General features: G+C 72.7%; 70 protein-coding genes and 1 pseudogene (1 of these 71 running past the window's edge). 27 read left to right on the forward strand and 44 right to left on the reverse strand.

Going from position 1 to position 52605, the window contains the following annotated elements; translation table 11 throughout:
• Both NMK34_RS13940 and NMK34_RS13945 read right to left on the reverse strand, forming a co-directional pair.
• Positions 1–479, reverse strand: a 479-nt coding sequence (locus NMK34_RS13940) for an HD domain-containing protein (protein WP_318333741.1), incomplete at its 3' end; no start/stop codon positions are given.
• A 57-nt stretch (positions 480–536) separates the two neighbouring features.
• Positions 537–1214 (reverse strand): GntR family transcriptional regulator, encoded by a 678-nt coding sequence (locus NMK34_RS13945; RefSeq protein WP_318333742.1) that lies wholly within the window; start codon positions 1212–1214, stop codon positions 537–539.
• A 177-nt stretch (positions 1215–1391) separates the two neighbouring features.
• Here NMK34_RS13945 and NMK34_RS13950 point away from each other — a divergent pair, with 177 nt between their 5' ends.
• The 5 genes and pseudogenes from NMK34_RS13950 (at position 1392) to pyrE (ending at position 4192) form a co-directional block, all read left to right on the forward strand.
• Positions 1392–2582, forward strand: coding sequence for a helix-turn-helix transcriptional regulator (locus NMK34_RS13950; RefSeq protein WP_318333743.1), 1191 nt, complete (start codon positions 1392–1394; stop codon positions 2580–2582).
• A gap of 329 nt (positions 2583–2911) precedes the next feature.
• Positions 2912–3256, forward strand: a pseudogene (locus NMK34_RS13955) (hypothetical protein); the annotation flags it as partial.
• The gene (locus NMK34_RS13960; protein WP_184976707.1) at positions 3253–3471 is read left to right on the forward strand and encodes a hypothetical protein; all 219 of its coding nucleotides are present in this window, start codon (positions 3253–3255) and stop codon (positions 3469–3471) included. The pseudogene NMK34_RS13955 and the gene NMK34_RS13960, both read left to right, overlap by 4 nt.
• On the forward strand, positions 3468–3641 hold the full coding sequence (locus tag NMK34_RS13965; protein ID WP_167796883.1) for a hypothetical protein: 174 nt from the start codon (positions 3468–3470) through the stop codon (positions 3639–3641). The genes NMK34_RS13960 and NMK34_RS13965 overlap by 4 nt, the downstream gene beginning before the upstream one ends.
• Before the next feature lie 26 nt (positions 3642–3667).
• Positions 3668–4192 carry an orotate phosphoribosyltransferase gene (gene pyrE / locus NMK34_RS13970; protein WP_318333744.1) on the forward strand — a complete coding sequence of 175 codons (525 nt, stop codon included), beginning with the start codon at positions 3668–3670 and terminating at the stop codon, positions 4190–4192.
• A gap of 4 nt (positions 4193–4196) precedes the next feature.
• Here pyrE and NMK34_RS13975 read toward each other — a convergent pair whose 3' ends face one another.
• Both NMK34_RS13975 and NMK34_RS13980 read right to left on the reverse strand, forming a co-directional pair.
• On the reverse strand, positions 4197–4781 hold the full coding sequence (locus tag NMK34_RS13975; protein WP_318333745.1) for a GIY-YIG nuclease family protein: 585 nt from the start codon (positions 4779–4781) through the stop codon (positions 4197–4199).
• 180 nt (positions 4782–4961) lie between these two features.
• The gene (locus NMK34_RS13980) at positions 4962–5657 is read right to left on the reverse strand and encodes a suppressor of fused domain protein (protein ID WP_318333746.1); all 696 of its coding nucleotides are present in this window, start codon (positions 5655–5657) and stop codon (positions 4962–4964) included.
• A gap of 243 nt (positions 5658–5900) precedes the next feature.
• Between NMK34_RS13980 and NMK34_RS13985 the strand changes: the two genes are divergently transcribed.
• From NMK34_RS13985 to NMK34_RS13995, 3 genes are all read left to right on the forward strand, one after another.
• A complete protein-coding gene (locus NMK34_RS13985; protein WP_318333747.1) occupies positions 5901–6650 on the forward strand; it encodes a maleylpyruvate isomerase family mycothiol-dependent enzyme in 750 nt (249 codons plus the stop codon).
• Positions 6651–6808: 158 nt separating this feature from the next.
• A complete protein-coding gene (locus NMK34_RS13990; RefSeq protein ID WP_318333748.1) occupies positions 6809–7732 on the forward strand; it encodes an AEC family transporter in 924 nt (307 codons plus the stop codon).
• Between the two features lie 20 nt (positions 7733–7752).
• Positions 7753–8241, forward strand: a complete 489-nt coding sequence (locus tag NMK34_RS13995; RefSeq protein WP_318333749.1) for a S1 RNA-binding domain-containing protein — start codon at positions 7753–7755, stop codon at positions 8239–8241.
• A gap of 45 nt (positions 8242–8286) precedes the next feature.
• Here NMK34_RS13995 and NMK34_RS14000 read toward each other — a convergent pair whose 3' ends face one another.
• Positions 8287–8649 (reverse strand): nuclear transport factor 2 family protein, encoded by a 363-nt coding sequence (locus NMK34_RS14000; protein ID WP_318333750.1) that lies wholly within the window; start codon positions 8647–8649, stop codon positions 8287–8289.
• 142 nt (positions 8650–8791) lie between these two features.
• Between NMK34_RS14000 and NMK34_RS14005 the strand changes: the two genes are divergently transcribed.
• Positions 8792–9280 carry a hypothetical protein gene (locus tag NMK34_RS14005; protein ID WP_318333751.1) on the forward strand — a complete coding sequence of 163 codons (489 nt, stop codon included), beginning with the start codon at positions 8792–8794 and terminating at the stop codon, positions 9278–9280.
• Between the two features lie 222 nt (positions 9281–9502).
• On the opposite strand, the gene NMK34_RS14015 is transcribed toward NMK34_RS14005, so the two are convergent.
• The 3 genes from NMK34_RS14015 to NMK34_RS14025 all read right to left on the reverse strand — a co-directional run bounded on the left by NMK34_RS14015 (position 9503) and on the right by NMK34_RS14025 (position 12066).
• On the reverse strand, positions 9503–10483 hold the full coding sequence (locus tag NMK34_RS14015) for a hypothetical protein (RefSeq protein ID WP_318333752.1): 981 nt from the start codon (positions 10481–10483) through the stop codon (positions 9503–9505).
• Between the two features lie 85 nt (positions 10484–10568).
• Positions 10569–11060 (reverse strand): DinB family protein, encoded by a 492-nt coding sequence (locus NMK34_RS14020; protein WP_318333753.1) that lies wholly within the window; start codon positions 11058–11060, stop codon positions 10569–10571.
• A 43-nt stretch (positions 11061–11103) separates the two neighbouring features.
• Positions 11104–12066, reverse strand: a complete 963-nt coding sequence (locus NMK34_RS14025) for a hypothetical protein (RefSeq protein WP_318333754.1) — start codon at positions 12064–12066, stop codon at positions 11104–11106.
• Positions 12067–12356: 290 nt separating this feature from the next.
• Here NMK34_RS14025 and NMK34_RS14030 point away from each other — a divergent pair, with 290 nt between their 5' ends.
• Positions 12357–13109, forward strand: a complete 753-nt coding sequence (locus NMK34_RS14030) for a GNAT family N-acetyltransferase (protein ID WP_318333755.1) — start codon at positions 12357–12359, stop codon at positions 13107–13109.
• 176 nt (positions 13110–13285) lie between these two features.
• Here NMK34_RS14030 and NMK34_RS14035 read toward each other — a convergent pair whose 3' ends face one another.
• Positions 13286–13783: a DinB family protein gene (locus NMK34_RS14035; protein WP_318333756.1), complete on the reverse strand. Its 498-nt coding sequence runs from the start codon at positions 13781–13783 to the stop codon at positions 13286–13288.
• 133 nt (positions 13784–13916) lie between these two features.
• Here NMK34_RS14035 and NMK34_RS14040 point away from each other — a divergent pair, with 133 nt between their 5' ends.
• Entirely contained in the window at positions 13917–14309 is a 393-nt protein-coding gene (locus tag NMK34_RS14040) for a hypothetical protein (RefSeq protein ID WP_318333757.1), read from the forward strand.
• 44 nt (positions 14310–14353) lie between these two features.
• Here the strand turns inward: NMK34_RS14040 and NMK34_RS14045 are convergent, their stop codons facing one another.
• A complete protein-coding gene (locus tag NMK34_RS14045; protein ID WP_318333758.1) occupies positions 14354–14821 on the reverse strand; it encodes an SAM-dependent methyltransferase in 468 nt (155 codons plus the stop codon).
• A 71-nt stretch (positions 14822–14892) separates the two neighbouring features.
• On the opposite strand from NMK34_RS14045, the gene NMK34_RS14050 reads away from it, so the two are divergent.
• Both NMK34_RS14050 and NMK34_RS14055 read left to right on the forward strand, forming a co-directional pair.
• Complete coding sequence (locus tag NMK34_RS14050; RefSeq protein ID WP_318333759.1) at positions 14893–15738, forward strand: PhzF family phenazine biosynthesis isomerase; 846 nt, start codon at positions 14893–14895, stop codon at positions 15736–15738.
• A gap of 81 nt (positions 15739–15819) precedes the next feature.
• Positions 15820–16191 (forward strand): YciI family protein, encoded by a 372-nt coding sequence (locus NMK34_RS14055; RefSeq protein ID WP_318333760.1) that lies wholly within the window; start codon positions 15820–15822, stop codon positions 16189–16191.
• A 27-nt stretch (positions 16192–16218) separates the two neighbouring features.
• Here the strand turns inward: NMK34_RS14055 and NMK34_RS14060 are convergent, their stop codons facing one another.
• A complete protein-coding gene (locus NMK34_RS14060) occupies positions 16219–16623 on the reverse strand; it encodes a nuclear transport factor 2 family protein (RefSeq protein WP_318333761.1) in 405 nt (134 codons plus the stop codon).
• A gap of 67 nt (positions 16624–16690) precedes the next feature.
• Here NMK34_RS14060 and NMK34_RS14065 point away from each other — a divergent pair, with 67 nt between their 5' ends.
• The 3 genes from NMK34_RS14065 to NMK34_RS14075 all read left to right on the forward strand — a co-directional run bounded on the left by NMK34_RS14065 (position 16691) and on the right by NMK34_RS14075 (position 18604).
• Positions 16691–17227: a helix-turn-helix domain-containing protein gene (locus NMK34_RS14065; protein ID WP_318333762.1), complete on the forward strand. Its 537-nt coding sequence runs from the start codon at positions 16691–16693 to the stop codon at positions 17225–17227.
• A 196-nt stretch (positions 17228–17423) separates the two neighbouring features.
• On the forward strand, positions 17424–18155 hold the full coding sequence (locus NMK34_RS14070; RefSeq protein ID WP_318333763.1) for an alpha/beta hydrolase: 732 nt from the start codon (positions 17424–17426) through the stop codon (positions 18153–18155).
• A 50-nt stretch (positions 18156–18205) separates the two neighbouring features.
• Positions 18206–18604 (forward strand): VOC family protein, encoded by a 399-nt coding sequence (locus tag NMK34_RS14075; protein WP_318333764.1) that lies wholly within the window; start codon positions 18206–18208, stop codon positions 18602–18604.
• A gap of 8 nt (positions 18605–18612) precedes the next feature.
• Here the strand turns inward: NMK34_RS14075 and NMK34_RS14080 are convergent, their stop codons facing one another.
• From NMK34_RS14080 to NMK34_RS14090, 3 genes are read right to left on the reverse strand one after another with little or no spacing between them, the layout of a single operon-like run.
• Complete coding sequence (locus NMK34_RS14080; RefSeq protein WP_318333765.1) at positions 18613–18774, reverse strand: hypothetical protein; 162 nt, start codon at positions 18772–18774, stop codon at positions 18613–18615.
• Positions 18771–19151 carry a VOC family protein gene (locus NMK34_RS14085; RefSeq protein WP_318333766.1) on the reverse strand — a complete coding sequence of 127 codons (381 nt, stop codon included), beginning with the start codon at positions 19149–19151 and terminating at the stop codon, positions 18771–18773. The genes NMK34_RS14080 and NMK34_RS14085 overlap by 4 nt, the downstream gene beginning before the upstream one ends.
• A gap of 12 nt (positions 19152–19163) precedes the next feature.
• Positions 19164–19358, reverse strand: a complete 195-nt coding sequence (locus NMK34_RS14090) for a helix-hairpin-helix domain-containing protein (RefSeq protein ID WP_318333767.1) — start codon at positions 19356–19358, stop codon at positions 19164–19166.
• Between the two features lie 176 nt (positions 19359–19534).
• On the opposite strand from NMK34_RS14090, the gene NMK34_RS14095 reads away from it, so the two are divergent.
• A complete protein-coding gene (locus NMK34_RS14095) occupies positions 19535–20926 on the forward strand; it encodes an alpha/beta hydrolase (protein ID WP_412098953.1) in 1392 nt (463 codons plus the stop codon).
• Positions 20927–20942: 16 nt separating this feature from the next.
• Here NMK34_RS14095 and NMK34_RS14100 read toward each other — a convergent pair whose 3' ends face one another.
• The 3 genes from NMK34_RS14100 to NMK34_RS14110 are packed head-to-tail and all read right to left on the reverse strand — an operon-like array spanning position 20943 to position 22887.
• Positions 20943–22004, reverse strand: coding sequence for a hypothetical protein (locus NMK34_RS14100; protein ID WP_318333769.1), 1062 nt, complete (start codon positions 22002–22004; stop codon positions 20943–20945).
• A 32-nt stretch (positions 22005–22036) separates the two neighbouring features.
• Entirely contained in the window at positions 22037–22357 is a 321-nt protein-coding gene (locus tag NMK34_RS14105; RefSeq protein WP_412098954.1) for a PadR family transcriptional regulator, read from the reverse strand.
• A gap of 41 nt (positions 22358–22398) precedes the next feature.
• Positions 22399–22887: a YcxB family protein gene (locus NMK34_RS14110; protein ID WP_318336343.1), complete on the reverse strand. Its 489-nt coding sequence runs from the start codon at positions 22885–22887 to the stop codon at positions 22399–22401.
• A 125-nt stretch (positions 22888–23012) separates the two neighbouring features.
• Here NMK34_RS14110 and NMK34_RS14115 point away from each other — a divergent pair, with 125 nt between their 5' ends.
• Together NMK34_RS14115 and NMK34_RS14120 are read left to right on the forward strand one after the other, a co-directional pair.
• Positions 23013–23942 carry a sensor histidine kinase gene (locus NMK34_RS14115; RefSeq protein ID WP_318333771.1) on the forward strand — a complete coding sequence of 310 codons (930 nt, stop codon included), beginning with the start codon at positions 23013–23015 and terminating at the stop codon, positions 23940–23942.
• Positions 23933–24577 carry a response regulator transcription factor gene (locus NMK34_RS14120; protein ID WP_318333772.1) on the forward strand — a complete coding sequence of 215 codons (645 nt, stop codon included), beginning with the start codon at positions 23933–23935 and terminating at the stop codon, positions 24575–24577. The genes NMK34_RS14115 and NMK34_RS14120 overlap by 10 nt, the downstream gene beginning before the upstream one ends.
• A 4-nt stretch (positions 24578–24581) precedes the next feature.
• Here NMK34_RS14120 and NMK34_RS14125 read toward each other — a convergent pair whose 3' ends face one another.
• The gene (locus NMK34_RS14125) at positions 24582–25325 is read right to left on the reverse strand and encodes a class I SAM-dependent methyltransferase (protein ID WP_318333773.1); all 744 of its coding nucleotides are present in this window, start codon (positions 25323–25325) and stop codon (positions 24582–24584) included.
• 40 nt (positions 25326–25365) lie between these two features.
• Positions 25366–26142 (reverse strand): hypothetical protein, encoded by a 777-nt coding sequence (locus NMK34_RS14130; RefSeq protein WP_318333774.1) that lies wholly within the window; start codon positions 26140–26142, stop codon positions 25366–25368.
• Positions 26143–26254: 112 nt separating this feature from the next.
• Between NMK34_RS14130 and NMK34_RS14135 the strand changes: the two genes are divergently transcribed.
• The gene (locus NMK34_RS14135) at positions 26255–26719 is read left to right on the forward strand and encodes a MarR family winged helix-turn-helix transcriptional regulator (protein ID WP_318333775.1); all 465 of its coding nucleotides are present in this window, start codon (positions 26255–26257) and stop codon (positions 26717–26719) included.
• A gap of 14 nt (positions 26720–26733) precedes the next feature.
• Here the strand turns inward: NMK34_RS14135 and NMK34_RS14140 are convergent, their stop codons facing one another.
• Entirely contained in the window at positions 26734–26958 is a 225-nt protein-coding gene (locus NMK34_RS14140) for a hypothetical protein (RefSeq protein ID WP_318333776.1), read from the reverse strand.
• A 129-nt stretch (positions 26959–27087) separates the two neighbouring features.
• Between NMK34_RS14140 and NMK34_RS14145 the strand changes: the two genes are divergently transcribed.
• Entirely contained in the window at positions 27088–27963 is an 876-nt protein-coding gene (locus NMK34_RS14145; protein ID WP_318333777.1) for an alpha/beta hydrolase, read from the forward strand.
• A 23-nt stretch (positions 27964–27986) separates the two neighbouring features.
• Here the strand turns inward: NMK34_RS14145 and NMK34_RS14150 are convergent, their stop codons facing one another.
• The 3 genes from NMK34_RS14150 to NMK34_RS14160 form a co-directional block, all read right to left on the reverse strand.
• The gene (locus tag NMK34_RS14150; RefSeq protein ID WP_318333778.1) at positions 27987–28592 is read right to left on the reverse strand and encodes a YdeI/OmpD-associated family protein; all 606 of its coding nucleotides are present in this window, start codon (positions 28590–28592) and stop codon (positions 27987–27989) included.
• A 29-nt stretch (positions 28593–28621) separates the two neighbouring features.
• The gene (locus tag NMK34_RS14155; RefSeq protein ID WP_318333779.1) at positions 28622–29032 is read right to left on the reverse strand and encodes a diguanylate cyclase; all 411 of its coding nucleotides are present in this window, start codon (positions 29030–29032) and stop codon (positions 28622–28624) included.
• 143 nt (positions 29033–29175) lie between these two features.
• The gene (locus NMK34_RS14160) at positions 29176–29544 is read right to left on the reverse strand and encodes a winged helix-turn-helix transcriptional regulator (RefSeq protein ID WP_318333780.1); all 369 of its coding nucleotides are present in this window, start codon (positions 29542–29544) and stop codon (positions 29176–29178) included.
• Between the two features lie 61 nt (positions 29545–29605).
• Between NMK34_RS14160 and NMK34_RS14165 the strand changes: the two genes are divergently transcribed.
• Positions 29606–30268 (forward strand): NAD(P)-dependent oxidoreductase, encoded by a 663-nt coding sequence (locus NMK34_RS14165; protein WP_318333781.1) that lies wholly within the window; start codon positions 29606–29608, stop codon positions 30266–30268.
• On the opposite strand, the gene NMK34_RS14170 is transcribed toward NMK34_RS14165, so the two are convergent.
• Entirely contained in the window at positions 30265–30921 is a 657-nt protein-coding gene (locus NMK34_RS14170; RefSeq protein WP_318333782.1) for an HAD family hydrolase, read from the reverse strand. The genes NMK34_RS14165 and NMK34_RS14170 overlap by 4 nt on opposite strands.
• A 62-nt stretch (positions 30922–30983) precedes the next feature.
• Between NMK34_RS14170 and NMK34_RS14175 the strand changes: the two genes are divergently transcribed.
• The 3 genes from NMK34_RS14175 to NMK34_RS14185 all read left to right on the forward strand — a co-directional run bounded on the left by NMK34_RS14175 (position 30984) and on the right by NMK34_RS14185 (position 33309).
• Positions 30984–31565 (forward strand): carboxymuconolactone decarboxylase family protein, encoded by a 582-nt coding sequence (locus tag NMK34_RS14175; protein ID WP_318333783.1) that lies wholly within the window; start codon positions 30984–30986, stop codon positions 31563–31565.
• Between the two features lie 85 nt (positions 31566–31650).
• Positions 31651–32625, forward strand: coding sequence for a DUF1152 domain-containing protein (locus NMK34_RS14180; protein WP_318333784.1), 975 nt, complete (start codon positions 31651–31653; stop codon positions 32623–32625).
• Between the two features lie 39 nt (positions 32626–32664).
• Positions 32665–33309 (forward strand): alpha/beta hydrolase, encoded by a 645-nt coding sequence (locus NMK34_RS14185; RefSeq protein WP_318333785.1) that lies wholly within the window; start codon positions 32665–32667, stop codon positions 33307–33309.
• 141 nt (positions 33310–33450) lie between these two features.
• Here NMK34_RS14185 and NMK34_RS14190 read toward each other — a convergent pair whose 3' ends face one another.
• The 15 genes from NMK34_RS14190 to trxA form a co-directional block, all read right to left on the reverse strand.
• The gene (locus tag NMK34_RS14190) at positions 33451–34914 is read right to left on the reverse strand and encodes a PepSY domain-containing protein (RefSeq protein WP_318333786.1); all 1464 of its coding nucleotides are present in this window, start codon (positions 34912–34914) and stop codon (positions 33451–33453) included.
• Between the two features lie 253 nt (positions 34915–35167).
• Positions 35168–35935 (reverse strand): class I SAM-dependent methyltransferase, encoded by a 768-nt coding sequence (locus NMK34_RS14195; RefSeq protein WP_318333787.1) that lies wholly within the window; start codon positions 35933–35935, stop codon positions 35168–35170.
• 135 nt (positions 35936–36070) lie between these two features.
• On the reverse strand, positions 36071–36739 hold the full coding sequence (locus NMK34_RS14205) for a maleylpyruvate isomerase N-terminal domain-containing protein (protein WP_318333789.1): 669 nt from the start codon (positions 36737–36739) through the stop codon (positions 36071–36073).
• Entirely contained in the window at positions 36736–37290 is a 555-nt protein-coding gene (locus NMK34_RS14210) for an AAA family ATPase (protein WP_318333790.1), read from the reverse strand. Before NMK34_RS14210 ends, NMK34_RS14205 begins: the two co-directional genes overlap by 4 nt.
• A gap of 15 nt (positions 37291–37305) precedes the next feature.
• Positions 37306–38397: a winged helix DNA-binding domain-containing protein gene (locus NMK34_RS14215; protein ID WP_318333791.1), complete on the reverse strand. Its 1092-nt coding sequence runs from the start codon at positions 38395–38397 to the stop codon at positions 37306–37308.
• Between the two features lie 67 nt (positions 38398–38464).
• Positions 38465–38644, reverse strand: a complete 180-nt coding sequence (locus tag NMK34_RS14220) for a hypothetical protein (protein ID WP_318333792.1) — start codon at positions 38642–38644, stop codon at positions 38465–38467.
• A gap of 87 nt (positions 38645–38731) precedes the next feature.
• A complete protein-coding gene (locus NMK34_RS14225; RefSeq protein ID WP_318333793.1) occupies positions 38732–40411 on the reverse strand; it encodes a long-chain-fatty-acid--CoA ligase in 1680 nt (559 codons plus the stop codon).
• A 101-nt stretch (positions 40412–40512) separates the two neighbouring features.
• Entirely contained in the window at positions 40513–40692 is a 180-nt protein-coding gene (locus NMK34_RS14230) for a hypothetical protein (protein WP_318333794.1), read from the reverse strand.
• A gap of 72 nt (positions 40693–40764) precedes the next feature.
• A complete protein-coding gene (locus tag NMK34_RS14235) occupies positions 40765–41475 on the reverse strand; it encodes a spermidine synthase (protein ID WP_318333795.1) in 711 nt (236 codons plus the stop codon).
• Positions 41476–41556: 81 nt separating this feature from the next.
• Positions 41557–42165 carry a class I SAM-dependent methyltransferase gene (locus tag NMK34_RS14240; protein ID WP_318333796.1) on the reverse strand — a complete coding sequence of 203 codons (609 nt, stop codon included), beginning with the start codon at positions 42163–42165 and terminating at the stop codon, positions 41557–41559.
• Entirely contained in the window at positions 42104–43000 is an 897-nt protein-coding gene (locus NMK34_RS14245; RefSeq protein ID WP_318333797.1) for a sulfite exporter TauE/SafE family protein, read from the reverse strand. The genes NMK34_RS14240 and NMK34_RS14245 overlap by 62 nt, the downstream gene beginning before the upstream one ends.
• Positions 42997–43581, reverse strand: a complete 585-nt coding sequence (locus NMK34_RS14250; RefSeq protein WP_318333798.1) for a rhodanese-like domain-containing protein — start codon at positions 43579–43581, stop codon at positions 42997–42999. Before NMK34_RS14250 ends, NMK34_RS14245 begins: the two co-directional genes overlap by 4 nt.
• 86 nt (positions 43582–43667) lie before the next feature.
• Positions 43668–45068, reverse strand: coding sequence for an MBL fold metallo-hydrolase (locus tag NMK34_RS14255; protein ID WP_318333799.1), 1401 nt, complete (start codon positions 45066–45068; stop codon positions 43668–43670).
• Positions 45069–45239: 171 nt separating this feature from the next.
• On the reverse strand, positions 45240–45509 hold the full coding sequence (locus tag NMK34_RS14260) for a metal-sensitive transcriptional regulator (RefSeq protein ID WP_318333800.1): 270 nt from the start codon (positions 45507–45509) through the stop codon (positions 45240–45242).
• Positions 45510–45562: 53 nt separating this feature from the next.
• Positions 45563–45913, reverse strand: coding sequence for a thioredoxin (gene trxA / locus NMK34_RS14265; RefSeq protein ID WP_318333801.1), 351 nt, complete (start codon positions 45911–45913; stop codon positions 45563–45565).
• Between the two features lie 258 nt (positions 45914–46171).
• Between trxA and eccB the strand changes: the two genes are divergently transcribed.
• Positions 46172–47554 (forward strand): type VII secretion protein EccB, encoded by a 1383-nt coding sequence (gene eccB / locus NMK34_RS14270; protein ID WP_318333802.1) that lies wholly within the window; start codon positions 46172–46174, stop codon positions 47552–47554.
• Between the two features lie 21 nt (positions 47555–47575).
• Here the strand turns inward: eccB and NMK34_RS14275 are convergent, their stop codons facing one another.
• From NMK34_RS14275 to NMK34_RS14295, 5 genes are read right to left on the reverse strand one after another with little or no spacing between them, the layout of a single operon-like run.
• The gene (locus NMK34_RS14275; protein WP_318333803.1) at positions 47576–48181 is read right to left on the reverse strand and encodes a class I SAM-dependent methyltransferase; all 606 of its coding nucleotides are present in this window, start codon (positions 48179–48181) and stop codon (positions 47576–47578) included.
• A gap of 32 nt (positions 48182–48213) precedes the next feature.
• On the reverse strand, positions 48214–48816 hold the full coding sequence (locus tag NMK34_RS14280) for a phosphatase PAP2 family protein (RefSeq protein ID WP_318333804.1): 603 nt from the start codon (positions 48814–48816) through the stop codon (positions 48214–48216).
• Positions 48817–48838: 22 nt separating this feature from the next.
• Complete coding sequence (locus tag NMK34_RS14285) at positions 48839–49705, reverse strand: carbohydrate ABC transporter permease (protein WP_113973854.1); 867 nt, start codon at positions 49703–49705, stop codon at positions 48839–48841.
• Positions 49705–50664, reverse strand: coding sequence for a sugar ABC transporter permease (locus tag NMK34_RS14290; RefSeq protein ID WP_318333805.1), 960 nt, complete (start codon positions 50662–50664; stop codon positions 49705–49707). Before NMK34_RS14290 ends, NMK34_RS14285 begins: the two co-directional genes overlap by 1 nt.
• On the reverse strand, positions 50661–52052 hold the full coding sequence (locus tag NMK34_RS14295) for an ABC transporter substrate-binding protein (protein ID WP_318333806.1): 1392 nt from the start codon (positions 52050–52052) through the stop codon (positions 50661–50663). The genes NMK34_RS14290 and NMK34_RS14295 overlap by 4 nt, the downstream gene beginning before the upstream one ends.
• A 121-nt stretch (positions 52053–52173) precedes the next feature.
• On the opposite strand from NMK34_RS14295, the gene NMK34_RS14300 reads away from it, so the two are divergent.
• Positions 52174–52605 carry the 5' end (the start) of a zinc-binding dehydrogenase gene (locus NMK34_RS14300; RefSeq protein ID WP_318333807.1) on the forward strand. Its footprint extends 606 nt past the window's final position, so only the first 432 of its 1038 coding nucleotides appear in the window; its start codon is at positions 52174–52176; its stop codon lies off the right edge, out of view.

A 52605-nucleotide genomic window follows, 5' to 3' on the forward strand; every position in this document is an offset into this window, starting at 1 on the left:
GAGCTGTCGATCCAGCGCTGCACGTCCGCGATACCCTGATGCCGGTACTCGACCGCTTGGACGAGGCACTCCAACTTGTCCGCGTCGCGGGCCACGATGGCTTCCAGGGTTTCGCCGGCCTCGTACTCGGCGACGACAGCGGTGATCACGTCGGCTACGGCGGGCGGGCAGGCGGCGACCTGGTCGGCGGTGACGGCGGTGTTGGGTGCGGCCGTGAGATAGCGCTTGGCGATGTGGGGGATGTCGGTGATCCGGGTCTCCTGGGTGTCGTGCAGGACGCACAACATCGAGACGCGACCCGGGTCGGCGCCCTCCATGGCCGCGAGCATCATGCCGATGAGCGCCGTGCGGAACGAGTGTTCGGCGATCGACTCGGGGTGCTTCACTCCGGCGAACCACCATCCGGTGCGCGCTGCGCGCTTGAGCACGCCCGCCTCGAAAATGAAGCTCATGGCTCCCGCGTGCGGATCGTCGGTCATCGGAAGCGCCCTCCCATCCGGCGAGCTTGTCGATATCGCATCACCCTCGCCGTCTCGTCAGTCGATGGGGAGACGGTAGACGAGGTCGTATCGCCCGCCCGGTAGCACGATGTCGGCCGTCTCCACCGGCGTGCCGCTGGCTGTCGCTGAGCGAAGGCTGACACGCTCCACGACCTCGTCGACCCGTACGCCGATGGTGTCCATGCGTGCGACGACGCCCTTGATCTCTCCGTCCTCGGGCCACTCGACCGGAGTGCCCTTGGTGAGGGCACGTGGCTCGTACGACACGGAGAGCTGTATCGGGTCGCCGTCGGCGAGGAAGCGGTATGACGTCCGCATCACCGGTGCGCCCGGCTCGACGCCGAGCCGGGCGGCAATCCGCTCATCGGCCCGCTCGTGTCGGCTTTCGTGCTCCCACGTGCCGTGCTGTCCGGCGTCGGCCGCATCGCGGGCGAACGGGGAAGTCGGGCCATCGGCGGAGCGAACGTCGCGGCCTCGGGCGTGACGGACCAGCCGGGTGGTGTCTCGCACGTAGACGCCGGATCCGGCGCGGCCCTCCACAACGCCCTCGCCTTTCAGGACGGCGATGGCCCACTTGGCGACTGTCCGGCTCACCTCGTACTGGCGCATCAGGCCGGACTCGGACGGCACCTTCGCTCCAGCGGGGAGTTCTCCGGACAGGATCGCGGCACGTAGGTCGGCGGCGATCGTCAGGTAGGCAGGCGGCGTTGGCATGTCGGCGGCACCTCCGGTCAGCCCGCCCAGTCGACCACAGAGCGTAGGGGAGCGGCAGGTAGGAAACGCCTCGACGTCAATGCAAGAGCACCGATCCACGTACACTGGCGGACGGGTATCCCGGCCTCACCGGCCGGTGCCGAAGTCCCAGCCCTCGTCCTGGGAGGCAGGCGAGACATGGCCAGCAAGGCTGACACGATCGGTGCCCGGATCCGCTACTGGCGGATGCGCCGTGGTGGGATGAGCCAGGCCGTTCTCGCCGGGCTCGCCGGGGTCAGCCAGTCCTACATCTCCCAGGTCGAGTCCGGCCGCAAGACGATTGACAGGCGCTCCACCCTGGTCGCTGTCGCCGCCGCGTTGCAGATCACGGTCGCGGACCTGCTCGGTCAGGGCACCGAGACGGGTGACCCGGCACGCGAGCGCGCGGCGGAGTGCGTGCCGGCGATCTGGTCGGCGCTGATCGAGATCGAGGACGGCGAGCGGCGGCCGTCGACGCGTACCCACGAAGAGTTGGCAGCGGGCATCTCCCGCAGTGAGCAGTTGCGCCACCGCTCGAACTTCCCGGCCATGGCCCAGATGTTGCCCGGCCTGCTGCTGGAGGCTGCCGCGGCGGGCGGCCCGGCGCTCGCGCAGGTGGCGTACCAGGCGTCGGCGTGCCTGCGGCACCTCGGGTACCGCCACCTGGCGTTGAATGCGGCGCGGGTGGCGGTGACGGCGGCCGAGGACGTGGAGGAGGCGGCGTGGCTGGGAGCGACCCGTTTCGCGTACGCGCAGAGCCTGCCGATCGAGTCGGCGTCCCTCGCCGCACGGGCGGCTGACCGGTCCCTCGCGGAGCTTCAGTCTGCCGCCTCCGACGAGCGGGTCCGGCAGATGGTCGGCCAGTTGCACCTGTCGGCGGCACTGGCCTCGACAGTCAGCGGCCGCCCCGACGCCGCGCGAGACCATCTGACCGAGGCCGCCCGGGAAGCGGCGACTTTGGGCGACCCGGCGGACGGCATGGGGTTCAACGGCTGCGGGTTCGGGCCCACGAACGTGACGCTGTGGGAGATGTCCATCGCGGCCGAGTCCGGCGAGCCCGGACGGGTGATCGAGCTGTCCCGCAGGGTACGACCGCAGGTGCTGGCGGCGTCGATCCGGCAGATGTCGTACTGGCTCGACCTCGGGCGGGCGCTGGCCGATTCCGGTCGCCGGGACAACGAGGCGATCGCGGCGTTCGTGCGCGCGGAGCAGGCAGCGCCGGTGCCGTTCTCCCTCAACCCGCTCGCCCAGGACGCGGTCGTCGCGATGGCGCAGCGGGCCAAGCGGCGGGCCGTGCCGAACGAACTGCGTCTGCTGGCGGGGCGCCTCGGCATCAGCCTGGCGGCATAACCAGCGGTAATTTCTCCATCACCATGCGGCCCTAGTGTCCGTTTTCGGGTGAGGAAACGCCTCACCCTGCCGGGCGCGGCGTCGCACTCCCTTGTGAAGTGATCCGTCGCGCCGGAGCGGACGGAGGTGGTGATGGGCGGGCGGAACGGTTGGCGCCGCACGGGCCAGGAAACGCAGAAGGCCGAGTGGGAAGCGGCCAAGCGGCGGATTCTCGCACTGGCCGAATCCGATCATGCGCAGACAGCGCCCGTCGAGTCGGCAACGGCACAAGCTTCGCGCCGGGACGCCGACGTCGTCGCACCCTCCAAGCCACACCTGGGACGCCTGCCGTACGAGGGCTATCTCCTCGCTGTCGCGTCGACGCTCGTACGTCGGCATCGCCCGGCCTGGTCGTGGCGGAAGTGGCGGTGGATTTGCCGCTGCGGCGTGGACCTGCCGTGCCGGAACCGCCACCGCGTACCGATCAATCGCGGTCACTGGCCGTCGCAGGAGGGCCAGTGAGCACTGCGGAACGGGCGATCCTGGCGGTGCACGTACGGGGTCTGGACGGGATGTGCGTGGGTTGCCGGCTGTGGTGGGCGCGCCTGACTCCGTACCCCTGCTGGCAGGTCGCGTGGGCGACCAGCCGGCAGGCGCGCGCGAGCGTCGCCCGCTTCCTGGGGGTGCGCGGGTGAGCACCCACGGGCCGGTGCTGCCGGTCTGGACGTGCGGCGGGTGCGGTGCGCCGTGGCCGTGCGCGACGCGGCGGCGGGAGCTTCTTGCGGAGTACGAGGGTGCGCCGGTGTCGCTGGCGGTGTACCTGGGAGCGCAGTTGGTGCGGGCGACGGCGGATCTGAGCTGGGCGCCGGCGGGGGCGTTGCACAGGCGGTTCCTGGGGTGGGTGCGGTGAGCGTGCTGCGGGCCGGGGACGAGAAGTTCCACTACAGCGACGGGTCGCACCGGTGGACGGCGCCGGATCCGGAGTACGACCAGGAGGTGTGGGAGGAGCAGGTCCGCCAGCACAAGCTGGGTCACCTGCGCAACGAGCGTCCGAGGGTACGCATTCGACGGATCGTGTGATTCCAGCCAGGTGCGAGACTGAGCGGGTGACTCACCCGCTCGCGCGCCGCGTCTACGACACCTGCCATCTCACCGGCCGGTTCCGTCTTCGATCCGGGCAGGTCAGCGACGAGTACTTCGACAAGTACCTGTTCGAGGGGAAGCCGGAGCTGCTGCGCGAGGTCGCCGAGGCGATGGTGGGCCTGCTGCCGGAGTGCGACGTGCTGGCGGGGACGGAGATGGGCGGCATTCCGCTCGCCACGGTGATGTCCCAGCTGACGGGGCTGCCGACGGTCTTCGTGCGCAAGCAGGCCAAGGAGTACGGCACCGCGAAGCTGGCCGAGGGCGGGCCGGTGAGCGGTCTGCGGGTCGTCGTGATCGAGGACGTCGTGACCACCGGAGGCGCGCTTCTGACCTCGTGCGGACAACTACGGTCGGTCGGTGCCCAGGTGGAGACGGTGGTCTGCGCCATCGACCGAGAGCAGGGCGGGCGGGAGAACCTGGCGGCCGAGGGGCTGCACCTCCGCGCCGCCCTCACCCGTCGTGATCTGGAAGCCGCACTGACGGCGTGAGCCTCTAGGGCTGCTCCGGGCTGCTGCTGACGTTGTAGGCGTTCTTGGCGGCGACCACCGCTGCCTGGATGTGCTCGGGGTCGACGCCGTGGACGTTGAGCGGCGGGTGCAGGCGCCTGACGAGTTCGGCCTCGATGACAGACGGCTCGGGGTCCTCCGCCCAGGTCAGGCGCAGGTGCTCGTGCATCCAGGCGGTCAGCCGTACCTCGTCCTCGGGGACCAGGACGACGCGGTCGGTCCAGGTGGTCCGGTAGCCCTCGGAGACGAGGAGGCCGGCCAGCGTGCGGCGCAGGGTCGAACTGCCCGAACGCCGCAGATGGTTGCGCAGGATCCGGCCCCGCAGGCTGGTCGCCCGGCCGAGGTAGAGCATCCGCCGCGACGGGTCGCTGTCGTTCGGCGGTCCGGGGAGGTCGGGGAGGACCGAGGGAGCAGCCCACCAGGCGTAGACGCCGCTGCCACGGGCGAGCCGCTTGACGGCGACATCGAGCGCGACCGGTGCACCGGAGAGCAACCGCAGGGCCTCGTCGACCCGGGCTTCGTCAGTCGGGACGTCGGCGGATCGCCGTTCGGGGAAGGTCACCGGGACCATCCTAGGCGCTCGGCGGGTCGAGATCGGGTGGGGATGCGCCCGACACCTGGATACCGGCCGGGCGATCAGCAGGCGACGTTCACGACCTGCTCGGCGGGGCGGTGCCGAGATGACCGAGCGCCCGCCCGATCTGCGGCAGAAGCGCGCACGTGACCTTGGTCAGCGCGTCCGGTCGAGCTGTCAGGCGTACGAGGGCCGGCGCGGTTCCAGCAACTCGGTGACGCGGCCACGGTCGAGGACTTCGATGAGTGCGTCGGTACCGCGTTCGACCTTGACTGCAATCTCCTCTGGGTGCAGAGGGATCAGCGCGAGCAACGCGATTCGGATGCCGCCGCCGACGTCGATCGTCCGCGCCTCGGGCGGCACCCGCAGCATCGGCGCGACGACGACTCCGGCGAACGGGGTGCCCGTAGCGTACGGCTGCGCGGGATCGCCGTTCGGCACCGAATGCCATTCGCCGATCCAGGTTCCATACTCGTGCGGCAGCCGAGCTACCTGCTTGAGGATTCGCAGCGGCCACAAGGTTTCGTCGCCGAACCCGGCTACCTCGGTCAGCGGCCAATCTGCCGGCAGACTGAGCATCAGTTCGGCGTACGGGCTGATGTCGTGGCCCTCCGGGACCGTCATCGGCAGCTCACTCATCCCTGAAGTGACCAGCGTCCGGTACGGGCGTTCCTGGGTCGGCGCCACGACATGGACATGCACACCGACCAGGTGCGAGGCGATCTCGTGGTAGACGAACTCGACGGGCCCGAAGTGCTCCTCGATGTGTCGGTCGATGGCGTCGGCGAAGGCCTGCTGCGGCCCTTGCGCCGGTACGAACCCGTCGTGCAGCGACTGATGACGGAGGACTCCTGACCCGCGCGACTCGTCCATGGCGAAGCAGCCTATGCAAGGGCCCAGCGGGGCGTGACCGGGGCACTCTCACCGGCAGGTGCGTGCACAGGGATCGAGCCCATGCATACGGTAGACGTCTACGGAGAGTGACGGAGACTCCTGCTTCTGGCGCGCCCGCTCGGCGGCATGAGCGCGCACGTGTTCAAGCGGTCCTGGCCAGGAACCATCCATGGCACGACGTTCGCCTGGCGGCGATTAGGTGGCGCGTGGGACGCTCCCGTCATGCGTATCGCCGAGCACACTGCCGCGCTGGATGAGGAAGGTGTCCGACTGGCAGAGGCGGCGGACCGGGCCGGTCTGGACGCACCCGTGCCCACCTGCCCTGGCTGGCAGGTCCGTGATCTGCTGCGCCATGTCAGCGGTGTCCATCGCTGGGCCAGGGGCCACGTGATGACGGGACGCCGTCAGCCCTACTCCACTCGGGAAGAGGCGGAGTTCTTCGCCGCAGTCGATGACGACGAACTCCTGGACTGGTTTCGGGAGGGCCACCGCGCACTCGTGGACACGCTGGCAGCGGCGGACGAGAGCGTCGAGTGTTGGACGTTCCTGCCCGCGCCCTCGCCGCTGGCGTTCTGGGCACGTCGCCAGGCTCACGAGACCGCAGTACACCGTGCCGATGCCGAGTCGGCTGTCTCCACGGTCCCCTCCTGGGACCCCGCCTTCGCCGCTGACGGCATCGACGAACTGCTCAACGGCTTCTTCGGCCGGCCCGGTGGGCGCCTGGTGGCCGATCCACCTCTCAGCATGGCCCTGGTGCCCACTGACATCGACGCCGGATGGACCTTCTTCATCGAGCCGGCCGGGCGCCGCCTGGTCGCCGGTGAGATGCCGGCCCAGCTGACCATCGTGGGATCCGCATCCGAGCTCTACCTCCTGCTGTGGAACCGGAACGGGACTGAACGCCTCGAACTACGGGGGGACGCGGCCGTCCTGGATCTCTGGCGGACCCGAGCCACGATTACCTGGAACTGACGCGGTCTCCCGGGCAAGATCATCCAAGTGTCGCCCACCGTGGCTCCCGTTCCGCATCGGCAGAGCCGTGAGCGCTGGACGCGTCGGGGGCTTCTCGGCTCGTACGCTCCGGACGTCCGCCGGTCCCTGACGTGGCGCGACGCTCCGGTGACGCCCGCATGAGCCTGGTATCGGCGTTCGTGCCGATCTGGATCCTCACCGCTGTCGGTTACGCGGCCTGCCGCTGGGGCCTGCTCGGCGAGGCGGCGGCCTCGGTGCTCGGCCGGTTCGTGTTCCAGCTCGCGATGCCGTCCGCCCTGTTCCTGGCCCTGGCCCGGATGCCGCTGTCCGGGTTCGCCGGCCGCTCGCTGCTCGCCTTCGGGGTGAGCACCGTCGCGGTGGTCGGGTTCGGGTGGGCCGGCGCGAGCCGGCTGTTCGGCCGCGATCCCGGGGAACGGCCGATCTGGGGCATGGCCGCCGGGTACGTGAACTCGGCGAACCTCGGCATCCCGATCGCGACGCAGGTTCTCGGCGACGTGTCGTTCCTGGCAGTGGTGGTGCTGCTACAGGTGCTGGTGGTGGCGCCCGTGATCCTGGTCGCCCTGGACCGGCACAGCGACCCGGCCGGGCGGGTACGGGTCCGCCGGATCGCCTCACTGCCCGTACGCAATCCGGTGATCCTGGCGTCGCTGCTCGGTGTCGCGTGCTCGGCCGCCGGCGTGCGCCTGCCGTCGGCGGCCGACGCGTCGCTGACGCTGCTGGCCGGTGCCGCGGTTCCGGCCGCCCTGGTCGCGCTCGGCGCGTCGCTGCACCCCACGGCGCCGTCGCGGGCAGAGCCGGCCGAGCCCGCCGAACTGGCCGTGATCACCGCGCTGAAGCTTGTCGCACAGCCGATCATCGCGTACGCGGCCGGACTGGCCCTGCATCTGCCCGCGCCGCAGTTGCTCGCCGTGGTGGTGTGCGCGGGCCTGCCGACGGCGCAGAACACGTTCATCTTCGCTCAGGAGTACGGCGTCGGTGAGGCGGTGGCCAACCGGGCGGTGGTGGTGACCACGACGCTGTCGCTTGCCACCCTGGCCGCCGCGGCGGCGCTGCTCGGGTAGCCCGGCTATACAGTTCTGCCATGCCCGAAGGCTGGCCGGAGCGTGGCACGGTGGTGCGGGGGACCGTCTCGGAGATCCACAACTTCGGCGTCTTCGTGCGTCTGGAGGGGGATCCGGAAGGCTCGCCCGGCACCGGGTTCATCCGGATTCCGGAGCTGACCTGGGACTACTTCCGCGACCCCGCCGACGTGGTGCGCCCTGGACAGCAGGTCACCGGCGAGGTGCTCGACTACGACGACACCCGTGGACAGGTGCAGCTCTCCCTGAAGGCGTTGCAGGAGGATCCACTGGTCGCGTTCGAGGACCGGGTCGGTGAGGTGTTGTCCGGGCCGGTCGTCAGGGTGCTGCCGTTCGGTGTCTTCGTCCTCGTCGCGCCGGGCATCGCGGGACTGCTCCACGAGTCCGTCCTGACCTGGCAGCCGGCGATGGGAGAGACGGTCTCCGTCACGATCGCCGAGGTGGACCGACCGCAGCGCCGGGTGCGGCTGGAGCTCGCGCCGACGCGTTGATCGGTCGCCCGTGGCTACCGCCCCGACTGACGCCGCCGACAACGGTCACTCTCGGATCTCCATCTCTGTCACCAGGCCGTCGCCGAGGCGGTAGACGTGCGTGACGGTGTGGTCGGCGAGCGTCGCTCCGGCCTTGTCGTGGACCACTTGATGAACGGTGACGGCGATGCGGCCGTCGGCTTCCGTGCGGAACGCGGTCGGCGTGACAGTCGGATCGAGCTGGTCCCACTGCCGGCGCCAGTAGGCACTCACCTGGTCCCGGCCGCGAATGACGCCTCCCTCCCAGCCGTTGGGCCACGAGACGTCCGGCGTCATGGCGGCCAGCAGCGTGGGGATGTCACGCCGGTTGAAGGCCGCGTAGAGGCTCGTGAGCAGGGCCTGGGGAGCGAGGCGTCTCGGCGGGTCCATCGACTCAGCATGGCCGGTGGGCACGACCTCACGAAGACCTCTTTGCGCTCAGCAGAACACGCGATCCTCGGCGGAGCCGGGACGGTAGGGAGGCGGATCGTCTGAGCCGCCCGGCTGGATTCGCGTTCCTAGACTGCCGGCTGTGCGAGTTCCTCTTGCGACAGCCGGGACGATCGTCGTGCTGGGCGTGGCGGCGGCGACGGTGGCCGGGGTGCGCTGGTCGGCGGCCGGTGAACCGGTCTCCGTCGCGGCCCCGGCGGGGGCGTCTACGGTGCTGCCCGAAGGCGCTTACGAGGCCGTCGTCGACAACCGGGCACTCGAGATCTCCGTCGACCTGAGCAACGACCGCGGTCGTCCGGAGGTCGACACCTACGCCCTGCCGCCCGCGTCCGGCTGGGAGCAGGTTCGATCGGCTGTCGCCGGGCAGCTCGACGGATGGAAGCAGGTCGGGGACTGCGCCGACACAGGTGAGCGGCGGCTGCAGTGCTCCTGGTCGGAGCCGACCCGCTGGTGGCCCCGCATGGTGCGGATCGTCCTCCTCCGGCCGGCGCCGCCGGGTGACGGCGACTCCTACGATTGGCCCGACAACGCCTTCCTGGTGGTCGGGTCGAGCCGAGGCGGCGACCTCTGACGGCGATCCGCGCCCAGTCGGGCGTTGAGCCGAACCGGCCGGCACCGCGGGCTGGACGCCGAGGCGCCTTGGTTCGGTCGATGCGCGGCACCTGCTGGCGGACGCCGACGTGGTGATTCCAGGCGACCGGGTGCTGCACCTGCGCTACCGGGTGCGCCGCTGACCGACCCGGGCGGTGCGCATCCGGTCCACCGCGATCGGTGATCCACCATCGGGCCGCGGTCAGAGCAGTGCGAGTTGGCCCGGCATCGGCTCGTCGTCGAGGCGAGCACCGAGCTGCCACAGCCGGAGCCGATCGTCCTCATGATGGCGGGTGAGCCAACGGCCCGGCTGGTACGAGGGGTGGACGGCACCGGATCCGTCATGGTGCGGGTAGCGCACCTGGGACCGGCACCGGAGGCTGAGCGCCGACAGCAGGAGATGGCCCTCGGCATCGTTCGGCAGGCTTCCGGTGTTCGGAGCGGCGAGGATCAGCTCCTCGCCCAGGAACACCGCACGGTCCGCGTGTCGGCAGCCGGCGAGGCGCGGTGGCGTGCCCGGCAGATCTTCGAAATGCCGGGCTGTGATCACGGCGTCGGAGGCGACGTCGCGGACGGACAGGAAGCCGTCGAGCGTCTGGGTCAGGTAGCGGCCGCCCGCCGGACTGAAACCGGCGAGATCGCCACCGGCCAGCGGCCGTGACACGATGCGCTCGGCGTCGAGCCTGATCAGCATGGCGCGTGATTGATAGGGATCGAGCAGCGTCAAGCCGGTCCAGACGCCGTCGGTAGCGGATATGAACCAGGCGGGCCCGGGACCGGGCAGCGGCGTGCGACGGATCTCCGCGCCGCTCACACCGTTGACGGCGACAAGTTCCTCGGTCTCGCGTAGACGGATCCAGAGGACGTGGTCGCCGTCGAGGTGGAAGTCGGCGCCGGCGCTGCCACCGAGCCGATCCCAGCTGCTGCGCCACCGAACCACGCCGTCGTGGTCGAGCACGACGATCTGATGCGCGTCTCCGGCCGCGACAAGCCGACGGGTGGCGCTGACCTGCATTCGCGGGTCGTCGAGAGGGGCCGCAAACCGCGCCACGCGACCCAGTTCGTGGTCGAAAAGGTTCACCGTGAGACGGTCCTGATCGGTGACCACCCAGCCGAGGCCGGTTGCCTGCATGACATGTCGAATGCCGGGAAGCCGCACCTGGTTGACCAAGCGGGGTTGCATCGCGGCAGCATAGAGCCACTTCGGCGAGCCCGTCGGGCCGTCTGCGCGGGACGCCGAGCTGCACACCGCAGCCGTCGGACTCGGCTCAGCGTGGCCCGAGCCCGGTGCGCCCGTCGATCAGCTCGCGCACGGCGTCCAGGTGACCGGCGTGCCGGGCGGTCTCCTCGATGACGTGCAGAACGATCCGTCGCAGGTCGGTGGTCTGCGACGCCAGCGTCTCGTCCGGATGCCGGCCTGCGGGTGTCGCCGACAACGGGGCCCCGGCGATGATCGCGTCGGAGATGTCGCACTGGTCGCGATAGAAGCCGAAGACCTGGGCCGGCGATCGAGTCGTCCGCAGCGGTGTGTTCTCGTCGGGCCAGGGTAACGGCTCTACGGACCCACGGAAGACCTCCTGGAACCAGTGGCGTTCCGCGTGCCCGAGGTGCTCCACCAGCCCGAGCGGCGACCAGCCGGAGGGCAGGACAGGCGTTCGCAGCGAGGCCAGGTCCAGATCCGCCAGGATGGCTCGGATGCTGACACGCTGATACTCGAGGAACTCACACAGCGCGGCCTTCTCCATATCGACCTTCGTCACGCCGGCAGGTTAGCGGCCGGCACCGACTCCTCGCCGCGATCATTCAGTCGATCGGCGAGCCGGCCAGCAGTCGCTCGGTCCGGTCGCGAAGGGCGTCGAGCTCAGCGGAACGGCCTCGCACCTCGATGAGGAGGTCGATGGCCGCCCGCAGATACTCCAAGGCCACGATGTCCTCGTCGACGGGAACGTCGACCTCGAATCGATCGAGGAGAACCGCGAAGTCGGCCACCACCGCCTCGGCACGGGCGGCGGCTCGGTCGGGACCGCCGTTGCGCAGTGCGCAGCGAGCCGACTCGATCATCGCTCGGCCGACGAACGCGTGACACTGACCCAGCAGACGGGTGACGATGCGCCCCACCAGATCGAGGCCACGCTCCTCGAGCCCCGGGTCGGGCTGAGCAGCGAACTGCGTGGTGACCTCACGGGCGGCCGCGGCGAGCGCGACACCGTCGACCCACTCCTGGGAACCCTCCGCGGCGCAGGGCTGCTGCCCCAGTCGAGCGATGCAGGCTTCGGCGGCGACCGACAGGGCCGTCGCTGCTTCCAGGAGGAGATGGAAGCGGATCCGATCCCCCTCCCGTGACGCGACGGCCAGCCGCGCGACCTCGAGCGCCACGGCGACGTCCTCGGTGCCGCGCGTGGGCTCGCCACGCCTGGCTCCTTCCAGGAGAGCCTGCGCCGCCGCCCGTTCCTCGGGCGACGGTCCGGGATCCCCGTCGTCGACTTTCAGTCCGAGCGCGAGCCGGTACGAGGTCCACGCCAGCGGGTCCGTGACGGGATCCGGCTGGTTCGCGGGGTTGCCGGACGCGGCACGAACCACCCCACCCCTGACACGGTCCATCGCGAGCCGCGCGTCATCGAACGGCAGCGCGAACCGCTCGGTCAGGACGGCGAGGACATCGCGACGGCGCGTCCCCTCCTTCTCGGCCGCGCGCAGATAGCGGACAAGGGTGTGTACCGATGTTCCCCGAGCGAGGTGCACCGTCAGGTCGTCCGTCCATTGCATCCGACGAGGATGCCCGCCCGCGATCTCGGACCACAAGCGGGTTGATGCGCGACGCCCGGCCGTACGCGATTGACACGGCCAGGTCTCCAGGGGCAAGGTTGCGGTCGGCCACGCGCACCGCGTGGCACTCCGCATGAAGGAATGACGCCTGTGATCCGGGTAGGCCGAGCGGCCGCCTGAGTGTCGACCGCACGACGGATGACCGTCGTGCGGCCGCGGCACGGTGGAGCGGTCCGACGTCTCCTCCGCCCGTCGCAGTTCCTCTCATGCATCGAGGTCTCACGTTGAGCATGGATGCCCGCATCCAACGATCAGTCGTCGTCAACCTGTCCCGCCGGCCCGCGCCGGTCGAGGTCGGGCCGTTCGTGATCGGGCTGGACCCGACGACGACCAGCCCGTACATCAACTACGCGACGCCGCGTCCCGGCGCCGCCGTCACCGCGGCCGACGTCGCCGCCCTCGTCGCGGCGTTCCACGCCGCCGACCGCAGACCCCGCCTGGAGTACGTCACCAGTTGTGCCCCCGGCCTGGAGGCGCTGCTGACAGCGGCGGGCTTCACCGTGGAGGCCCGGCACACCTACCTGGCCTGCGTGCCGAGCATGCCGGCCTCGCCACAGGTGCCGGACCACCTCAGCCTGTGCGAGCCGGGCACCGACTCCCAGCGCGCCGCGCTGATCAGTGTGCAGAACGAGGCGTTCGGCGGCGATCCGGTCGCCTCGGAGGCCGACGTGGCTCGCCTGCGGCGTCAGCAGGACACCGGCGGCGTGGTCGTCATGGCCGTCACCGAGGGCGGTGGCTGCGCGGGCGGCGGCGGTGCGGCTGCGCCTGTCGGCGCGGTCAGCGAGGTGGCCGGCATCGCCGTTCGTGCGCCCCACCGCCGCCGGGGACTGGCGTCCGCGATCACCGCCGACGTCACCCGGCGGCTGTTCAGCGCCGGTACGGAGGTCGCCTGGCTGGAGGCCGGCGGCGAGGACTCGTGGCGGGTCTACCAGCGCGTCGGCTACCGGCCCGCCGGTCAGCGGCTCTACATCGCGATGAACTGAGGACGGAGAGCCCGGGCCGGGTTGCGGCGACCGGACCCGGGCCACCTCGGTGTGACCTCCACGGAGGACTTCGAGGCCGACCGGGAACCTTCGATGCCGCGCTCGTCGCGGACGTTCCGGGTACACCTCGAATGCGCGCCCCGACCCGCTCACCGGCACATGACGCCGGCCGCCCGCTATCCGTCGAGGATCTGCTCCCGGAGGATGTCCGCGTGCCCGCAGTGCTGCGCGAGTTCGCGCAGGACGTGGAGGTACACCCAGCGCAGCGGAAGCGGGCCCCGCCGGTGCCCGGTGAGGATGTCGTCCAGACCCCGCGTGGAGGTCGCCCGGCGTGACGCGTCGCGGGCGTCGCGGTATGCCCGCCGGACGCCGGCGATCGTGTCGCCGTCGTCGAGGAGGAACGACTCCTCCGACCGCTCCGGGATGCCGATCTCGGCTCGCGACCGGCCCGTGACGGCCTCGTCGAACCAGACCTTCTCGACGAAGGTCGCGTGCTTCACCAGACCCAGCAGCGTGGTCCGGGAGGCCACCAGTGACCGGCGCGCCTGCTCCTCGGTCAGTCCGTCCAAGCAGCGGTCGAGCGCGTCGCGCTGCTCGTCGAGAAACGCCTCGAACTGGGCCTGCGCCGGCTGTGCGACGACCTCGGCGGAGAAGGTGGGCGGGAAGGACGGCATAGGCGAAGCATTCCAGACCGACGCCCGCCGCCCGGCGGACAACCGCCGGACCGGTGTCGCGGGTGCCCCCCGTGCGGCCGGATGAGCGCAGGGTGTCTCAGGCGGGTCGCTGACGTACCGCGACGATCTCGGCGTGGTGGGCGACCGCCCAGCCGGCCAGCGCGAGGTTCGCTGGACCGATCCCCAGATGACGGCGGGCTACTCAGCCGTCGCCGCGCAGTTGCAGGCCGGGCGGGCCGACGACCTGCTCGGCGTGGGCTTCGCCCAGCGGTCCGGTAGCCGCGCCCGATACGTGCTCTACCGTCCCGGGTTCACCAGGAGCGGTGACCGTAGCGCGCTCCCGCTCGTGGTACGTGGGCTGCTCGCGGTGGCGGCGGCGGTCGCCGCCCGGTCCGTCGTGGACGCGGTGGCGCCGATTCACCGGTTCCTGGACGCGCCGCCGACCGCGCCGGTGACCGCGGTCGGTCGGGGAGGCGACTGCCGCCCGGCTTCCCGACCCTCGACCCCCATGACGCCGAGCGGTTGATGGACCTCACGGAGAGGCTGCTGCGGTGAGACACCGCGCCGACGCTACGGCCGGAAGTAGTCGGACATCATGCCGCTGACCCACTCCGGCTGCCGGACGTTCGTGGGGACGAATTCCACCAGCACCGGCTTCAGGTCGATGACCGGTGTGCCGGACACCGCGTCGAGGCCCACCACCGTCAGCTCGCGGCCGCGAACCGACTCGATCCGGCAGCACGTCACGCCGATCCGGTTCGGCCGGCGGGGGCCACGGCCGGCGAACACGCCCATCGGCGGCAGGTCGGCCCGGCCCCGGTAGGGACGGGGTTCGCCGTGGTCGCCGCCGTCCGGGAACCGGTCGAAGACGAACACGACCTCCACGTGGGAGAACTCCTCGAGGCCCTGCAGGCACGCTTCGCCGAAGCGTTCGTCGACGACGATCGTGCTGCGGACGGCGCCCCAGTTGTCGCTGTGCTGGATGTCCGTCCGGTCGTTGCGGACGGTGCCGATCGGCGTGATCTCGAGGGCGCCCATGACCGGAGAGTAGTTCGGCGTGGCTCGTCGCGGGGCACACGAGCCGGACCACCGGCGCTAGGCTCATGATCATGGACGTTCTCCGATACGCGGCGTTCGCCGCCGACCCCTCCGGCGGCAACCCGGCCGGTGTCGTCCTGGACGCCACCGGTGCGGGCGACGCGGAGATGCAGCAGGTGGCGGCCGATGTCGGCTATTCGGAGACCGCGTTCCTCGTGCCCGCCGGCGGGCACGGGCGGTTCACTGTCCGCTACTTCAGCCCGAAGGCGGAGGTGCCGTTCTGCGGCCACGCGACGATCGCGTCGGCGGTCGCGTACGCCGAGCGGCACGGCGCCGGTGTGCTGCACCTGGACACCCGCGCCGGGCTCGTCGAGGTCGCCACGAGCGCGCGGGCCGACGGCGTCACCACCGCCACGCTCACAAGCGTCGCGCCGCGCACCGTACCCCTTGCCGCGGGCGACCTGGCGGCGCTGCTCGCCGCGTTGCGCTGGTCGCCGGACGATCTCGACGCGACACTGCCGCCGCGTGTCGCGTACGCCGGGGCCTGGCACCCGATCGTGGCCGCCGCCACCCGGCGGCGCCTGGCGGACCTGGACTACGACATGGCGGCGTTGCGCGCGCTGATGGCCGAACGTGACTGGACGACGATCGACCTGGTGCACCGCGAGTCCCCGCTGGTGTTCCACGCGCGCAACCCGTTCCCGCCCGGCGGCGTGGTCGAGGACGCGGCGACCGGCGCGGCGGCCGCCGCGTTCGGCGGCTACCTGCGGGAGCTGGGCCTGGTGCGGCCGCCCGCCACGGTCACCGTGCGGCAGGGTGAGGACATGGGCCGTCCGAGCCTGCTCACCGTCGGCATCCCCGCCGCGCCCGGCGCCGGGATCGCGGTGACCGGCACCGCCGTGCCCATCCCCGGCTGATGATGTCAGATCGGGTGCGGCTCGTTCGTAGTACGGGTGAGAGGCGGCCGGACCGGGCCGCCCGGACAAGGGAGTCATGGCATGCCGCGGTACCTGATCTCGTTCAACGACGGCGCGATGGACCACATCCCCGCCGAGGAGATCCCCCAGGTGGGCAGGGAGGCGCACGCGGTCATCCAGGAGGCCGTGAACGCTGGTGTGTTCGTGTACGGCACCGGGCTCGAACGCCAGCAGGCGACCATCGTGGGCACGGACGGGGTGGTCACCGACGGGCCGTTCCCGGAGACCAAGGAGGTCATCGGCGGGTTCGTGGTCCTCGACGTGGCCTCCCACGACGAGGCGCTGAAGTGGGCCGCCAAGATCGCCGCGTCGTGCCGATGCGCCCAGGAGGTCCGGGAGGTCATGCCCGACCCCGAGACGGAGGCGATGCTCCGCGCGGCGGGCCGATCCTGAGCGCGTCGCCCCTGTCGTGATCCAGCCTCATGCCGGGCCGGCGGCCTGAGTGATGGCGAGCGTGTGCTGATATTCGCGCCAGTGGGCCAGCTTGCCGTCCCGGGTCCGCAACACCCCGATGAACGGCACGGAGGCGGTCACCCCGGTCACCGTGTGCGTGCCGACGAGTTCGTACTCGACCACGATCACCTCGGGATCCGCCGTCTCGTGTACGACCACGCCGCGGCAGTCGTCGAACCGCACCGGGAACGACGCCCGGCCCGCTCGCGTGTACTCGAGAACGGGCTGCTTCCCCTCGGTGCGCGTGGGCTGGCCAGGCGCGGCGAAGGGCGTCTCGACCACCACGTCGTCGGCCAGCGAATCCGCGTCGAAGGTGGGCAGGCCGGCCAGCCATCTGGCGCGCATGCTCTCGAAGATCTCCTGTGGTGTCATGCCGGCCTCCGAGATAATGAGTCGCGACTCGACTCGTGGCACCGAGGATAATGAGTGGAGACTCACTTTGGTAGAGGGTTCGCCCCTGCGCGCCGACGCGCGACGCAACCGGGCACGCATCCTGGACGCCGCCGAGGCGGTCTTCGCCGAGTTCGGCGCCCGCGCCTCCACCGAGGAGGTGGCCCGCCGGGCCGGCGTTGCCATCGGCACGGTCTTCCGTCATTTCCCCACCAAGGAGGACCTGCTCGCCGCGCTCATGAAGCGACTGCTCGCGCAACTCGCCGACGAGGCGGGACGACACGACCTCTTCGGGTTCTTCAGACACACCGTGGCGCAGGCGGCCGCGAAGAAGACGGCAGTCGAACTGCTCGCCGGATCCGGGGTGGACATCCGGCTTCCAGACGCGGTAGGTCACCTGGAGGAGGCGGTGGGCAGGCTGCTGGAACAGGCCCGGGCCGCCGGAACCGTCGCCGACTCGGTACGGCTACCCGAGGTGATGGCACTGCTCACCGGCATGTGCCAGGGCGCACTGCACGGGGGCTGGGACGAGCATCTGCAAGCCAGGACGCTGGCTGTCGTCTTCGCCGGCTTCGAGCGCGGCTGACGGTCCGGCGTGGATCACGCCGCGACAAAACCGGTTGGCCGCCCCTGGCGAGCGCTGTTAGCTTGCCGGTGGCCGTGCCGGAGAACGAGGGAGGTGGTACCCGTGACCGCAGTATCGACATGGGTGCTCCCCTCGGGGGTCACGGCCGGGCGATAGGTCGTCCGGGAGCGCCGCCGCACTCCCGAAAGGCACGACCATGCGCTTCACCTCCGAACAACGCCTCGCCGACGACGTCCGCGAACGCGAGTTCACCCTCGGCGAGATCCCGGGCATCCTGTGGACGCCTGCACCCGCGCCCAAGCCTGCCCCGCTGATCCTGCTCGGCCACCCCGGCGGCCTGCGCCGGATGTATCCCCGCCTGCTGGCCCGGGCGGAGGGCTGCGTCGCACAGGGCTTCGCCGCCGCCACAGTCGAACTTCCCGGCAGCGGCGACCGGCCCGCGTCCGCCGCCGCCGAGCAGGCCCGCGCCGACCTGCGCCGAGCCCTGACGGCCGGTGAGCCGGTCACCGACGATGTGGTCGACCGGCTCGTCCTGCCGCTCGTGGAGAAGGCGGTCCCGGAGCGCCGGGCCACCCTCGACGCCCTGCTCGCGCTGCCCGGGATCGGCGGCCCGGTCGGCTACGCCGGCGGCGTGATCTCGATCGGCGTACGGCTGGCGCTTGTCGAACCCCGCATCGTGGCCGCGCTCCTGTTCGCCGGGAGCTTCGTGCCGCGCGCCATCATCGAGGAGGCACGGCAGGTCACCATCCCGCTGCATGTCCTGCTGCAGTGGGACGACGAGGGCAACGACCGGCAGATGGCACTGGACCTGTTCGACGCCTTCGGCTCGGCGGAGAAGACGCTGCACGCCAACATGGGCGGCCACACCGGCGTGCCGTGGTTCGAGGGGGAGCCCGCGAACCGGTTCTTCGCCCGGCACCTGTGGTAGCGACGCGCAAGCGCCTGACCCCGGCAGGACCCGCCGATAGGGTGGGACACATGGTGCCCGCGACCGGACTGGACCACGTCGTCATCGCCGTGTCCGACTGGCGGGCCGCAACCGACTTCTATCGCGACGTCGTCGGCGCCGAGGTGATCGGCGTCGGCGGCGACCGCGTCGCCTTCCGGATCGGCCCCGATCAGTTGAGCGTGCACGGGCCGGGTCTCGACCTCGGCGGCAACGTCGCCCGGATCCCGGTCCGCCCGGGCAACAGCGACATCTGCTTCGTCTGGGCGGGGCCGATCGAGGAGGCGGTGGCGCACCTGCGACGGCACGACGTCGAGGTGGAGACGGGACCGGTCCGGCGGATCGGCGCCGGTGGCGCCGGGACCAGCGTCTACTTCCGCGACCCGGACGGAAGCCTGCTGGAGTTCATCTCCTATCAGGAGACGCCGTAACGGCCCGTTCAGAGCGGTGAGGCGACCAGGACGGCGACGTGGTGAGTCGTGGCGAGCACCGGGCCGCCGCCGGCGTGGAAGTCGATGTCGAAATCGGCCTCGCAGTCCGCGTCACTGAGGTAGACGGCACCCCAGTGGAAGGTGCGGACCCGCCGTACCCGTCCGGTCACGCGGGTCCGCCCACCGGCGACGCCCAGGTGGGGCGCCTGATCAGGCAGAACGGGTGACCGGCCGGGTCGGCGTACACGTGGTCGCCCGGCAACCGCCGCGCGCCCAGCGCGAGCACCGCCTCGCCCGCCGCGTCCTGGTCGTCGACCATCACGTCGAGGTGCATCTGCTGCGGCACCGCCGGATCCGGCCACGTCGGCGGCACCAGCCCGGGGGCGCGCTGGAACGCCAGCCCGGACGCCGCCGTGCTCGCCGACACGACGGTGAAGTCGTCGTCCGCGTACGTGATCGGGTCGCCGAGGACCGCGCTCCAGAACTGCGCCTCGGCCATCGGATCCGGGCAGTCGACGATCAGGTGGTGGAGTCGCCCGAGTGGCAAGGGGGCACCTGGTCAGCTCAGCCGCAGATCGTGCTCGGCGAGGGCGGCCTCGATGACGCCCAGCGCCTTCGGCCCCATGCCGTGCAGCCGCGCCAGCTCCGCGCGCGGCACCCCGGCGAGCTGGCGCAGCGTGGTGTAGCCGGCGGCGTTCAGCGCCCGCGTGGCCGGTGCGCCGATCTTCGGCAGGCGATCCAGGGGCGAGGTCATCGCCAGATGCTAGACCGCCACGGGTACGGCTCGCCTGCCGTACCTCGGCGTCAGGGACGGAATGGGGGAAAGACCCGACGGGCATATCGGGGCGTTTCCGTATAGGACTCGGGCGGGACGCCGCTGAAGAATCGACGAGCGTCCAGACACCAGGAGGTGCCGTGTTCCGACGTACCATGGCCGTCGCTCTGGCCGCGCTCACCGTCCTGGCGGGACTGCCCGGCGCGGCGCGCGCCGGTCTTCCGCCGCCGCTCCTCGCCTGGGGCGAGTGCGCCGACGATCTGCCTGACGTCCCGCCGGATCCGCACGTGCGGTGCGCCCGGCTCCGGCTGCCGGTGGACTGGGCCCGGCCGAACGGCCCGACGTTCGACCTCGCCGTGGCACGCCGGTCCGCGCGCCTGCCGGAGCAGCGGGTGGGCACGCTGGTGTTCGGGCCGGGCGGCCCCGGCGACTCGGGGGTGGAACGCATCCGCCGGGGCGACCGGTTCAGCGACGAGTTGCTGGACCGGTTCGACCTGGTCAGTTTCGACCCGCGCACCGTGGCTCGCACCGCCGCGCCCGTCTGTACCGCGGATCCGGCGTTGCGCAGGCCGCCCGTCCCACTTGCCGGTCAGGCGGACTTCGACGACGCGGTGACCTACAACCGGGCCCTGTGGAGCAGGTGCCGCCCGACCAGCCCGGTGTTCGACCACGCCGACACGCTCAGCACCGTCCGCGACCTCGAGGCGTTGCGGCGTGCGCTGGGGGAGCGGCGGCTGTCCTTCCACGGCAGCTCGTACGGCACTCTGCTGGGTCAGCAGTACGCCGAGCGGTACCCCGGCCGCGTGCGGGCGGTGGTGCTGGAGGGCGTGTTCGACCACAGCCTCGACGTGCGGTCCTTCGTGCGGACCCAGGCCGCCACGTTGCAGGACTCGTTCGACGAGTTCGTCTCCTGGTGCGACAGCTCGGCGGACTGTGTGCTCCACGAACGGGACGTGCGATCGGTGTGGGCGCGGGTGCTGGCCCGCGCGGACCGTGGTGAGTACGCCCCCCGTACCGCCTTCGACGTCAGCGCCGTGGCGCTGGGCATGCTCGCCGGCCCGCGCTGGCCGCAACTCGCCGCGATCGTGCGGGACATGGACGCCGGGACGCCACCATCGGCTGTGAATCTCTCGATCTCGGTCGCGGCGTTCTGCGCGGACTGGCCGGCGCAGGTACGCGACTACGCCGAGTACGCCGGACTGGTCCGGGACGCCGCGGCGGCCGCCCCGGACGTCCGGTACGGCGCCGGTCTGCTGGCCGTGCAGACCTGCCTGGGCTGGCCGTCCCCGGTCCGTAATCCGCCGCACGAGCTGAACGTGCACACCCGCACGCCGCTGTTGCTGCTCAACTCCCGGCACGATCCCCGTACCGGCCACGCCTGGGCGGTGAACGTCGCCCGGCAACTCGGCCGGCACGGGCGTCTGGTCACCTACGAGGGCTGGGGCCACGGCACCTACCAGCGCAACGGCTGCACGACTGCCGTGGTGGACAGGTACCTCGTCGATCTCACGGTGCCCGCACCGGGCACGCGATGCCCGGCGAGCTGACTCGGCGCCGCTAGAGCTAGAGCGCCGGGTCCGACGCCCCGGCGAGCGTACGGCCGGCCGCTCGCCGGTGCGGCAGCGCCGCCAGTCCCAGCGCGACGATCAGCAGGACCGCGCCGAGCAGGAACGGCAGCGACAGCGCGGGCTGGCCGAGCCACTCCCACGGCACGTGCCAGCGGGGATGCGGCTCGCCCAGGTGGTGCGTGAGCATCATCGGTGCGCCGAGCAGGACCGGCGCGGTCCAGAACAGCATCGCGACGCCGTACAGGACCTTCACCGGGCCCTGCACCAGCGGGCGCCGTCCCTCGGTGCGGCGGCTGGCCCAGCCGAACAGCACCCAGCCGCCCAGCGTGCCCAGCGCGAAGCCGATCACCCCGGCGGGATACGCGGCGCCGGGGGTGGCGCGGCCGAGGGTGAGGTTCATCGAACCCTCGGCGTTGAGCTCGACGGCGAGGATGTGGTCGCCGCGTTCGGCGTACACGGTGATGTCGGAGGGGATGGACGCCGGGTCGCACCGCGGACTGCCGGGGACGCAGCCGTACGCGTCGGATCTGACGGGCTCGCTCCGCTTCCACCCGGCGGCGTCCAGGCGCTGCCGCAGGTTGGTGAGGCCGCCGGCCGGCGTCTGGTCGAACGACGCGGTCAGCTCGGCCAGCGCGTACTCGCCGCCGTCGCCGAGGAGCAGCTCGGACAGGAGATCCTCGGTCAGCGGGTGGCCGTAGATGAGGAACACGGCGGGCGGGTCGTCCCGGTCGATGTGGCTGACCTGCCGGTCCGGGTAGAGCTGCCCGACCACGGCGGCCAGGTCCCGGTGGTCGAGCGGGCGGGAGCCGAGCCACGCGAGCCAGGTGCCGAACGACGCGGCGAACAGACCGCAGACCACCGCGAAGACCGCAGCCCAGACCACCACGGTACGGCTCGCCGGCCGCCCCAGCCGGGTGCGCAGACCATGACGTACGAGATTCGCCGCCACCCGGGTACGCCGGTGGGCCGAGCCGACGTCCCGTACCGTCTCCAGGATCTCGGCCCCGCGCGCCCGGCGGTAGTCGCGGGGGTAGGCCAGCAGCAGCCGGCGATGCATGGGTTTCTCCCTCGGGAGCCGCGACGGTGGGGTCAGGCGGTGCGGGGCCGCAGGGTGCGCAGCCGGCTCTCGGCGGCGGAGGCGAGCTGTCGCAGCCGCTCGGTCTGGCGTGCCAGCTCGGCCCGGCCGTCGGCGCGCAGCCGGTAGTAGCGGCGTAGCCGGCCGTCGACGACCTCTTCGTGACTGAGTTCCACGAGATCCTGCGCGACGAGGCGGTCCAGGGCGGCGTAGAGGGTGCCCGGCAGCAGGTTGACGCGCCCGCCGGACAGGCCGGCGACCTCCTGGATGATCCCGTAGCCGTGGCGCGGCTCGTCGGCCAGCGCGGTCAGGATCAGGAAGGTCGCCTCACGCATCTCGCTCATCGAGGCAACATATACAGCCGATCAATATATGGTCAACGGTCGCCGAGGAGGTGCCGCTCGGTCATGAAGGCGTGCAGCGTCCCGGCGTCCTCGGCGGACATCAGCCACCGGGGGATCACCGTGGCCGGCATCCGTCCCACGTACACGATCCAGAAATCCGGCGTCTCGGTGACCCGCGTGACGCCGTCCCAGGCGATGCCGCCGGACTCCGAACCGCTGCGCATCATGATGTTGCGGTCGTCGATGTCGTAGCCGCCCTCGACGGCGTACCCGCCGGAGCGGCGCCGGGCCCGCCACCGCACCCACGGCGCGTACAGCATCGACAGCACGCCGGCCACGATCAACGCGGTCCACAGCGACGCGAACCGCGCCGACGCCTGCGAGGCGATCCAGCCGACCACCCCGATCGCGGCGAGGGCCGCGCCGATGTAGCCGAACCGGCGCAGCCGGGCGGCGGCGAGCGCGGCGGCCACGCGGGCCGGATAGGCGGGATCGGCCGGTACGGCGAAACGGATCTGCATCGGCACCGAGGACCACCCACCGGACTCGTGATTCTGGACGGCGGGAACGCTGCCCCGCCACGACGTGCGGCTCCACGGTACCGGTGGCCGGCGGGGGTGCGGTTTTCCGCACCCCCGTGGCTGTGGTGGGCCCGCTGGAGCCCTCCTCGGTGCGGTCGAGCGGACCTCGGGTCGTCGGCTACCTGGCCGCCCGGCTCCTGCCCGCGGCGCTCGGCGCGCTCACCGCCGGCCTGCTCGTGGTCGGCGTGGTGCTCGCCGCCATCGTGGCGCGCTCGTTCGTGGCGGGCACCATGACCGTGGCCGGGTTCCTGCTCCAGGTGCTGATCGGGGCCGCCCTGCTGGCGGTGAACCTCCAGGCCATGGCCAGCGTGACGGTGCTGGACCGGTGGCTGGCCCGCCGCCTGCTCGAATCCCACACGCGCGAGGCGTTGCGGCGGCGCATCAGCGAACTCGCGGTCAGCCGGGCCGGTGTCATCGCCGCCGTCGACGCCGAACGTCAGCGCATCGAGCGCGACCTGCACGACGGGCTGCAGCAGCACCTCGTCGCCCTCGGCATGCTGCTCGGGCGGGCACGCCGCAGCCGCGACCCCGACAAGGCGCGGGCCCTGCTCGCGCAGGCGCACGAGGACGCCCAGCGCGCCGTCGACGAGCTGCGGGAGGTGGCCTGGCGGGTGTACCCGTCCGCGCTCGACCACACCACCCTCGACGAGGTGCTGACCATGGTGGCGCAGCGGTCGGCTACACCCGTGAAGATCACCTACAACGTGCCGGTCCGGCCCGTCCGGCCGGTCGAGACCGTGCTGTACTTCGTTGCCTGCGAGGCGCTCACCAACGCCGCCAAACACGCTCGCGCTACGATGATCACCATCGACATCGAGGCGCGGGACACGATCGTCGAGCTGCGTGTGCACGACGACGGCATCGGCGGCGCCGACCCCGACGGCAGCGGCCTGCAAGGGCTCGCCCGCCGGGTCGCCGCGCTCGACGGCCGGTTCGACGTGCAGAGCCCACCCGGTGGACCCACCGCGATCCGGGCGGAACTGCCGTGCGCGTAGTCCTCGCCGAAGACTCGACCCTGCTCCGCGAAGGGCTGGTCCGCCTCCTCGCCGACGAGGGACACCAGGTGGTGGCCGCCGCCGCGGACGCCGACCAACTCGTCGCGGCCGTCGACGAGCACCGCCCCGACGCCGTCGTCACCGACGTCCGGATGCCGCCCACGAACACCGACGACGGGCTGCGGGCCGCGCTGGAGATCCGCCGCCGCTGGCCGCACATCGCCGTGCTCGTCCTGTCCCAGTACGTCGAGAAGCGCTACGCCGCGAAGCTCCTCGCCGACCGGTCCGAGGGCGTCGGCTACGTGCTGAAGGACCGCGTCGCCCAGATCGAGGAGTTCCTCGACGCGCTCGACCGCGTCGCCGCCGGTGCCACGGCGCTCGACCCCGAGGTCGTCCGGCAGCTCATGTCCGGCACGAGCCACAGCGATCCGCTGAATCGCCTCACCCCACGGGAACGCGACGTGTTGCACCACATGGCGCAGGGGCACACCAACGCCGCCATAGCCGGCCGCCTGCACGTGTCGCAGAGCGCTGTCGAGAAACACGTCAACACCATCTTCGACAAGCTCGACCTGTCCCACGTGACCGGCTACAGCCGACGCGTCCTGGCGATCCTGCGCTACCTCGGCTCCTGACGACTCAGATCCGGCGCAGCACCAGAGTGACGAAGCCGAGCACGCCGCGGTACCCGCGAAGCCACTGGTCCCGGTGCTCCCGCGCGGCGGCGAGCGCCCCGGCGGCGGCCGGGTGACCCGGATTGTCCAGCGCCCACTCGCTCAGCGAGCCGGTCCACGACCACTCGTAGTCGTCCCACTCGGCGGTGTCGCTGACGTGCGCGTACACCGGGGTCCAGCCGATCTGCTCGGCGGCCGCTACCAGACCGGGCAGGTCGGTGTGGTCGTCGGGCTTCGCGCCCAGCGCGGTCAGCGCCTCCGGCGTCGGCGGCACCTGCCAGAACCCCTCGCCCACCATCAGGATGCCGTCGGCGTTCACGTGCCGGCCGGCCAGTTCCAGCGTGTCGCCGAACCCGCCGAACGCGTGCGTCGACCCGACACAGAGCACCAAGTCGTAGTCGCCATCCGGCACGTACGACCGGGCGTCGCGCTCGTGCAGCGTGAGCCGGTCGGCGAGGCCGCGCACGGCGGCGGCGTCAGCGGCGCGCTCCAGCGCGTACGGGCTGAGATCCACACCGTCGGCGTGCCCGTCCGGGTGGTGCGCGAGGGCCTGCAACGCCCAGGCGGCCTCACCGCAGCCCAGGTCGAGGATGCGGGCCGCCGGCCGGCGACCGGCCCGGCGCAGCAGCCGGTTGACGTTCACGCCGGAGACCGGGGCCGCGATCGGGTGGTGCGAGTGCGCGATGCTGCTCAGGCGTTGACGGTCCATCGTCGCAGTCAACACGAGCACAACCGGATTGTCGTGCGGGTCAGGCGCGGCAGACGATCGTCGCGTCGTCGGTGGCGACGCCCTCGCGTGCCTCTGCCTCGCGCACCCGGCGGATGACCTCGGCCGGGCCGTCGCTGTCCAGCAGGCGCAGCAGCCCCGGCCAGTCGGTCAGGCCGAAAGTGTCCACGAGACGGCTCGCGCCGTTGCTGAGCAGCGCCGCACCCGTCACGTCGTCGGCCGTGCACTCGCCCGTGACGGCCTCGTCCACCACCCGGGGGTCGTCCTTGGCGACCCAGAATCCGCCAGGGCTGTTCCGCCGGGCCCGCAACTCCATGAACAGCCGCCGGTACTCGTCGCCGCCCTCGGGCACGTCCTTCAGCCGCTCCTCGAAGGACCGGGCGATCACCACCTCCCGCGGATCGTGGGCGACGACGGGACCGCCGGAGGCCCGGCCGACCAGCGCGACCGCGTCGCCGAGGACCAGGTGCTCGACGGTCCCGCCGGAGAACCGGAGCATCGCCACTGCCGCGAACGGGCTGATCGGGTGGGTGACGTCGCAGGTGTCGCGGTGCTGGTCGGTGACCCGCTCGATGCCCTCGGCCAGCACGTCGCGCAGGCTCCGATCCTCGGACAGCACGCCGAGCAGCGCGCCGCCGAGCCGAGTCGCGTACCAGGCGATGCCGTGGTGGCAGACCTCGCCCGCGCCGGAGATGCCACCGGCGCCGTCGACCAGGACCATGCCGCAGGGGACGGCGCCGGCGAAATCCTCATTCGTACGGCCGGGATGTCCCGCGTCGGTCGCCATCGTTACCCGCATCGCCCCATCATGCCGGGGCCGACCGGAACGCCGTGCCCCTCGCGGCTTGATCTGAAGCGTGGTTGAGGTTCTAGCGTCGTGCTCACCCGACCACCGCCGGAGGTAGATCACCATGACGATGCCGCACCTGTCCGACGCCGAACTCGCGGGCCAGCCGGCCGCCTACTGGACGGGCGTCGCGTACGAGTCGCTGATCGCCTTCACCCGGGCCCAGCAGGCCGCGCACGGCTTCACCCAGCCCCAGTTCTGGCTCCTGCGCAACCTGTCCACGAACGACCTTCTGCCCGGCGGTGGCGGGTTGACCGTCCCCGACCTGCGGCACGCGATGCGCTCGTACCTGCGCGCCGAGGACGACCTGGAGGCCGAGGCGGAGGTGCTGCGGGAGCGCGGCTGGCTGACCCGCGACGCGGACGGCAGGCTGCGGATCACCCAGGCGGGGGAGGACGCGCGGGTCAGGTTCAAGCAGTACGCGCCGGCGATCCGAGCCCGCATCCACGAGGGCGTCGACGACGCCGATTACGTCACCACCCTCAAGGTGCTCCGGCGGATGATCCGGAACACCGGCGGTACCGTGTAGCGCACGGGCCCGGCTCAGGACGCCCGCAGGCTCCGGATCGCCAGGCGGGCTCCCTGGTGGAGCAGCACGCCGGCACCGGTGTTCGCGACGGCCAGCCCCGCCGCGCCGAGCAGCCCGGCGCCGACGTCCATCACGCCGGTCGCGACCAGCAGGACCGGCCAGCCCAGCGCGGCGGCGACGAGCGACGACCGCCACCAGCGCCCGAGGAGAAGCCCGAACAGGATCAGCACCGGGATCATCGCGGGCGACCTCCTGCCGTCGGCTCGTTCGAGCGTACGCCCGGCTCACCCCGCCGGTCGCCGGGCGCGGGGTCGTCGCGGCTGCCGGAATCGGCCGTACGGGCGCGGCCGGACCGCCAGGATGAGGTGATGCGCGCCAGTCGGAAGATCCGCCACCGGCACGCCGACGTCGACGGCCTGGAGGTGTTCTTCCGCGAGGCCGGACGCCCCGGTGACCCGGCGGTGCTGCTGCTGCACGGCTTCCCCAGCTCGTCGCACACGTTCCGCGAGGTCATGCCCGCGCTCGCCGAGGTCGCGTACGTGCTCGCGCCCGACCTGCCGGGCTTCGGCATGTCGTCGTCGCCCACTGTCGCCGAGTACGACTACACGTTCGAGAACCTGTCGTGGACGGTCGAGCGGTTCCTCGGCCGGCTCGGCGTGGACCGCTTCTTCGTCTACCTGCACGACTTCGGCGCGCCGGTCGGCTACCACCTCGCCACCCGGGCCCCGGCACGGATCCGCGGCCTGATCGTGCAGAGCGGCAACGCGCACGCCGACGGGCTCGGCGCGCAGTGGGACACCGCGCGGGCGTACTGGGCCGACCCGGGCGAGGCCACCCGCGCCGCGCTGCCCGACTGGCTGACCTTCGCCGGCACCCGGGACCAGTACCTCGCCGGGCTGCCCGAGCACGTACGCCCGTTGCAGGCGCCCGAGGCGTGGCACCTGGACTGGGATCGGATGACCCGGCCCGGCAACGTCGAGGCGCAGTTCGCGCTGTTCACCGACTACGCCACCCACGTCGCCCGGTTCGGCGAGATCGCCGCGTACCACAGCGCCCACCAGCCGCCGGCGCTCGTGCTGTGGGGCCGGCACGACGCGTACTTCGACGTGGCCGAGGTGCTCGCGTACCACCGCGCGCTCGACCGGATGGACGCGCACCTCTACGACGGCGGCCACCTCCTGCTGGAGACCCACGCGGCCGAGTGCGCCGCGCTCATGCGCGCGTTCGTCCGGGACCACGCGTGAGACGTGGTGAGGGGGCCGTGACGTCACGGCCTGGTCGAGGGCTTCGCCTTCTGCGGGTGGAACGTCTCGTGGCGGGCCAGCATGGCGACGAACTCGCCGATCTTGCGCGTCCGGGTCTCCGCCCGTTTGACCGCGTTCAGCCGGTGGATGAGCGCGAACCTGTTGGCGCTGGTCAGGACGTCGAACATGGCCTGGGCGGCGGGCTCGGACGCGATGGCGGCGAGCAGGTCGGCCGGCACCTCGGCCTCCGACGGCGGCGCGTAGGCCGCCGCCCACCGGCCGTCCGCCTTCGCGGCCTCCACCGCGGCCCGGCCCGCCGGTGTCATCCGCCCCTGCTCCTCCAGCCGGGCCACGTGCGCGACGTTGCGCTGCGACCAGGAACTGCGGGCCCGGCGCGGGGTGAACCGGATCCAGGAGCTCTCCTGGTCGCGCTTGCGGGCCTGCCCGTCGATCCAGCCGAAGCACAACGCCTCGTCGACCGCCTGCTGCCAGGTCAGCGCGGTGACGGTGCCGCCCTTGCGGGTCAGGGCGAGCCAGACACCGGGAGACGTGTCGTGGTGGGCGGACAGCCACGCGCGCAGCGCGTCCGCGTCGGCCACGATCAGCTCGTCCAGCTCAGCGGTTCCCATGACCGGCAGGCTATGCCGGGGGTACGACGCTACTGCCGGACGCCCGGCTCAGCCGCCCGCTGATCCCCGTCGGGCGACGCGTCGGCCGCCCGCCGTATCCGCCGTCCGGCCACCAGCATCGACACGCCTGCGCCGGCGAGCCCCGCGCCGATCAGCCCGCCCACGATCCCCGCCGCCGGATCGCGCTCACGGAGCGCGTACACCACGGCCGAGGTCAGGATCGGCGTACCGAGGGCGATCGCCATCCACCCGCCGAGGACGTCCGCCCTGTCGGCGAAGGCGTTCGTGGTGATGAGGACGAGCAGCACCATGGCGGCGGCGACGCTGACGAGGAGCAGCGCCGCGAGGATCAGCGCGGGGTCACGCGGGAGCAGCCCGGCGGCCGCGGCGAGCACGTAGACGATCGCCGCCGCGATGAGGTTCGCGAGGACGTTCGTCATCACGTTCGCGGCGAACCTGCGCAGGCCGCCACGCCCGGTGTCGTTGCCGCTGATGGCGTCCCCCCGATCGCCGTCGATGCCTACCGGAGCGAGGCTAGGGCGACCGGTCGGCCCGGCACAACGCCCGGTGCCGACGGGTGTGGTCAAGGCATCCGTGAGTCGTGCGACCTCCGGGCCGTCAGCACCTCGTCCAGGTGCCGCTCGCTCCACGACCTTGCCGCCGCGACCAGCGTCAGCAGGCTGCGGCCCAGCGGCGTCAGCGCGTACTCCACACGCGGCGGGTTCTCGTCGTAGGCGGTACGCGTGACCAGCCCGTCGCGTTCCATCGCCCGCAACGTCTCGGCCAGCACCTTCGGCGTGATCGTGCGCAGCGGCACCCGCAGCTCGGTGAACCGGCGCGGCCCGTGCTCCAGGCACAGCACCACCATCGCGGTCCACTTGTCGCCGATCTGCAACGGCACCATCCGCGACGGACACGCGGGGTGGAACATGTCCGGATCGAGCGGCGTCACCGCCCGAGCGTAACCCCGGTACCGTTGCGGTAACCGGCACCCCGCGGCCTAGCGTCGCGCCATGACCAGCATCGTCGTCTTCGGCGCGGGCGGCCGGGCCGGCCGCGCGATCACCGCCGAGGCCCACCGCCGCGGCCACCGCGTCACAGGCGTCGTCCGCGACCGCGCCCGCCATCCCGGCCTTACCTCCGCGGTACGCGGCGACGTCACCGACCCGGAGGCCGTCACCTCCATCGGGTACGGGCACGACGCCGCCGTCCACGCGGTCAGCCCGGCGTCCGGGCCGGAGGCGCTCGCCGCCGGCCTCGATCCGGAGTTCTTCGTCCGGGCCGCCGACGCGCTGCTGCACGGCCTGGCCCGCGCCGGCGTGCCCCGGCTCCTGGCGATCGGCCTGTTCGCCACGCTCACCGACGCGCGCGGCCGGCCCCTCCACGACGACCCGGCCGTGCTGCCCGCAGAGTTGCGGCCGTTCGCGCTCAGCCACGCCGCCGGCCTGGACCGGCTCCGCGCGGCGGACACCACTGTCGACTGGCTGGTGCTCACCCCGCCCGCCGCGCTGGACGTGGACGGCCCCCGCACCGGCCGCTACCGCCTCGGCGGCGAGCAGGCCCCCGCGCTCGCGCACCTGTCGTACGCCGATCTGGCGGTCGCGGTGGTCGACGAGATCGAGGCGCCGCGCCACCACCGCACCCGGCTCTCGGTCTTCGGGGACGTGCCGGACTAGCCGCCCGCCGCGTTGTGCCGGGCGACCAGCGCCGGCAGCTCGTCCAGCGAACCGATGCGGAACAGGCACCGGTCGGCGACGTCCGGCATGTCGAGGATGTGGCCCCACGGTCCGCGCCGGATCAGGCACGCCGTCATGCCGGCGGCCATCGCCGGGGCGGCGTCGTTGTCCGGCCGGTCACCGACGTACAGGATCGCCGACGGGTCGCCGCCGCCCTCGCGGACCACTCGGTCGAAGAACTCCGGCGCCGGCTTCGCCACGCCCCAGGCCGCCGACGTGCCGATCACGTCCACCGGCAGGTCCAGCGCCCGCAGCGTCGCCTCGGCGTGCTCCGGCTGGTTGCCGGCCAGGCCGACGCGCAGACCCTGGTCCTTCAGGGCGGCCAGGCAGGCCCGCGCGTCCGGGTAGAGGTCGTCGGCGCCGAACGATTCCGGGTCACCGGCCGCGACCCGGCGCGCGAGTTCGGCGGTGAGGTCGAAGTCCGGCCGGAACGCCCGGAACACCTCCTGGTAGTCCAGCCCTCGGGCGATCACCGCGCCGAAGACCGCGGAGAACGTGTGCCGGGGTACGCCGAGCCAGTCCGCCCAGGTCGCGAACTCGCGGGTCTCGTCGAGGATCGTCCCGCCCACGTCGAAGAAGACCGCCCGGATCATTCGCGGATCGTACTGTCGTTGATCAGCCTGTGGGGGGCGCCCGGGTGGCGCAGACTGCCCGCATGAATGCCGCCTTCCTCCCCGAACCGCCGCAGAGCCCGGCGGCGAAAGCCGCGTACGAGGACGATCTAGCCTCCGACGGCTACGTCAACAACCTCACCCGCGTCTGGTGCTGGCGACCCGACGTGCTGATGTCGTTCCAGAACACGCGCACCGAGCTGCTGTCCGAGTCCACGCTGTCCTCACGTGAGGTGGCGGTGCTGGTCGCCGCCACGGCCGCCGCGCGGGGCGACTCGTACTGCTCGTTGGCCTGGGGCGCGCGGCTGGCCGGGATGAGCGACGAGGAGACAGCCGCCGCGGTGCTGCGCGGCGACGAGGCGGACCTGTCGGAGCGGGAGACGGCGCTCGCGGACTGGTCCCGCCGGGTCGTGACGGACCCGAACGCCACCATCGAGGCCGACACGCGACGCCTGCGCGAGGCCGGCCTGAGCGACCGGGAGATCTTCGAGGCGACCACGCTGATCGCGTTCCGGCTGGCCTTCTCCACGGTGAACGACGCGCTCGGCGCTCGGCCGGACGCGCAACTGGCGGAGAAGGCGCCACGGCTCGTCCGGGAGGCGGTCACGTTCGGCCGCCCGGTCTGAGCGAGCGGGTCCCGGCCCCGGGCCGCGCCTCGACCGGGCGGCCTCGGGGCAGCGGGCCGCCACGCGAGCGGAAGATCATCATCCGGTGACCGACACCGCCGCGTACACCTTGGCCGTTCCGCCGTTGTTCGCCGCCCTGGCCCCGGCACGCGACGTCCTGATCGCCGGCGCCGGTGGCGGCTTCGACGTGTTCGCCGGCCTGCCGCTGGCGCTGGCGCTGTGGCAGGCCGGCAAGCGGGTGCACCTGGCCAGCCTCTCCTTCTCCGAGCTGGAACTGCTCGACCGGCAGGTGTGGGTGGACGAGCACGTCGCGGCGATCCGGCCGGACACTCTCAGCCCGGACTGGTACTTCCCGGAGGCGCACCTGGCCCGCTGGCTGGCGGGCCGGGACCTGCCGTCGACCGTGTACGCCTTCCCGCCGCTGGGCGTGCAGCCGCTGCGGGAGGCGTACCGGCACCTGGTCGACCGGCTCGACCTCGACGCGATCGTGCTCGTCGACGGCGGCACCGACATCCTGTTGCGCGGCGACGAGAGCGGCCTGGGCACCCCGGTGGAGGACATCACCAGCCTGGCCGCCGTGGCCGGACTGGACGTGCCGGTCCGGCTGGTGAGCAGCCTCGGTTTCGGCATCGACGCGCACGACGGGGTCAACCACGTCGAGGTGCTGGAGAACCTGGCCGCGCTGGACCGGGAGGGCGGCTACCTCGGCGCGCTGTCCATTCCCGGCTCCAGTCGTGAGGCCGTGCTCTACCGCGAGGCGGTCGCGCAGGCCCAGGCCGCCACCCCGCACCGGCCGAGCATCGTCCAGGGGCAGATCGCCGCCGCCACCGGCGGCGCGTTCGGAGACGTACGGTTCAGCCGGCGCACCGGCCACGGCGACCTGTTCGTCAACCCCCTCATGGCGATCTACTTCTCCGTCGACCTGCCCCGGCTCGCCGCCCGCTGCCTCTACCTCGACCGGATCGAGAACACGATCGGGCGGCGTCAGGTCATCACCCGCATCGAGGCGTTCCGCGACGAGCTGCGGGCCGCCCGGGTGCCCCGGGCGTATCCGCACTGACGGCCACGGCATGTCGTACCGGTGTGGGAGGGTCCGGGCATGACGACGTTCGTGCTCATCCACGGTGGCGGGGGCAGCGCGTGGGACTGGCATCGGCTGGTTCCCGAGCTGGCCGCCCGGGGCCACGACGCGGTGGTGCCGGAGCTGCCCATCGGTGACCGGTCGGCGGGGTTCGCCGAGTTCGGCCAGGCGGTGATCGACGCCGCCGGCGACCGCGACGACCTCGTGGTGGTCGGGCACTCGTACGGCGCGTTCACCGCAGCGCTGGTCGCCGACCGGCTGCCGGTGCGCCTGCTGGTCCTGCTCACGCCGATGATCCCGCGGCCCGGCGAGAAGCCGGGGGACTGGTGGGGCAACACCGGCTACCGCGAGCCGGAAGGGCTCAGCGAGGAGCAGCAGTTCTACAACGGAGTGCCGGCCGAGATCGTCGCCGAGGCGCCCGCGCACGCCCGGGAGCAGGTCAGCGCGGAGTGGGACGAGCCGTGGCCACTGCCCGCCTGGCCGGCCGTGCCGACGGCGGTGCTGATCGGCCGCGACGACCGGTTCTTCCCCGCCGACTTCCAACGCCGGGTGGCCGCCGACCGGCTCGGCGTGGCTCCCGACGAGATCGACGGCGGCCACGCGGTGGCGCTCAGCCGTCCGGGCCCGCTCGCCGACCGGCTGACCGCCTATCTGGTGTCCTGATCCCGCCTCGCCGTGATCCGTCCGGCCCCTCCCGACGACACGCTGATCGGGAGGGGCGAGGCGCCGTGCGGATCCGCGACTGAGGGTTCACGGCGGCTGTCCGGTCTCTCCGAGGCGGTGACGGCCGGATAGCCGCCGGGGTCAGCTGCCGGTCGGCGCGGGTGAGACGGGTAGGGGCCGGCGGCGCCGACGGGCGAGCAGGCCGAGGACGAGATCGACGACGAGGAAGCCGAGCAGGGTGACGCCGAACCAGGGCAGTGCCCAGCCGAGTGCCAGGGTGACCGGTACGCAGAGCAGCAGCGCCCACCACGGGAGCCCTCGGAGGCCACCTCGGGCGGGCGGTGAGCCGAGCGGGGCGCGACGGCCGGCGCGGGTGGGGCGGCGCTGCCACCACATGCGGTAGCCCCAGACGATGACGCAGAGCAGACCGAGAGCGAGCGCGGCGAGCAGGATCTGGTTGATCGGCCCGAACAGGATTCCCATGTGGGCTTGGATGCCGAGGCTGCTGAGCTGCGCGAGCAGCGGCCAGTCGGCGAAGTCGCTGCGGGCGGTGACCGCGCCGGTGGTGGGCTCGACGGCGATTCGGTCCTTCGCGACCGGCCAGGCGTTGTCGACCTGGGCGACGGTCCAGGCCAGGCCGGACTCCGCGGCGGGGCTGATCTCCACCGGTCCCGAGAGTCCGGCGCTGCGCGCGGAGGCCAGCACGTTGTCGTAGGACGCCGGATTGTCCGCCGTGCCGGTCGCCGCGCCACCGTGCTGATGCTCACCACCGCCCGCGGGCGGGGCCACGCCGTCGACGGTGGTGGAGAGTTCCGGAGTGCCGGCGCGCAGGGTGTCCAGGCCGGTGCTGAAGTTCGCGCCGGCGTACCGGGACCAGGTCAAGCCGGTGGCGGAGAGGAACAGCAGGCCGACCGCGAGCCAGACACCGGTGCTGGCGTGCCAGCCCCGGGTACGGCGAACTCCCTTGCGGGCGGTCAGGTCCGGTACGAGCAGGTGTGTCGTCCGGGCGCGGGTGGCGCTGCGGCGGCGCCACCACAGGACCACGCCGCCGAGAACGAGGACCCACAACCAGCTGGCGGCGATCTCGGAGTAGTGCCGGCCGACCTCGCCGAGGTGCAGGTTGCGGTGCAGGTCGTCGAGCCAGGTGGTGGCCGGGGTGGAGCCGAACCAGGTGGTGAGCTGCCCGGTCACCTCGCCGGTGTACGGGTCGACGTAGACGGTGTGCTGCTTGTCGCCGAGTTCCTCGAGCGAGAACACCACCTGGGTGGTCCGGTCGCCGGTGCCGGGCGCCACGGCGGCGATGGTGCCGTCGGGGTGCGCCGCCCGTGCGGCGGTGACCTGTTGGGCGAGGGTCTTCGGCTGGTCACCGACGGCGGCCACGGTCAGCCGGTCGCCGTAGAGGGCCTGGTCCAGCTGCGGGGTGATGGTGTAAGCCAGGCCGGTCAGGGCGGCGACCAGCAGGAACGGGGCAACCAGGATGCCGGCGTAGAAGTGCAGCCGGGTCAGCAGCGCGGCGAACGGCGTCGGCTGGCGGCCCGGCCGAGCGGCCGGCGCGGCGGTGGAGGTGTCCGGCGCGGGATCGCCGGACAGTTCGGTGACGGACATCGACTACTCCGATCGAGAATATGGGCTTTTGGTTCGGGGTGGCTCGTGCCCGTCGAGCCGTGGGCTGCCCGGTTGCCGTGTCCCGATCGAGTAGTCGGTCAGGTGTGTCAGGAAGTTCCCTCGTCCGCGTAGATCTTCGGGTTGTCGTCCGGCGCGGTGCCAGGACGCCTCCGCGTGCCGACGGCAGCGAAGGGGCGCCGAGGCGGGCCGACTCGCGCCAGGTTGCCGTCAAGGATCACCCGGTGCCGGTTGGTCAGGGCTGCGACGTCCGCCGCGCCAGGTGGACCGTGACGTCCGCGGTGACCTCGATCGTGCCGGGCAGCACATCCCGGACGCGGTGGAACACCTGCTCACGTACGGGTGGCGGCAGTTCGAGATAGGCCGAGACGGTCGACAGGAGACCGACGTAGTCGTCGGCGCTGATGGTGATCCGCCGCGCGATCTCCGACTGGCGCACGTCGGTGAACCACTCGGACGCGCGCAGCTCGGTGCCGGGCCACTGCATTCCGGCCTCCGGTGGCGTCCCGTCCGGCGACGGGATCTCGTCGTCGGCGAGGAACTCGGACCGGGCCGCGGCCACCGCGTCGCGCAGCGCCGGGTCGGCGATCCGCAGCGGCCCGCCGAACGACGCGAACACGCCACCGGACGCGAGCAGCCCGGCGATCCGCTCCCATCGCCGGTCCGGGTCGGTCCAGTGCAGCGCCGCCGCCGCGTACACCAGGTCGTGGCGCTCGCCCGCGCGCAACTGCTCGAACGCGGCCTGCCGGACCCGCACCTCGGCCGGGACGTGCCGGCGCAGTTCGGCGAGCATCGCGGGATCCGGGTCGGTGGCGGTGACCGCGATGCCGCGCCGCGCGAACAGCAGGGTCGCCTTGCCGGTCCCGGCGCCGATCTCCAGTGCGGTCCGGACCGGCCGGTCCGCGTACGCCAGCACCAGGTCGGCCAGCTCCTCCGGATAGCCGGGCCGGAACCGTTCGTACGCCCGCGCTGCCGCCCCGAAGCTCAACGCACGATCCGGCATACCGGTCATCCTTGCACGCTCAGGCCGCCGGGCTACGCGCCCGGATCCCATGCCGCGATCCGGTCGAGTACGCGCCGGTCGCCCTCGATGGTGAGCGCGTCCAGCGGTATCCGGCCGTAGAAGGCCAGGACCAGGTCACCTGCGGTGGACCGGGCGGCGGTGTCGGCCGGGCCCGCATCGGCTCCGAGGGGAAGGCGGGTGACCCGTACGCCGTCGGGGGAGAGCCGCACGCACCACCACTCGCCCCTCGGTGAGGTGGTAGTCGAGGACGGCTGGCTCGTACGGCCACGGCACAGTGGTCGCGCAGCAGGTGGACAGGAAGTCCTCCACGCCGTCGAGGGCCACCTCGACCGGCAGCGGCCGCGGCGCGCCCACTGTGAGCTGGGCGTCGTAGGTGTGCACCGTGATCTCCTGGAGCTGGTGCCGGGCGACGGCGCCGCAATTCTGCGGCGACTGCGACGTGTCCCACCACGTCCAGCAGCCCCGATCGGGTCCGGCGTCGCTCAGCGCGGCCAGCAGCCGTTCGGTGGACTCGGCCAGCCAGTCGCGCAGCGCCGTACGCTCCCGGGGCACGTCCGGCCCGCCGGGCGCGGCCCGCCCGGAGGCCTCCGGTCCGGCCGCGACGGTGGCCGCCCAGGAGCGGCGTCCCTGACCGATGTGCCGGGCCAGGTCGAACAGCGTCCACCCGGGACAGGTCGGCACCGGCGCGTCGAGGTCCGGCGCGGCGGCGACCGCGTCCCGGAACGCAGCCGACCGGTCGTCGATCAGCCGCAGCCGATCGGGAAACGTCAGGGGTTCGGTCACCCCGGCTGTCTACCATCGTGCCCGGAGGCCCGACAGCGAGTTTCGGCGCGCACGTGCGCGGTGACGGCGTCGGCCACCTGCTCGGGCGGAGCGGACGCGTCGATCAGACGGGCGTCTGTCACCGACGCGAACGCGGCGAGGGCCCGGTCGACGTGGTCGTGCCGCCAGCCGCGCGCGCCGGACTCGACCTGGTCGGCGTCGATCCGGGCCCGCAACCGGTCCTCGGGGAGCGTGAGCACCACCTCGCGGACGTCGACGCCCGCGGCGCGGACGCCGCCGAGGATCTCCGCCCGGTACGCCGGGTCGAGCAGGCTCATCGGCACGATCCAGACGCCCGCGTGGTGCCGGTCCAGCCCGGTGACCGTCTGCACGACGAGGTGACGCCACAGAGGCAGATCCTGGAAGTCGCCGGTCGGCGGGGTGACGAACGCGGTGAGCATCGAGCCGAGGAACTCCGGGTCGAACAGCCGCGCATCCGGCAGCGCGTTCGTGAGCAGCCGCGCGGTGGTCGTCTTGCCGACACCGAACGCGCCGTTGAGCCAGACGATCACGCGATCATGATGCCATCACGCCGCGAAGTCGACGCCGGCGAGCGGCACGCCCCGGTACGCGGCGAGGCGCTCGGCCTCGGCGACCACCGCGTCGCGGGTGCTGCCGGTGAGCTTGCGCCACGGCTGGACCGCGACGGTGAACGACCGGCCGGACTTGCGGGGCCGCCAGGTGCCGGCCAGATCACCGTCGGCCAGCACGGCGCCGGGGCGGCCCAGCACCGGCCACAGCTCCTTGGCGCGGGCCGCGTCCGGCACCAGCGTCGCCCGGTCCTTCGCCTGGAGGAACAGGTCGAACGGGCCGAGCAGGCGGGTCGTCGTGGCGTCCGCCGACCCCAGCGCCGCCTCGTCGGCGGCGAGCAGCCACCGCGTCTCGCCGTCGACGGTCACCTCGATCGCGTCGTGCGGCCAGCGGGCCTTGACCTCCTTGACCGGGGCGTCGAGGTAGTCGGCGACGTGCTTGGGCGTGGCCGGGCCGAGCAGCCGCAGGTACGCGCGGATGAGCTCGAACCGGTCGCCGGGCGCGGCGGCCGCACGGAAGCCGCGGATGCGTTCCAGGATCGGCGGTGACGTGTCGAGCCGCAGCTCCAGCCCGGCGCGCACGGCGGCCAGCCGGAACGGCATCTCGTAGAGGTGGATCGCGTCGCACGGCCGGCAGTGCCGCAGGTAGGGCTCGGGCATCACCTCGGCCAGGCGGCCGGAGACCGCGCCCTTGACCGTGGGCTCGCGGACGATCTGCCGCATCCGCGCGGCCACCTCGTCGAGCGCGGCGACGATGCCGATGCCGGCCGCCTTCAACGGCTTCGCCGCGTCGTAGATGCGCTTGCCCGCGTCGGCGTCGGAGAACGGCTCGACCGCGGCGGCCACCGCGCCCACGTCGGTACGGCGGTAGAGGTGCGGGGCGCCGCGTACGGTCCAGAGCTGGACCAGGTCGTCGCCGGTCAGCGGGGCCACGTCGACGCCGCGCGTGGCGAGCGCCCACCGGCCGCCGTCGGGACCGGTGTCCTGTGCGCCGATGTCGAGCACGGCGGTGTCGGCGAGCGAGCCCCGCGCCCGGTCGAGCTGCTGGGCGCGGACGCGGAAGGCCAGCACCTGACGCCTGTCGGTCATCGTCACAGCCTAGGCGGGGGCACCGACACGTCCGGCGCGGAGCGCGGACCGGCGTGGCCGGGCGCCGTCAGCGGGCGGCGCGCGGTACGGAGTCCGTCCGGCGGTCGGGGCCGGAGCGCTTGAGCAGGAACACCCCGCCGCCGATGAACACGAGGCTGAGCACGATCCCGACCAGGTTGCCCTCGGCGAGTGTGCCGAAGGTGCCGAGCAGGCCGAGGATGACGGCCACGCCCCCGACCAGACGCATGACGTAACGACCGACTGCCTTGCCCCGTGAATCCACCATGGACGCCCGTCTACCCCCGCCGTCCCGCCGGCAAACGAGCAGCCCGCGTCAGCGAGCCGCGAGCAGCCGTTCGCGGACCTCGCGGCGCAGGATCTTGCCGATCTGGGAGTACGGCAGCTCGTCGACGACCACGACCCGGCGCGGCACCTTGTACCCGGCCAGCCGGGTGCGGCACGACGTCCGGATCGCCTCCGGGTCGCCGGCCACCGCCGGGTCGACCACCACCGCGGCGACGACCTCCTCACCGTCGTCGGTGGGCATGCCCACGGCGGCGGCCTCGCGTACGCCGGGGACGCGGCGCAGCGCCTCCTCCACCTCGGACGGGTAGACGTTGAAGCCGCCCGTGATGATCAGTTCCTTGATCCGGTCGACCACCGTCACGAAGCCGTCGGCGTCCATGGTGACGATGTCGCCGGTACGCATCCAGCCGCCGGGCAGCAGCACCTTGGCGGTCTCCTCGGGCCGGTGCCAGTAGCCGGTGAACACCTGCGGCCCGCGGACCAGCAGTTCACCGGCCTCACCCGGGGCGCGGTCGCGGCTCGGATCCTCGGGGTCGACGATGCGGACGTCGGTGGAGGGGAACGGCACGCCCACGGTGCCCGGCCGACGGGTCGGCGCGACCGGGTTGCCGATGGTGATCGGGGACGTCTCGGTCATCCCGTACCCCTCGACCAGCAGGCCGCCGGTCACCTGCTCCCACAGCTCCACGGTGGCCGGTGGCAGCGACATCGCGCCGGACAGCGCGTACCGGATGGAGGTGAGGTCGACGCCGCGTTCGCGCGCGGCGGTGGCCAGCTTCGCGTAGACCGGCGGTACCGCGGGCAGGAAGGTCGGTGGGCGGCGGCGGACCGCGTCGAGCACCTGGTCGGCGTCGAAGCGGGGGAACAGCACCAGCGTCGCCCCGATGCTCACGGCGAAGGTCAGGCAGAGCGTCAGCCCGTAGGCGTGGAACAGCGGCAGCACCGCGTACACCGTCTCCGCGCCGTCGCGCAGGCCCGGCACCCAGGCGCGGCCCTGCGCGGCGTTGGCGCGCAGGTTGCGGTGGGTCAGCACCGCGCCCTTCGGCTCGCCGGTGGTGCCGCCGGTGTACTGGAGCAGCGCCACGTCGCCGGCCTCGGGCGCGGGATGCCCGGCGGGCAGCGGCCCGGCGGCGGCGACCAGCTCCGACCAGGGCAGGGCGCCGGGCGCGGGGGCGGTCATGGCGGCCCGGGCGGCGCGGACCTTCGGCAGCGGCACCCGCAGCGCCCACCGCTTGAGCCGCGGCAGCGCCGCGGTCAGGTCGACCGACACCACGGTACGCACGGCGCCGCGTCCCGCCACCAGCGGCGCGACCTTGTCCCACGCGATCGCGACCGTCGCGCCGTGGTCGGTGAGCTGCCGGTCCAGCTCGTCGGCGGTGTAGAGCGGGTTGTGCTCGACGACGACCGCGCCGAGCCGCAGCACGGCGTAGAACGCGACCACGTGCTGCGGGCAGTTCGGCAGCACCAGAGCCACCCGGTCGCCCGGGCCGACGCCGAGCCGGCGCAGCGCCTCGGCGGCGCGGGCCACCTGGTCGGCCAGCTCGGCGAACGTGGTGGTGGCGCCGTAGAAGTCGAGCGCGACCCGGGGGCCGAACCGTCCGGCCGCCTCGGTGAGCAGGCCGACGAGCGAGCCGTCCGGCTCGGCGATCTCGGCGGGCACCCCGGGTGCGTAGCTACGGGTCCAGGGTCGCTGGGCGGTCGCGTCCATCGCCGTTACTCCTCGTCGCGCGGATGACGCCCCCAGCCTAACTTAACCGGGCGGTAACCTACGCTCACGTAGGTTGCCGGGTGGGTCACACCCCCCGCAGGTCAGCGGCGGCGGGTCGAATGCTGGTGCACCACCCGCCGGCCCTTCACGATCCCGAAGATGATGACCGCGGCGAGCGCGATCACGCCGATGACGACGAGCCAGCGGACCGCCTCCAGCAGCAGCCCGAGCAGGATGAGCACACCGGCGACCACGCCGACCACCCAGAGCAACGCACGCATGTCCCAGCCTCCCGTCGTACGGTGGGCCGTGCGCTTTCCCGCTGCTCGTGCGGCCATGCGCCGCCGGGGGGATCAGTGCCGGGCCACGTACACGGTGTTCGCCGCTTCCCGGCCCTGCAACGGGTTCGGGAACCGGACGACGTGCGCCACCGAGGTCGGGAACACCTCGGTCAGCGTGCGCTGGAACGCCGGGTCCGGCGGGTCGTTCGACCACAGCGCGAAGACACCCTCCGGGTGCAGCAGCGCGGCCAGGCGCCGCAGCCCGTCGACCGTGTAGAACGAGGCGTGGCTGGGGTGCAGCACCTGGCGGGGGGAGTGGTCCACGTCCAGCAGCACCGCGTGGAAGCGGCGGCCGGGCTCGTCCGGGTCGAGACCGTCGCCGGCCACAGCGGCGAAGAAGTCCGCCCGGACGAACCGGGTACGCGGATCGGTGGCCAGCCCGGCGGCGAACGGCAGCAGATCCCGCCGGTGCCAGTCGATCACGTCCTCGATCGCCTCGACCACCACCAGTGAGCGCACCCGGGGATCCTCCAGCGCGGTACGCGCGGTGTAGCCGAGGCCGAGCCCGCCGACCACCACGTCCAGCGCGTCACCGGTGAGCGGGGCCAGCCCGAGCCGGGCCAGTTCGATCTCCGCGACCGGGAAGGCGCTGGACATGAGGTACTCGTCGTCGAGCTTCACCTCGTACACCTCGGAGTCCAGTGCCGGGTCACGGCGCCGCCGCAGGCTGATCTCGCCGATCGGCGTCTCCCGCCAGGCCAGTTCCTCGAAACGCGCGCCCACCCGGTGTCCTCTCCGCTGATCCGTCCCCGGATGCTACCGGCCGGTCCCGGCCCGGCCCGGCGAAACGGCGGCGGACGGCGGTCAGCCGGCGGGGCGGGTGGCGACCACCACGGTGTCCAGCGCGTCGACGGTCCCGCCGTCGGTGGCCGGGACCGGCCGGCGGGTCGTCTCGGCCCGCTGCACGCGCAGCCCGGCCAGCCCGTCGACCACCGACTCCGGCGTGAGCAGCACGTTCGGATCCTGCGGGCCGCCGATGCCGCCGGCGAGGTTGGCCAGGTCGTGGCCCACCACCACGAGCGTGCCGCCGGGGCGCAGCGCGGACTTCGCCGCGGCGAGCACCCCGGCGAACTCCGGCGCGGGCAGGTGCAGGTAGCTGATCAGCACCAGGTCGTAACTGTTCGGCACCGGCCTGTAGGCGGTAACGTCCGCGACCCGCCAGTCGACTGTGACGCCCCGCGCGGCGGCCAGCTCCCGCCCCCGGTCGACGGCCACCGCGGAGAAGTCCACCGCGTTGACCCGCCAGCCCTGACCGGCCAGCCAGACCGCGTTGCGGCCCTCGCCGGCGGCGATGTCCAGCGCTGACCCGGGAGTCAGCCCGGTGACCGACTCGACCACGAAACGGTTGGGCTCAGCGCTCCACACCAGTCCGGGCGTGTCGGCGTACCGGCTGTCCCAGGCGCTGCTGTCCACTGTGTTCCCTCCTCCGGCGGCCCCACACCGCCATGGTGACCGTACCGGCCACGGCAAGCGCTCCCACGGCGAGTCCCCATACCGGCGGCAACTGCTGCGCGAGTACGAACACGCCCATCACCACGACGAACCAGCCGAACCCCCGGCGCAGCAGGTCGGCCGGGATCCGCCCGGCGAGCCGGCCACCGAGCAGGCTGCCGACGACGGCGGCGGCGGTGACCCCGGCGGCCAGACCCCAGTGGATCTGCACGCTGGACAGGTAGCCGGCCAGGCCGGCGAACGACTTCATCGCGATGACGACCAGCGAGGTGCCGACCGCTACCGGCATCGGCAACCCGCCCAGCAGGGCCAGAGCGGGTACGACCAGGAAGCCGCCGCCGGCGCCGACCAGGCCGGTGACCAGGCCGACGACCACACCGTCCCCGACCACCCGCAGCATCGGCAGCTCGTGCGGCACCGGGCGGCCCTCGGCGGACCGGCGGCCTCGCAGCATCGCGACCGCGGTGGCGAGCATCATCAGCGCGAACCCGGTCAGCAGGACGCCGGCCGGGACGAACTCGGCCAGCCGGCCGCCCGCGTACGCGCCGGTCATGCCGGCCACACCGAAGATGAGCCCGGTACGCCAGCGGACCCGGTTCGCCCGGGCGTGCGGCAGTACGCCGACGGCGCTGGTCACGCCGACGACCAGCAGCGAGGTGGCGATCGCCTCCTTGGCGGGCAGGTCGGCGACGTAGACCAGCAGCGGCACGGCGAGGATCGACCCGCCGCCGCCGAGCAGGCCCAGCGTCACGCCGATCAGCACCGCGCCGGCCAGCGTCAGGACGAGAGTCGTCACTTGCGGCTCCCGTCACGCAACTGCCCCACGATCGTGTCCAGGTCGCAGCTCGCGCCGCGGTTGTACGGCAGCTTGCTCAGCAGCATGCCCATGGCGCAGGTGTTGGTGAGCGCGGCGATCGTGAGGCCCGCGCCGATGAACGCGGCGACCCACTTCAGGCCGGGCACGAACACCGAACCGAGGACGGCGGCGAGCACGATCGAGCCGGCGACGAGGCGTACCTGGCGCTCCAGGTCCCAGCGCGGCCGGCCCTGGTTGACCGGGGCGTTCGTGGCCTGCCAGGCCAGCATGCCGCCGTCGAGCACCTTGACGTTGGGCAGGCCGACGGTGCCGAGCGCCTGACCGGCCTGGCCGGCCCGGACGCCGGAGCGGCAGATCAGCACCACGTCCTCGTCCAGGTGGCTGCGCAGCTCCGCGCGGTGCTCCCGGAGCAGGTCCAGCGGCACGTTGTACGCGCCGGGGATGTGCGCGGCCTCGAACTCACCGGGCGTGCGCACGTCGAGCATCCGCGGCGTACGGCCGGCGGCGATCAGTTCGCGCAGCGTCGCCGCGTCGATGGTGGTGGGGGTGGTCGTGGTCATGCTTCGGTCTCCTTCAGCGGGTGTTTTCGGGCAGGGTCGGGCGCCGGCCGGCGTAGGGACACGCCGGCCGGGCGCTCGGGGAGAGGTCAGGCGGCGGGCGCCATGCGTACGCCGGCCGTCTCGGCCCGGCCGTACGAGTCGTCGATCAGCACCACGTCACGGCCGGCGTTGGCGAGCAGGGACGCGGCGGCGGTGGCCCGGTAGCCGGAGCCGCAGTGCACCCAGACCGTCCCGGCGGGGATGTCGGCGAGCCGCTTCGGCACGTCCGGCAGCGGCACGTGCACCGCACCGTCGATGTGCCCGGCCTTCCACTCGTTCGTCATCCGCACGTCGAGGACGACCTGCGGCGCGGGCAGCCCGGCCGGGGTCTTCCCGGCCTGCGCGGCGGCGAGCGCGTCGAAATCGGCCACCGCCATCTCCCGCAGCTGCGACGGGTCGGCGGTCCACTGCTCGGGCTCGCCGGTGGCCTGGGCGGCCGGGCGGTCGATGCCGATGCGGACCAGTTCCCGCTGGGCGTCGGCGACCTGCTCCGGGGTCTGCGCCAGGAACGTGATCGGCACGCCCCAGTCGATCAGCCAGCCGAGCCACGTCGACATCGGCCCGTCCAGGCCGAGGCTGACGGTGCCGGCCAGGTGCGACGCCGCGTACGCCTTGCGGTGGCGCAGGTCGACCACCCACTCGCCGGCGGCGATACGACGGCGCAGCTCGCCGGCGTCGGCGCGGGCCACCGGGGTGAGGTCGACCGGGGCGGGACCGGCGGCGTTGGCGACGCCCATGTGGGCGTAGTACGCCGGGTAGGCGTCCAGCCCGGCCAGCGTCTCGGTGACGAACTGGTCGGCGGCCAGCCGCAGCACCGGGTTGGCCTCCTTCTCCCGGCCGATCGTCGACTCGGGGGCGTCGGCCTGGCTGGCCGAGCAGAAGCTGCCGAAGCCGTGCGTGGGCCAGACCTGCGCGCCGTCGGGCAGCAGGTCGGCCAGCTTGCGCGCCGAGGCGTACTGGTGGTGTGCCAGCTCGTGCGCGTACTGCTGGCCGAGCAGGTCGGTGCGGCCGGTGGTGCCGAACAGCAGCGAGCCGCCGGTGAACACACCGGCCGCCGTCCAGCCGCCGCCGGTGGCCTCGTCGAGCGCGTACGACAGGTGGTGGAACGTGTGGCCCGGGGTGCCGATCACCCGCAGCCGCATGGTGTCCGACACCGGCACGGTGTCGCCGTCGGCGGCCGGGGTCCGGTCGAACTCGACAGTGTCGGCGGCGGCCACCAGGTACTGCGCGCCGGTGATCCGGGCCAGCTCCAGGCCGCCGGAGACGTAGTCGTTGTGGATGTGCGTCTCGACCACGTGGGTGATCCGTACGCCCTTGGCGCCGGCCAGGTACAGGACGCGGTCGATGTCGCGCTGCGGGTCGACCACGATCGCCACCCGGCCGTCGGAGGCGAGGTAGCTGCGGTCGCCGAGCGAGGAGGTCGCGATGACGGACACGTCGAGAGTCATGCCGTTTCCTCTCATTGCCTATATACCCCGGGGGGTATGTGTGGGACAGACTGCGGCCTGGGTTCTCCAGGCAGGTGTTTACCCGCCCGCGTCGCGGTCACACGGCGCGGGCGGGGCTCAGCCGGTCGGGCGGGCGCCGTCAGGCCAGGGGGCCGTCGGGCCGGGGAGCCGTCAGGCCAGGGACAGGAAGAGCTTCTCCAACTCCTCCTCGGTCATCTCCGGCTCCTCGCCCGCCTGGCGGACGGCGTCGCAGTAGCGCATGCCGGAGGCGATGATCTTGAAGCCGGCCCGGTCGATGGCCTTGGAGACCGCGGCGAGCTGGGTCAGCGCGGCGCGGCAGTCCTCGCCGTTCTCCATCATCTCGATGACGGCGTTGAGCTGCCCCCGGGCCCGCTTGAGCCGGGTCAGCGCCTCGCCCGTCATCTCCGGTCGAAGATTCACGTCGTACCTCCTGCGCTCGAAGATACCCCAGGGGGTACTCGTGCCGCCACCCGTCAGGCGGTCTTGGCCCGGACCTCGTCCATGTCGAGGTCGCGCACGGCCCGGATCAGCTCCTCCAGCCCGGCCGTCGGCAGGGCGCCCGGCTGGGCGAACACCAGCACGCCGTCCCGGAACGCCATCAGTGTCGGGATCGACCGGATCTGGGCGGCGGCCGCGAGGGCCGGCTCGGCCTCGGTGTCGACCTTGCCGAAGGCGATGTCCGGGTGCTGCTCGCTGGACTTCTCGTAGACCGGCGCGAACGCCCGGCAGGGGCCGCACCAGGCGGCCCAGAAGTCGACAAGGACGATGCCGTCCCGGTTGACCGTCTCTGCGAAGTCGGTGGTGGTCAACGCCACGCTGGCCATCAGTACCTCCGTCGGTTCGGGTTCCGCCATGTGTAACACACCCCCCGGGGTATCCATTCCAGGTGGTGCTGCGGCCGGTGCGACTTGATCGACTCCAGGTCGGGGATGTGGTGGGGTCCGGGTGGGTGGGATGCAACCACTTCGGCGTACTGGCGGAGCGGGGGGACGACGAAGGGGCGGTGAGGGACACGCAGGGTCGCCGGGGCATCGACGGAGCGCTTATCCTGTGCGCCGACCATCCCGGCGGGAAGGGACACGATGGCGTCGCGGCAGGACCAGCTGCACTCGTACCAGTTCACCGTCCAGCGGGCGGTCGCCGCGCTCGTCATGCGGGAGACGGACCCGCCGCAGTCCCCGTTCCGCCGGCTGGCCGGAGCCGGTCTGGCCAGCGTCCTGGTCGCGGCGATCGCGCTCGGCGGCGTCGCCCTCTACGGCCTGTTCACCGGCGGCGGTGACTCGTGGCGCGAGACGGGCGCGGTGATCGTGGAGAAGGAGTCGGGCGCGCGATTCGTCTACCGCGACGACAAGCTGCACCCGGTGCTCAACTACGCCTCAGCGCTGCTGATCATCGCGGCGGAGCAGCCGAAGACGGTGCTGGTCGGCCGCCGGGCCATCGAGGGAGTGCCGCGCGGCCTGCCGCTCGGCATAGCCGACGCGCCGGACTCGCTGCCCGCGTCGAACCGGCTCGTCCGCGACGCGTGGACGCTCTGCTCAGTGGAGGGGGACGAGCCCGGGCGCGACGAGGCCCGGTCGGTGCTGCTGATCGGGCGGGAGGCCACCGGCGGCCGGGTGCTCGGCGACCAGGGCCTGCTCGCACGGCACCCGGACGGCGGCCTGCACCTGCTCTGGCACGACCGGCGCTACCTGCTGCGCGACACCGACCGGGTGCTCGCCGCGCTCGCCGCCACCCGGGAACGGGCGGTGCCGGTGGCGGCGGCGCTGCTGAACACGCTCCCCGCCGGCGCCGACCTGGCCCCACCGCCGGTGGACGACCTCGGCGAGCCGTCCGAACGGGTCACCGGCGCCACAGTGGGCGACGTCTACCTGGTGCGCAACTCCGGTGGCGGGCGGCAGTACGCGGTGGCCCAGCGCGGCGGGCTGGCAGCGATCACCGAGTTGCAGGCCGCGTTGCTGCTGGCCCGCACCGGCCAGCGGGAGCCGGAACCGATCACGCTCGGCCGGTTCGCCGCGCTGCCGAAACTGCCCGGTCTGGTGCCCGGCGGGGCGAGCGCGCCGCCCGCCGTACCGCCCCGGCTGGCCACCGCCGAGAGCGGTGCGATCTGCGCGCGCGCCGGTGACGACTCCGGCGTCCGCGAGATCCGCGTCGGCGTCACCGCGCCGGACCTCGCCGCCGCCACCCGGACACCGGGCGGGCGGGCCGGGCTCGCCGACGAGGTGGTGGTGGAGCCGGGACGCGGCGCGCTGGTGGAGGCGGTGTCCGCGCCGGGTGCCACCGGCGGCGCGGTCTGCGTGGTCACCGACCTCGGACGGCGGTACGCGCTGACCGGGACGGACGTGCCGGGGATGCTCGGCTATGCCGGGGTGCGCCCGGCGCGGCTGCCGGCGGCCCTGGTGGACCTCCTGCCGGCGGGCAGCCCGCTCGACCCGGAGGCCGCCCGCGCCGTCGCCGCGCCCGCCTGAGCCCGGTCGGCAGGAGAAGGCTCAGCCGGCGGGGCGGCGCAGCACGCTCACCGCGAAGTCGGCGTCATCGCGCCACGGCCGCAGATCCCAGGTGGCGAAGCGGTGCTCGGGGCGCAGCCCGGCGGCGACCGCGTCGGCGTCCAGGTCGGCCACCGGGTAGCCGCGGTCGGTGGCGAAGCCGACCACGACCAGGCCGTCCGGGCGCACGTGCGCGGCGACGCGGGCCAGCACGTCGCGTTCGGTCCCGGGAGCGACGAAGACCATCACGTTGCCGGCCAGCACCGCGGCGTCGAACGGCTCGGCCTCACCCTGCGCGGCCAGGTCCAGCTCGGCCAGGTCGGCGACCAGGAAGCGGGGACCGGGATGGTCGGCGCGGGCCGCCTCGACCAGCGTCGGGTCGGCGTCCACGCCCACGGCGTCGTGCCCGCGCGCGGCGAGTGCGGCGGCGACCCGGCCGGTGCCGCAGCCGGCGTCCAGGACACGGGCGCCGGGCGGTACGAGCGCGTCCAGCAGCCGCGCCTCTCCGGCCAGGTCGGCGCCCTCGGCGGCGAGCTGACGGAACCGGTCCACGTACCACTGCGAGTGGCCGGGCTTCGTGTCGGTCACCCAGCGGGTCGGCTTACCCATGAGGCCACCGTAGCTGATCTTGTGGCGGCGGGTCAGGCGAGCGCCAGGAACGTGCCGGCGGCCAGCGGCCCGCCGAGCGCGATGCCGGCCAGCACCTGCGGCCAGGTGTGGTCGCCGAGCCGTACCCGGGACCAGCCGACGGCCGCGACGAGCACCCAGCCCAGGTGTGCTGCCGGGCCGGCCAGCGGCACCAGCACGGCGACGGTGGCGGCGGCGACCGCCGCGTGGATGCTCAGCTTCCACCAGTGGTTCACCAGCGCGCAGGCCGCGCCGACCACGAAGACCACCACGATCACGGCGAACAGTCCGGCCGGCGCGCGGACCGCCGCCAGCAGCAGCAACCCGGCCGCGACCGAGGCCAGCCCGATCGACAGCGGCCGGGCCCGCTGCGTGCGGTCGCCGACGTGCCGGTCGGTGAGGCGCCCGCGGCGGACGCCGTGCACGAGTACGGCGATCGGGATGACGGCGCAGAACGTGAGCGCGATGCCGCCCCAGAGCAGGAACTGGCCCGCCGAGCGGCTGACCCGGGCGGCGGCGATCAGCGGCAGCGCCGTGACCAGGACGGTCGGGGCGAGCGCCTCGGTGAGCAGCCGGGCCGCCCGCGCGCCGCCCCGGGGCTCCCGTGATGCTCGCACCCGATCATCCTGGCACGGACGCTCAGCCCTTCTCGGCCCCGCTGGTGAGTCCCTCGGTGAGCATTCGCTCCCCGGCGAAGAACAGCACCACGATCGGCAGCGTGAGGATGACCGAGCCGGCCATCAGCACGGTCTTGGGCACCTCGACGCCGTCGGCGAGCAGCGACAGGCCCAGCGACACGGTCCACCGGTCCGGCCGGTCGACCAGGAACAGCAGCGCGAACAGGTACTCGTTCCAGGCGATCATGAAGTCGTACAGCGCGACGGCCATCACCGACGGGGCCGCGAGGGGCAGGCTGACCCGGCGGATGATGCCGAGCCGGCCGGCTCCGTCGATCGCCGCTGACTCCTCCAGGCTGACCGGGATCGTCTCGAAGTAGTTCTTCAGCATGTAGACCGACACCGGCAGCGTCTGCGAGATGTAGACAAGCACCAGGCCGGTCAGCGACCCGCGCAGCCCGGCTCGGGTGAAGACCACGAACAGCGGGATCGCGATGACGATGGACGGGAACAGGTAGACCGCCAGGAACAGCGCGCTGACCTGGCGGCGGCCGAAGAACCGCAGGCGGGACACCGCGTACGCGCCGGGGATGGCGATCACCAGGGTGAGCGCGGTGGCGGCGAGCGCCACCAGGCCGCTGTTGCGGATGAACGTGAGGAAGCCCTGGCCGCCGTCGGAGACGGACTTCAGCACCTCGGCGTACGTGGCGACGGTCAGCTCGCCGAACGGCACCCAGAGCGAGCCGGGTTCGAGTAGCAGGCGTTCGATCGGGCGTACCGACAGCACCAGCATGTACCAGAACGGCAGCAGCGTGACCACCAGGAACCCGGCGATCACCAGCCGGCGCAGCCAGCGCAGGCTGACCGTCTCGATCCGGTCCCGGTCCATCACGACTCCCGTCGCGCGCCGAAGAAGCGCAGGTAGATCGCCACGAACACGAGCAGCACCACGGCCAGGACGACGGCCTGGGCGGCGGCCGCGCCGATGTCGGTGCGGGCGGTGAGGAACTGGTAGACCCGGACGCTCACCACCTCGGTGCCGGCGGCGCCGCCGGTGAGCAGATAGACGTCGTCGAACTTGTTGAACGTCATGATGAAGCGGAGCACGCCGATCAGCGCGATCACCGGCCAGAGCTGCGGCAGCAGGATGTGCCGGAACCGCTGGGTGGGTGTGGCCCCGTCGACCCGGGCGGCCTCCTCCAGCTCACCGGGCACCGCCTGGAGCCGGGCCAGCAGGAACAGGAACGCGAACGGGAAGTAGCGCCACGCCTCGAACGCGATCACCGTCCACAGCGCGGTGGACTCCTGGGACAGGAACGGCACCGGCTGGTCCCAGCCGAGGAAGCGGCGCCCCCAGTCGTTGACGATGCCGAGCTGCGGGTCGAGCATCACCTGCCAGACGAACGTCATGGCGACCACCGGCGCCACGTACGGAAGCAGCATCGACGCGCGTACCAGGGTGCGGCCGCGGAACGGCCCGCGTACGGCGAGCGCCGCCGCCAGGCCCACGACTATCGAACCGGCGGTGCCGCCGACGCTGTAGAGCACAGTGGTCCAGAGCGTGTCGGCGAACCCGGGGGTGTGCAGCACCCGGTCGATGTTGTCCAGCGTCAGCTCGCCGAACAGGCCGGTCTTGCGCAGTGTCGCCAGGCGTACCCGCTGGAAGGCCAGCACCACCGTCCACACGATGGGTATGCCGATCACCGCGACCACGACGAGCAGGGTCGGGGCGACGAGCGCGAGCCCGGCGCGGGACTCGCGGCGGCGCAGTGTCAGCGGGCGTCGGCCGGGTCGGCGGGGCCGCTCCGGTGCGGGGGAGCGGCCGGCCTCCGGCGCGGTGGTGGTCAATTGACGCCCTTGGCTATCGCCTCGACGTCCTTGCGGGCGCGTTCGGCGGCGGCGCGCGCGTCGGACCTGCCGCCGACGACGTCGGCGAGCGCCTTGGGCACCGGCAGTTCACCGAGGATGGCACCGACGAGCTTGCCCTGGTTCTCGGTCAGGCCCCAGCGCTGGAACGTGTCGGGGCTGCGGCGCAGCGTGGCGAGCACGTCCTCGCCGTAGACCTCGGACAGCGGCTTCTTGGTGTCCACGCCGGCCGGGCTGGTGTTCCAGGCGGTCCGGAACTTCTGCTTGTCCTCGGGGGTGCCGGTGCGCACCGGGAAGCGCCCCTCGGGGGACATGCCGAACCAGCGCGGGTAGCCGTCGGAGAGCATGTACTCCACGAACGACTTCGCCGGGTCGGCGGCGCCGTCGAGCACGGCCCAGGAGCTGACCTCGCCGTACTGGGCCGGTTCGGTGCCGTTCGGGCCCTTGATCGCGGTGACGAAGCCGCTGTTCTTCGCGAGCCACGCCGGGTCGGACTGGCACTGCGGGCAGGTGGGCCGGGCGTCGGCGCGCAGCCCGGCCAGCTCGTCGAGGATGAACGGCGACCAGATCAGCATGGCCGCCTTGCCGGCGAAGTAGGTGGCCCGGGTGGTGTCGACGTCCTGGGCGCCCTTCACGGAGTTGTTCCGCATCAGGTCGCCGTAGAAGCGGAACGCCTCGACGCACTCGGGGGAGTCGAGCGTGACTTTGCCGGAGTCGTCGGTGAGCCGGCAGTCGTTCGCCAGCGCCAGATGCTCGAACGTCTGCTGGGTGAACACGTCGCCGGGGGAGGTGGCCGCGGTGATGCCGGCGACGCCGCCGGTGTTCAGCTTCGCCGCCGCGGCGGCGATCTTCTCGTACGTGTCGGGCGCCGGCAGGCCGGCGGCGGCGAACAGATCCTTGCGGTAGACGAGCAGTTGGCCCCACCCGTCGCTCGGTACGGCGAGCTGCGTGCCGCCGTCGCTGGTGAGTTCCAGCGCGCGGGGCGTGAACGTGTCCCGGCCGAGCCGGTCGATCACCGCGCCGTTGGCGTCGGCGTCGAGGAGTTCGTTCGCGGACAGCGTGCGCACCCCGGCCAGCGAGACCGAGCCGACCACGTCGGGCAGGTCGCCGGCGGCGGCGCTGGAGGCGATCAGGGACGGGAACTGGTCCTCGTTGACGGTGACCAGGTTGACCTTGACGCCGGTCTTGGCGGTGTAGCCGGCGATGATCGTCTTGGTGGCGGCGACGCGATCCGCCACGTCTTCCAGGCTCCAGACGGTGATCTGCGAGCTGTCGGATTTCTGCCCGTCGTCGCTGCATGCGGCCACGCCGGTCCCGGCCAGTGCCAGGATCAGGCTGATGGCGAGCCGCCGCGTGGAGGGTGATGACATCGGTGGCACTCCTCTCGAAAGAGTACGGCCTGCCGCTAATACCCATCGATTCATCAATCTAATCACATATGCCCATTTTTTGGGTTAGAATCGGGGTCGGCACTTTCCTCGGAGCGACGCCATGAGCAACTGGGTTGTCTCTCTGGCCGGGCCCCGGCACGTACGCCTGGAGCCCTGCCCCACGGACCGGCTCGGTCCGGGCCAGGTCCGCGTCCGCACCCGCTACTCGGGCATCTCCGCCGGCACCGAGCTGACGCTCTACCGGGGCAGCAACCCGCGCCTGCGCAAGGACTGGGACGCCGGCTCCCGCATGTTCGTGCCCCGCCAGGCCGCGCCCGCGTACCCGGTGGTGGGCTTCGGTTACGAGGAGGTCGGCGAGATCGTCGAGGTCGCGCCCGACGTGGCCGGGCGGCGGCCCGGTCAGCTCGTCTGGGGCATCTGGGGGCACCGCGCCGACGCCGTGCTCCCCGCGACGGCCGTGCATCCGCTGCCACCGGGCCTCGACCCGCTCGCCGCCGTGTTCGCCCGGCCCGGCGCCATCGCGCTGACCGCC

Source organism: Micromonospora sp. BRA006-A, assembly GCF_033433935.1.
Classification (GTDB): Bacteria; Actinomycetota; Actinomycetes; order Mycobacteriales; family Micromonosporaceae; genus Micromonospora; species Micromonospora aurantiaca.

Coding starts and splice junctions, on each gene's coding strand:
- NMK34_RS13945 (WP_318333742.1), bottom strand. CDS start 1,214: ATGCCAACGCCGCCTGCCTACCTGACGATCGCCGCCGACCTACGTGCC.
- NMK34_RS13950 (WP_318333743.1), top strand. CDS start 1,392: ATGGCCAGCAAGGCTGACACGATCGGTGCCCGGATCCGCTACTGGCGG.
- NMK34_RS13975 (WP_318333745.1), bottom strand. CDS start 4,781: ATGGTCCCGGTGACCTTCCCCGAACGGCGATCCGCCGACGTCCCGACT.
- NMK34_RS13980 (WP_318333746.1), bottom strand. CDS start 5,657: ATGGACGAGTCGCGCGGGTCAGGAGTCCTCCGTCATCAGTCGCTGCAC.
- NMK34_RS13985 (WP_318333747.1), top strand. CDS start 5,901: ATGCGTATCGCCGAGCACACTGCCGCGCTGGATGAGGAAGGTGTCCGA.
- NMK34_RS13990 (WP_318333748.1), top strand. CDS start 6,809: ATGAGCCTGGTATCGGCGTTCGTGCCGATCTGGATCCTCACCGCTGTC.
- NMK34_RS13995 (WP_318333749.1), top strand. CDS start 7,753: ATGCCCGAAGGCTGGCCGGAGCGTGGCACGGTGGTGCGGGGGACCGTC.
- NMK34_RS14000 (WP_318333750.1), bottom strand. CDS start 8,649: ATGGACCCGCCGAGACGCCTCGCTCCCCAGGCCCTGCTCACGAGCCTC.
- NMK34_RS14015 (WP_318333752.1), bottom strand. CDS start 10,483: ATGCAACCCCGCTTGGTCAACCAGGTGCGGCTTCCCGGCATTCGACAT.
- NMK34_RS14025 (WP_318333754.1), bottom strand. CDS start 12,066: ATGCAATGGACGGACGACCTGACGGTGCACCTCGCTCGGGGAACATCG.
- NMK34_RS14030 (WP_318333755.1), top strand. CDS start 12,357: ATGGATGCCCGCATCCAACGATCAGTCGTCGTCAACCTGTCCCGCCGG.
- NMK34_RS14035 (WP_318333756.1), bottom strand. CDS start 13,783: ATGCCGTCCTTCCCGCCCACCTTCTCCGCCGAGGTCGTCGCACAGCCG.
- NMK34_RS14045 (WP_318333758.1), bottom strand. CDS start 14,821: ATGGGCGCCCTCGAGATCACGCCGATCGGCACCGTCCGCAACGACCGG.
- NMK34_RS14050 (WP_318333759.1), top strand. CDS start 14,893: ATGGACGTTCTCCGATACGCGGCGTTCGCCGCCGACCCCTCCGGCGGC.
- NMK34_RS14055 (WP_318333760.1), top strand. CDS start 15,820: ATGCCGCGGTACCTGATCTCGTTCAACGACGGCGCGATGGACCACATC.
- NMK34_RS14060 (WP_318333761.1), bottom strand. CDS start 16,623: ATGACACCACAGGAGATCTTCGAGAGCATGCGCGCCAGATGGCTGGCC.
- NMK34_RS14070 (WP_318333763.1), top strand. CDS start 17,424: ATGCGCTTCACCTCCGAACAACGCCTCGCCGACGACGTCCGCGAACGC.
- NMK34_RS14075 (WP_318333764.1), top strand. CDS start 18,206: ATGGTGCCCGCGACCGGACTGGACCACGTCGTCATCGCCGTGTCCGAC.
- NMK34_RS14090 (WP_318333767.1), bottom strand. CDS start 19,358: ATGACCTCGCCCCTGGATCGCCTGCCGAAGATCGGCGCACCGGCCACG.
- NMK34_RS14095 (WP_412098953.1), top strand. CDS start 19,535: ATGGCCGTCGCTCTGGCCGCGCTCACCGTCCTGGCGGGACTGCCCGGC.
- NMK34_RS14100 (WP_318333769.1), bottom strand. CDS start 22,004: ATGCATCGCCGGCTGCTGCTGGCCTACCCCCGCGACTACCGCCGGGCG.
- NMK34_RS14105 (WP_412098954.1), bottom strand. CDS start 22,357: ATGCGTGAGGCGACCTTCCTGATCCTGACCGCGCTGGCCGACGAGCCG.
- NMK34_RS14110 (WP_318336343.1), bottom strand. CDS start 22,887: ATGCAGATCCGTTTCGCCGTACCGGCCGATCCCGCCTATCCGGCCCGC.
- NMK34_RS14125 (WP_318333773.1), bottom strand. CDS start 25,325: ATGGACCGTCAACGCCTGAGCAGCATCGCGCACTCGCACCACCCGATC.
- NMK34_RS14130 (WP_318333774.1), bottom strand. CDS start 26,142: ATGCGGGTAACGATGGCGACCGACGCGGGACATCCCGGCCGTACGAAT.
- NMK34_RS14135 (WP_318333775.1), top strand. CDS start 26,255: ATGACGATGCCGCACCTGTCCGACGCCGAACTCGCGGGCCAGCCGGCC.
- NMK34_RS14140 (WP_318333776.1), bottom strand. CDS start 26,958: ATGATCCCGGTGCTGATCCTGTTCGGGCTTCTCCTCGGGCGCTGGTGG.
- NMK34_RS14145 (WP_318333777.1), top strand. CDS start 27,088: ATGCGCGCCAGTCGGAAGATCCGCCACCGGCACGCCGACGTCGACGGC.
- NMK34_RS14150 (WP_318333778.1), bottom strand. CDS start 28,592: ATGGGAACCGCTGAGCTGGACGAGCTGATCGTGGCCGACGCGGACGCG.
- NMK34_RS14155 (WP_318333779.1), bottom strand. CDS start 29,032: ATGACGAACGTCCTCGCGAACCTCATCGCGGCGGCGATCGTCTACGTG.
- NMK34_RS14165 (WP_318333781.1), top strand. CDS start 29,606: ATGACCAGCATCGTCGTCTTCGGCGCGGGCGGCCGGGCCGGCCGCGCG.
- NMK34_RS14170 (WP_318333782.1), bottom strand. CDS start 30,921: ATGATCCGGGCGGTCTTCTTCGACGTGGGCGGGACGATCCTCGACGAG.
- NMK34_RS14175 (WP_318333783.1), top strand. CDS start 30,984: ATGAATGCCGCCTTCCTCCCCGAACCGCCGCAGAGCCCGGCGGCGAAA.
- NMK34_RS14185 (WP_318333785.1), top strand. CDS start 32,665: ATGACGACGTTCGTGCTCATCCACGGTGGCGGGGGCAGCGCGTGGGAC.
- NMK34_RS14190 (WP_318333786.1), bottom strand. CDS start 34,914: ATGTCCGTCACCGAACTGTCCGGCGATCCCGCGCCGGACACCTCCACC.
- NMK34_RS14195 (WP_318333787.1), bottom strand. CDS start 35,935: ATGCCGGATCGTGCGTTGAGCTTCGGGGCGGCAGCGCGGGCGTACGAA.
- NMK34_RS14215 (WP_318333791.1), bottom strand. CDS start 38,397: ATGACCGACAGGCGTCAGGTGCTGGCCTTCCGCGTCCGCGCCCAGCAG.
- NMK34_RS14220 (WP_318333792.1), bottom strand. CDS start 38,644: ATGCGTCTGGTCGGGGGCGTGGCCGTCATCCTCGGCCTGCTCGGCACC.
- NMK34_RS14225 (WP_318333793.1), bottom strand. CDS start 40,411: ATGGACGCGACCGCCCAGCGACCCTGGACCCGTAGCTACGCACCCGGG.
- NMK34_RS14230 (WP_318333794.1), bottom strand. CDS start 40,692: ATGCGTGCGTTGCTCTGGGTGGTCGGCGTGGTCGCCGGTGTGCTCATC.
- NMK34_RS14250 (WP_318333798.1), bottom strand. CDS start 43,581: ATGACCACGACCACCCCCACCACCATCGACGCGGCGACGCTGCGCGAA.
- NMK34_RS14255 (WP_318333799.1), bottom strand. CDS start 45,068: ATGACTCTCGACGTGTCCGTCATCGCGACCTCCTCGCTCGGCGACCGC.
- trxA (WP_318333801.1), bottom strand. CDS start 45,913: ATGGCCAGCGTGGCGTTGACCACCACCGACTTCGCAGAGACGGTCAAC.
- eccB (WP_318333802.1), top strand. CDS start 46,172: ATGGCGTCGCGGCAGGACCAGCTGCACTCGTACCAGTTCACCGTCCAG.
- NMK34_RS14275 (WP_318333803.1), bottom strand. CDS start 48,181: ATGGGTAAGCCGACCCGCTGGGTGACCGACACGAAGCCCGGCCACTCG.
- NMK34_RS14285 (WP_113973854.1), bottom strand. CDS start 49,705: ATGGACCGGGACCGGATCGAGACGGTCAGCCTGCGCTGGCTGCGCCGG.
- NMK34_RS14295 (WP_318333806.1), bottom strand. CDS start 52,052: ATGTCATCACCCTCCACGCGGCGGCTCGCCATCAGCCTGATCCTGGCA.